Annotated in this window: 50 protein-coding genes and 7 tRNA genes (1 of these 57 cut by a window edge); 34 read left to right on the top strand and 23 right to left on the bottom strand. The window is 66.5% G+C overall.

The window, feature by feature from the left end; all coding sequences use genetic code 11:
* Positions 1-586, bottom strand: partial view of a GntR family transcriptional regulator gene (locus tag BG61_RS08035; protein WP_035938018.1) — the 5' portion only. 185 nt of this gene lie to the left of the window's left edge; 586 of the gene's 771 nt are visible here — the first part of the coding sequence; its start codon is at positions 584-586; its stop codon lies beyond the left edge, outside the window.
* Positions 587-797: 211 nt separating this feature from the next.
* Here BG61_RS08035 and BG61_RS08030 point away from each other — a divergent pair, with 211 nt between their 5' ends.
* From BG61_RS08030 to BG61_RS08020, 3 genes are all read left to right on the top strand, one after another.
* Positions 798-2,105: an MFS transporter gene (locus BG61_RS08030; RefSeq protein WP_035938019.1), complete on the top strand. Its 1,308-nt coding sequence runs from the start codon at positions 798-800 to the stop codon at positions 2,103-2,105.
* Positions 2,106-2,245: 140 nt separating this feature from the next.
* Entirely contained in the window at positions 2,246-2,584 is a 339-nt protein-coding gene (locus BG61_RS08025; RefSeq protein ID WP_035938182.1) for a hypothetical protein, read from the top strand.
* A 321-nt stretch (positions 2,585-2,905) separates the two neighbouring features.
* Positions 2,906-3,256, top strand: coding sequence for a hypothetical protein (locus BG61_RS08020; RefSeq protein ID WP_035938021.1), 351 nt, complete (start codon positions 2,906-2,908; stop codon positions 3,254-3,256).
* Positions 3,257-3,328: 72 nt separating this feature from the next.
* On the opposite strand, the gene fabI is transcribed toward BG61_RS08020, so the two are convergent.
* Positions 3,329-4,120, bottom strand: coding sequence for an enoyl-ACP reductase FabI (gene fabI, locus BG61_RS08015; protein WP_035938023.1), 792 nt, complete (start codon positions 4,118-4,120; stop codon positions 3,329-3,331).
* Between the two features lie 233 nt (positions 4,121-4,353).
* Between fabI and BG61_RS08010 the strand changes: the two genes are divergently transcribed.
* The 5 genes from BG61_RS08010 (at position 4,354) to BG61_RS07990 (ending at position 10,842) form a co-directional block, all read left to right on the top strand.
* Complete coding sequence (locus tag BG61_RS08010; RefSeq protein WP_081868010.1) at positions 4,354-6,243, top strand: extracellular solute-binding protein; 1,890 nt, start codon at positions 4,354-4,356, stop codon at positions 6,241-6,243.
* A 39-nt stretch (positions 6,244-6,282) separates the two neighbouring features.
* Positions 6,283-7,320 (top strand): microcin C ABC transporter permease YejB, encoded by a 1,038-nt coding sequence (locus BG61_RS08005; RefSeq protein WP_035938025.1) that lies wholly within the window; start codon positions 6,283-6,285, stop codon positions 7,318-7,320.
* Between the two features lies 1 nt (position 7,321).
* On the top strand, positions 7,322-8,434 hold the full coding sequence (locus BG61_RS08000) for an ABC transporter permease (RefSeq protein WP_035938027.1): 1,113 nt from the start codon (positions 7,322-7,324) through the stop codon (positions 8,432-8,434).
* Positions 8,431-10,029, top strand: coding sequence for an ABC transporter ATP-binding protein (locus BG61_RS07995; protein ID WP_035938029.1), 1,599 nt, complete (start codon positions 8,431-8,433; stop codon positions 10,027-10,029). The genes BG61_RS08000 and BG61_RS07995 overlap by 4 nt, the downstream gene beginning before the upstream one ends.
* Positions 10,030-10,173: 144 nt before the next feature.
* Positions 10,174-10,842 (top strand): C40 family peptidase, encoded by a 669-nt coding sequence (locus BG61_RS07990; RefSeq protein WP_035938031.1) that lies wholly within the window; start codon positions 10,174-10,176, stop codon positions 10,840-10,842.
* A 109-nt stretch (positions 10,843-10,951) separates the two neighbouring features.
* On the opposite strand, the gene BG61_RS07985 is transcribed toward BG61_RS07990, so the two are convergent.
* Positions 10,952-11,935: a patatin-like phospholipase family protein gene (locus BG61_RS07985; RefSeq protein ID WP_169743291.1), complete on the bottom strand. Its 984-nt coding sequence runs from the start codon at positions 11,933-11,935 to the stop codon at positions 10,952-10,954.
* 263 nt (positions 11,936-12,198) lie between these two features.
* Between BG61_RS07985 and gltX the strand changes: the two genes are divergently transcribed.
* The 9 genes from gltX (at position 12,199) to BG61_RS07940 (ending at position 15,502) form a co-directional block, all read left to right on the top strand.
* The gene (gene gltX / locus BG61_RS07980; protein WP_035938033.1) at positions 12,199-13,608 is read left to right on the top strand and encodes a glutamate--tRNA ligase; all 1,410 of its coding nucleotides are present in this window, start codon (positions 12,199-12,201) and stop codon (positions 13,606-13,608) included.
* Positions 13,609-13,781: 173 nt separating this feature from the next.
* A tRNA-Ala gene (locus BG61_RS07975) sits at positions 13,782-13,857 on the top strand.
* A gap of 169 nt (positions 13,858-14,026) precedes the next feature.
* Positions 14,027-14,102 (top strand) — tRNA-Glu (locus tag BG61_RS07970).
* 76 nt (positions 14,103-14,178) lie between these two features.
* Positions 14,179-14,255, top strand: a tRNA-Asp gene (locus BG61_RS07965).
* 75 nt (positions 14,256-14,330) lie between these two features.
* A tRNA-Glu gene (locus BG61_RS07960) sits at positions 14,331-14,406 on the top strand.
* Between the two features lie 75 nt (positions 14,407-14,481).
* Positions 14,482-14,558, top strand: a tRNA-Asp gene (locus BG61_RS07955).
* A gap of 75 nt (positions 14,559-14,633) precedes the next feature.
* Positions 14,634-14,709: transfer RNA gene (locus BG61_RS07950), tRNA-Glu, on the top strand.
* A 75-nt stretch (positions 14,710-14,784) separates the two neighbouring features.
* Positions 14,785-14,861: transfer RNA gene (locus tag BG61_RS07945), tRNA-Asp, on the top strand.
* A gap of 176 nt (positions 14,862-15,037) precedes the next feature.
* Complete coding sequence (locus BG61_RS07940) at positions 15,038-15,502, top strand: GNAT family N-acetyltransferase (RefSeq protein ID WP_035938035.1); 465 nt, start codon at positions 15,038-15,040, stop codon at positions 15,500-15,502.
* A 49-nt stretch (positions 15,503-15,551) separates the two neighbouring features.
* Here the strand turns inward: BG61_RS07940 and BG61_RS07935 are convergent, their stop codons facing one another.
* Positions 15,552-16,394: an AraC family transcriptional regulator gene (locus BG61_RS07935; protein WP_035938037.1), complete on the bottom strand. Its 843-nt coding sequence runs from the start codon at positions 16,392-16,394 to the stop codon at positions 15,552-15,554.
* Positions 16,395-16,543: 149 nt separating this feature from the next.
* Here BG61_RS07935 and BG61_RS07930 point away from each other — a divergent pair, with 149 nt between their 5' ends.
* On the top strand, positions 16,544-16,957 hold the full coding sequence (locus BG61_RS07930; RefSeq protein WP_035938039.1) for a gamma-glutamylcyclotransferase family protein: 414 nt from the start codon (positions 16,544-16,546) through the stop codon (positions 16,955-16,957).
* Positions 16,958-17,007: 50 nt separating this feature from the next.
* Here the strand turns inward: BG61_RS07930 and aceB are convergent, their stop codons facing one another.
* Positions 17,008-18,591 (bottom strand): malate synthase A, encoded by a 1,584-nt coding sequence (aceB, locus tag BG61_RS07925; protein WP_035938040.1) that lies wholly within the window; start codon positions 18,589-18,591, stop codon positions 17,008-17,010.
* A gap of 68 nt (positions 18,592-18,659) precedes the next feature.
* Positions 18,660-19,442 (bottom strand): haloacid dehalogenase type II, encoded by a 783-nt coding sequence (locus BG61_RS07920; RefSeq protein WP_035938041.1) that lies wholly within the window; start codon positions 19,440-19,442, stop codon positions 18,660-18,662.
* A gap of 138 nt (positions 19,443-19,580) precedes the next feature.
* On the opposite strand from BG61_RS07920, the gene BG61_RS07915 reads away from it, so the two are divergent.
* Together BG61_RS07915 and BG61_RS07910 are read left to right on the top strand one after the other, a co-directional pair.
* Positions 19,581-20,483, top strand: a complete 903-nt coding sequence (locus BG61_RS07915) for a LysR family transcriptional regulator (protein WP_035938042.1) — start codon at positions 19,581-19,583, stop codon at positions 20,481-20,483.
* A gap of 59 nt (positions 20,484-20,542) precedes the next feature.
* Complete coding sequence (locus BG61_RS07910; protein WP_035938188.1) at positions 20,543-20,977, top strand: universal stress protein; 435 nt, start codon at positions 20,543-20,545, stop codon at positions 20,975-20,977.
* A gap of 152 nt (positions 20,978-21,129) precedes the next feature.
* Here BG61_RS07910 and aceA read toward each other — a convergent pair whose 3' ends face one another.
* Positions 21,130-22,434, bottom strand: coding sequence for an isocitrate lyase (gene aceA / locus BG61_RS07905; RefSeq protein ID WP_035938043.1), 1,305 nt, complete (start codon positions 22,432-22,434; stop codon positions 21,130-21,132).
* Positions 22,435-22,649: 215 nt separating this feature from the next.
* On the opposite strand from aceA, the gene BG61_RS42735 reads away from it, so the two are divergent.
* Positions 22,650-22,790 carry a hypothetical protein gene (locus BG61_RS42735; protein WP_161783666.1) on the top strand — a complete coding sequence of 47 codons (141 nt, stop codon included), beginning with the start codon at positions 22,650-22,652 and terminating at the stop codon, positions 22,788-22,790.
* A gap of 54 nt (positions 22,791-22,844) precedes the next feature.
* Here the strand turns inward: BG61_RS42735 and BG61_RS07900 are convergent, their stop codons facing one another.
* The gene (locus BG61_RS07900; RefSeq protein WP_035938045.1) at positions 22,845-24,446 is read right to left on the bottom strand and encodes a DEAD/DEAH box helicase; all 1,602 of its coding nucleotides are present in this window, start codon (positions 24,444-24,446) and stop codon (positions 22,845-22,847) included.
* Between the two features lie 433 nt (positions 24,447-24,879).
* Positions 24,880-25,149, bottom strand: a complete 270-nt coding sequence (locus BG61_RS07895) for an acyl-CoA-binding protein (RefSeq protein WP_035938046.1) — start codon at positions 25,147-25,149, stop codon at positions 24,880-24,882.
* Positions 25,150-25,293: 144 nt separating this feature from the next.
* Here BG61_RS07895 and tsaB point away from each other — a divergent pair, with 144 nt between their 5' ends.
* From tsaB to BG61_RS07875, 4 genes are read left to right on the top strand one after another with little or no spacing between them, the layout of a single operon-like run.
* Positions 25,294-26,118 (top strand): tRNA (adenosine(37)-N6)-threonylcarbamoyltransferase complex dimerization subunit type 1 TsaB, encoded by an 825-nt coding sequence (gene tsaB, locus BG61_RS07890; protein ID WP_035938048.1) that lies wholly within the window; start codon positions 25,294-25,296, stop codon positions 26,116-26,118.
* Positions 26,115-26,609, top strand: coding sequence for a ribosomal protein S18-alanine N-acetyltransferase (rimI, locus tag BG61_RS07885; RefSeq protein ID WP_035938050.1), 495 nt, complete (start codon positions 26,115-26,117; stop codon positions 26,607-26,609). Before tsaB ends, rimI begins: the two co-directional genes overlap by 4 nt.
* Entirely contained in the window at positions 26,596-27,618 is a 1,023-nt protein-coding gene (locus tag BG61_RS07880) for a uracil-DNA glycosylase (RefSeq protein ID WP_035938051.1), read from the top strand. The genes rimI and BG61_RS07880 overlap by 14 nt, the downstream gene beginning before the upstream one ends.
* Positions 27,618-28,760 carry a DUF1853 family protein gene (locus BG61_RS07875; RefSeq protein ID WP_035938053.1) on the top strand — a complete coding sequence of 381 codons (1,143 nt, stop codon included), beginning with the start codon at positions 27,618-27,620 and terminating at the stop codon, positions 28,758-28,760. The genes BG61_RS07880 and BG61_RS07875 overlap by 1 nt, the downstream gene beginning before the upstream one ends.
* Here BG61_RS07875 and thiD read toward each other — a convergent pair.
* The 4 genes from thiD to lplT are packed head-to-tail and all read right to left on the bottom strand — an operon-like array spanning position 28,747 to position 32,413.
* A complete protein-coding gene (thiD, locus tag BG61_RS07870; RefSeq protein ID WP_035938054.1) occupies positions 28,747-29,571 on the bottom strand; it encodes a bifunctional hydroxymethylpyrimidine kinase/phosphomethylpyrimidine kinase in 825 nt (274 codons plus the stop codon). The genes BG61_RS07875 and thiD overlap by 14 nt on opposite strands.
* Positions 29,572-29,581: 10 nt before the next feature.
* A complete protein-coding gene (gene thiE, locus BG61_RS07865) occupies positions 29,582-30,229 on the bottom strand; it encodes a thiamine phosphate synthase (protein ID WP_035938056.1) in 648 nt (215 codons plus the stop codon).
* A 4-nt stretch (positions 30,230-30,233) separates the two neighbouring features.
* Positions 30,234-31,049: a hydroxyethylthiazole kinase gene (gene thiM, locus BG61_RS07860; RefSeq protein WP_063177185.1), complete on the bottom strand. Its 816-nt coding sequence runs from the start codon at positions 31,047-31,049 to the stop codon at positions 30,234-30,236.
* A gap of 56 nt (positions 31,050-31,105) precedes the next feature.
* The gene (lplT, locus tag BG61_RS07855; protein WP_035938059.1) at positions 31,106-32,413 is read right to left on the bottom strand and encodes a lysophospholipid transporter LplT; all 1,308 of its coding nucleotides are present in this window, start codon (positions 32,411-32,413) and stop codon (positions 31,106-31,108) included.
* A gap of 254 nt (positions 32,414-32,667) precedes the next feature.
* Here lplT and alr point away from each other — a divergent pair, with 254 nt between their 5' ends.
* From alr to BG61_RS07840, 3 genes are all read left to right on the top strand, one after another.
* Entirely contained in the window at positions 32,668-33,738 is a 1,071-nt protein-coding gene (gene alr, locus BG61_RS07850; protein ID WP_035938062.1) for an alanine racemase, read from the top strand.
* Between the two features lie 74 nt (positions 33,739-33,812).
* Complete coding sequence (radA, locus tag BG61_RS07845) at positions 33,813-35,201, top strand: DNA repair protein RadA (RefSeq protein WP_035938063.1); 1,389 nt, start codon at positions 33,813-33,815, stop codon at positions 35,199-35,201.
* Positions 35,202-35,330: 129 nt separating this feature from the next.
* Positions 35,331-35,594, top strand: coding sequence for a DUF2866 domain-containing protein (locus BG61_RS07840; protein WP_035938065.1), 264 nt, complete (start codon positions 35,331-35,333; stop codon positions 35,592-35,594).
* Here BG61_RS07840 and BG61_RS07835 read toward each other — a convergent pair.
* Both BG61_RS07835 and BG61_RS07830 read right to left on the bottom strand, forming a co-directional pair.
* Positions 35,591-36,637 (bottom strand): CaiB/BaiF CoA transferase family protein, encoded by a 1,047-nt coding sequence (locus tag BG61_RS07835; RefSeq protein WP_035938067.1) that lies wholly within the window; start codon positions 36,635-36,637, stop codon positions 35,591-35,593. The genes BG61_RS07840 and BG61_RS07835 overlap by 4 nt on opposite strands.
* A 68-nt stretch (positions 36,638-36,705) precedes the next feature.
* A complete protein-coding gene (locus tag BG61_RS07830; RefSeq protein WP_035938068.1) occupies positions 36,706-38,640 on the bottom strand; it encodes an ATP-binding cassette domain-containing protein in 1,935 nt (644 codons plus the stop codon).
* 239 nt (positions 38,641-38,879) lie between these two features.
* Between BG61_RS07830 and BG61_RS07825 the strand changes: the two genes are divergently transcribed.
* Positions 38,880-39,359, top strand: coding sequence for a glutathione peroxidase (locus BG61_RS07825; RefSeq protein WP_035938070.1), 480 nt, complete (start codon positions 38,880-38,882; stop codon positions 39,357-39,359).
* A 14-nt stretch (positions 39,360-39,373) separates the two neighbouring features.
* Here BG61_RS07825 and cls read toward each other — a convergent pair whose 3' ends face one another.
* The 6 genes from cls to dapC form a co-directional block, all read right to left on the bottom strand.
* On the bottom strand, positions 39,374-40,897 hold the full coding sequence (cls, locus tag BG61_RS07820) for a cardiolipin synthase (RefSeq protein ID WP_035938072.1): 1,524 nt from the start codon (positions 40,895-40,897) through the stop codon (positions 39,374-39,376).
* A gap of 171 nt (positions 40,898-41,068) precedes the next feature.
* Complete coding sequence (gene prmB, locus BG61_RS07815) at positions 41,069-41,953, bottom strand: 50S ribosomal protein L3 N(5)-glutamine methyltransferase (protein WP_035938073.1); 885 nt, start codon at positions 41,951-41,953, stop codon at positions 41,069-41,071.
* A gap of 19 nt (positions 41,954-41,972) precedes the next feature.
* Entirely contained in the window at positions 41,973-43,112 is a 1,140-nt protein-coding gene (gene dapE / locus BG61_RS07810) for a succinyl-diaminopimelate desuccinylase (protein WP_035938075.1), read from the bottom strand.
* A gap of 122 nt (positions 43,113-43,234) precedes the next feature.
* Positions 43,235-43,606, bottom strand: a complete 372-nt coding sequence (locus tag BG61_RS07805) for an ArsC family reductase (RefSeq protein WP_035938077.1) — start codon at positions 43,604-43,606, stop codon at positions 43,235-43,237.
* Positions 43,607-43,608: 2 nt separating this feature from the next.
* Positions 43,609-44,436, bottom strand: coding sequence for a 2,3,4,5-tetrahydropyridine-2,6-dicarboxylate N-succinyltransferase (dapD, locus tag BG61_RS07800; protein WP_035938078.1), 828 nt, complete (start codon positions 44,434-44,436; stop codon positions 43,609-43,611).
* Between the two features lie 30 nt (positions 44,437-44,466).
* Positions 44,467-45,696, bottom strand: a complete 1,230-nt coding sequence (gene dapC / locus BG61_RS07795) for a succinyldiaminopimelate transaminase (protein WP_035938190.1) — start codon at positions 45,694-45,696, stop codon at positions 44,467-44,469.
* A gap of 430 nt (positions 45,697-46,126) precedes the next feature.
* Between dapC and BG61_RS07790 the strand changes: the two genes are divergently transcribed.
* The 5 genes from BG61_RS07790 (at position 46,127) to def (ending at position 55,080) form a co-directional block, all read left to right on the top strand.
* A complete protein-coding gene (locus BG61_RS07790; RefSeq protein WP_035938080.1) occupies positions 46,127-47,107 on the top strand; it encodes a DMT family transporter in 981 nt (326 codons plus the stop codon).
* 247 nt (positions 47,108-47,354) lie between these two features.
* Positions 47,355-50,873 (top strand): chromosome segregation protein SMC, encoded by a 3,519-nt coding sequence (gene smc, locus BG61_RS07785; RefSeq protein WP_035938191.1) that lies wholly within the window; start codon positions 47,355-47,357, stop codon positions 50,871-50,873.
* Between the two features lie 149 nt (positions 50,874-51,022).
* On the top strand, positions 51,023-52,249 hold the full coding sequence (locus BG61_RS07780) for a cell division protein ZipA C-terminal FtsZ-binding domain-containing protein (protein WP_035938081.1): 1,227 nt from the start codon (positions 51,023-51,025) through the stop codon (positions 52,247-52,249).
* Positions 52,250-52,471: 222 nt separating this feature from the next.
* Positions 52,472-54,550: an NAD-dependent DNA ligase LigA gene (ligA, locus tag BG61_RS07775; RefSeq protein ID WP_035938083.1), complete on the top strand. Its 2,079-nt coding sequence runs from the start codon at positions 52,472-52,474 to the stop codon at positions 54,548-54,550.
* Positions 54,547-55,080, top strand: a complete 534-nt coding sequence (gene def / locus BG61_RS07770) for a peptide deformylase (RefSeq protein ID WP_035938085.1) — start codon at positions 54,547-54,549, stop codon at positions 55,078-55,080. The genes ligA and def overlap by 4 nt, the downstream gene beginning before the upstream one ends.
* Before the next feature lie 50 nt (positions 55,081-55,130).
* Here the strand turns inward: def and BG61_RS07765 are convergent, their stop codons facing one another.
* Both BG61_RS07765 and BG61_RS07760 read right to left on the bottom strand, forming a co-directional pair.
* A complete protein-coding gene (locus BG61_RS07765) occupies positions 55,131-55,364 on the bottom strand; it encodes a hypothetical protein (protein WP_035938087.1) in 234 nt (77 codons plus the stop codon).
* A gap of 217 nt (positions 55,365-55,581) precedes the next feature.
* Positions 55,582-56,509, bottom strand: a 928-nt coding sequence (locus BG61_RS07760) for a pseudouridine synthase (protein ID WP_241486489.1), incomplete at its 5' end; no start/stop codon positions are given.

The following is a 56,509-nucleotide window of genomic DNA, read 5'->3' as shown; positions in this document are numbered from 1 at the left end:
TCGCCTGGTGTTCGGCGTCGGACTGGCCCTTGAACGTGGGCAAGCCGAACTTCACGCGCAGGTACCGCTCGCCGCGCCGGTGCATCTGCCCGATCAGCTCCATGAGGCGCGGGCGGCCGGCGGGCGCGTAGAGGCTCATGTGGAACTGCTCGTTGCGCACGACGTAGAGGGCCGGGTCCGGTTCGTTCGCGGCGGCCTTGAGGAGCCTCTGGCATTCGGCGAGCGTCTCGGGCGTGTGCTGCTCGATCGCAATGCCGATCGCAAGGCTTTCGAGCGATGCGCGGATCTCGTAGATCTCGCGCGCTTCGTCGGCGGATTGCAAGCTCACCGACGCGCCGCGGTTCGGCTCGATCGTGACCCAGCCTTCGCTTTCGAGCTGCCGGAACGCCTCGCGCACCGGGATCGCGCTCACCGAGAACTGGCGCGCGATCGCATCCTGCCGCAGCGGCTCGCCCGGCAGCAGCGAGCCTTCGACGATCGCCGTGCGCAACGCATCCGCGATAAAGCGCGAGGTGCTTTGGCGCGGCTCGAACTGCGCGTTGCGGAACGACGCAGCGGCAAGCGCGTCGGCTTTGTCTGTGGACATGGCTAGGTATAAGTGCGGACTTGTCGCGAAGTGGTGTTTAAATATTATATATAAAAATGCACTTTTGCTATTTCGGTGCTTTCTCTCAGCCGCCCGCCCATCGGGATGAGCGGGCGCGTCGCCGGATTCGCAGGCGATTCGTCGCCACTTCGTATTGATTCCGTATTGATTTCGTATTCGCTCCGTAATCGATTCCCAGGAGACACACACCATGCCGACCACGCTGGATCGCACAGCAGGCGCCGCCCGGCGCACGCGCACCCCGTTGAACCGTACGCAGATCGTCGGATTCTGGGGCGCGTGGGCGGGCTGGACACTCGATGGAATGGATTCGTTCATCTACGCCCTCGTGCTCGCGCCCGCGCTGACCGAGTTGCTGCCGCGCTCCGGATACGCCGCGACGCCAGCGAACATCGGCCTCGCCGGCTCGATACTCTTCGCGCTCTTTCTGGTGGGCTGGGGACTGTCGTTCATCTGGGGGCCGCTCGCCGACCGCTTCGGCCGCACCAAGGTGCTCGCGGCCACCATCTTCACGTTCGCGATCTTCACGGGGCTTGCGGCCACGGCGCACACCGTCTGGGAACTGGGCACCTACCGGTTTCTCGCGGGCGTGGGGATCGGCGGCGAGTGGGCGCTCGCGGGCACGTATGTCGCCGAGGCCTGGCCGGAAGACCGCCGCAAGATGGGCGCAGGTTATCTGCAAACGGGCTACTACGCGGGCTTCTTTCTCGCGGCCGCGCTCAACTACACGATCGGCGCGACCTTCGGCTGGCGCGCGATGTTTCTCGTCGGCGTGGTGCCCGTCGTCGTGTCGATCATCGTGCTCCTGCGCGTGAAGGAAACCGACAAGTGGCAGCGGGCGGAGGCGGGCGCGGCGAAGCACGCGAGCGCGCTGCGCTCGATCTTCTCGGCGCAATACCGGCGGCGCACGATCGTCGCGGCGACGCTGCTCACGGTCGCGATCATCGGGCTGTGGGCGGGCGCGGTGTACGAGCCGTCGGCTGTCATTCAGCTTGCAACGAAGGCCGGCATGGCGAAAGCGGATGCCGCGCGCATGGCATCGATCGCGACCGGGCTGCTTTCGATCGGCACGATCGCCGGCTGTCTCGCATTGCCGCCGATGGCCGAGCGCATCGGCCGCAGGATGACGCTCGCGGTGTATTTCGTCGGCATGGCGGCGTCGATCGCGCTCGCGTTCGGCTGGGCGTTCTATCTGCAGGACGGGCTCGTGCCGTTCATCGCGCTGCTCGTGGTGCTGGGCTTTTTCGGCGGCAACTTCGCGCTCTTCAGCCTGTGGCTTCCCGAGCAGTTCGAGACGCGCGTGCGCGCGACGGCCTTCGCGTTCTGCACGTCTGTGGGACGCTTCATCGGCGCGATCGTGAACTTCGGCATCGGCGCCATGGTGCTGCACATGAGAACACTCGGCGTGCCGATTGCGCTCACCGCGGTGGCATTCGTGATCGGCCTCGCGGTGATACCATTCGCGCCGGAAACGAAGGGGCAGGAGCTGCCGAACTGAGTCGCGTGACCCTTACTGGGCGTAAGGTTGCGGGTTGCGCGAGACCGTAATACGAGGTTACCAACTTGAAACAACTCGACCAGATCGATCCGCTATATTTGCCTCAACACAACAAACAACCCGTTGAGGTGCGCTTCAAGATGAACAAGGTATCGAAGGCTTCTTTGCTCGCCGGCCTGATGGTCGCCGGTGGCCTGGGCGTGTCGGGTGCGGCGATGGCCGAGGTGCATATCGGCGTGAACGTCGGCATTCCCGCACCGGTGTATGTCGCGCCCGCGCCGGTCTATGCGCCGCCGCCTCCGCCCGTCGTTTATGCGCCGCCGCCGGTGTACGCGCAGCCCGCGATCGTGATCGGCTGGCACGGCGACCGCTATTACGACGGTCGCCGCTACTGGGATCGCGACGACTGGTATCGCCACCACGGCCACGGCCACGGACCCGACCATCACGACCACGGCGAGCACCGCGGCTGGCATTGAGCGTATCGGGCCTTATCGAGCGCATCGAAGATAGCGGCGGCTGAGGTTCACGAAGGCCACCCGGATCAAACCGGGTGGTTTTTTTTCGCCCTCGCCCCTCCTCCTGACCACGGCAGGTGCATGGGAATGGCGAAGGGCAGCGTGTTGCGAATCCGTTGAAGCGCGCGAGACCGCCCAACCGTCTGATGTAACAAAAGGTAAGCTTTCTCCAGACATTACGCCTATCCGAATAACAACTTACAAAGTTGAAATACTGGACTGAAAGCCATCCGTTATATTCGCCCCCGACACCAACCAATAAACCGCCGAGGTGCGCTTCACATGAAAAAGAATTCGATCGTCCGATTCCTCGCGGGAGCGCTCGCTGCGAGCGCGCTCGCAGCAGGTGGCGCGGCGAAGGCGGCCGACGTCCACGTGGGGGTGAATGTGGGCATTCCGGCGCCCGTCTATGTCGCGCCGGCGCCGGTCTACGCGCCGCCGCCGCCGCCCGTCATCTACCAGCCCGCGCCGGTGTACGTACGTCCGCCGGTCGTCGTTGGCTGGTACGGCAACCGCTACTACGACGGCCGCCGCTACTGGGATCGCGACGACTGGTATCGCCATCACGGGCGCGGCCACGACAAGCATCACGGCAACGGCCACGGCAAGGGTCACGACAAGCACCATCATTGACGCACTTCGCGCACTGCCATAAAAAAAGCCGTCCCGCAAAAGGGGACGGCTTTTTCGCTTGTTGCGGCGCGTTTATTCCGCCACAGCCGCCATGCCGCCGACCACCGCGTTGAAGCCGCTGTCGACGTGCACGATTTCCGCGCTCACGCCGCCCGCGAGATCCGACAGCAGGAATGCCGCCACATTGCCGACCTGCTCGATGGTGACGTTGCGCTTGAGCGGCGCATTGTTCTCGACGAAATCGAGGATCTTGCCGAAGCCCTTGATGCCGCTCGCCGCGAGCGTCTTGATCGGGCCGGCCGAGATGCCGTTCACGCGCACGCCCTTCGCGCCGAGCGATGCGGCGAGATAGCGCACGCTCGCTTCGAGCGATGCCTTCGCGAGCCCCATCGTGTTGTAGTTCGGGATCGCGCGCTCGGCGCCGAGATAGGAGAGCGTGAGCAGCGACGCGTCGGGCGAGAGCATCGGCTGGGCCGCCTTCGCGAGCGCCGGGAAGCTGTACGCCGAGATGTCGTGCGCGATGCGGAAGTTCTCGCGCGTCATGCCGTCGAGGAAGTCGCCCGCGATCGCTTCGCGCGGCGCGAAGCCGATGGAGTGCACGAGGCCGTCGAGCGTGTCCCAGTGCTGCTTGAGCGAGGCGAAGAGCGCGTCGATCTGCGCGTCGTCGGCGACGTCGCACGGGAACACCAGTTCGCTGCCGAATTCGGTGGCGAATTCGACGATGCGGTCCTTGAAGCGGTCGCCGACATACGTGAACGCCAGTTCCGCGCCTTCGCGCTTGCAGGCCTGCGCGATCCCGTAGGCGATCGAGCGGTTGGACAGCAAGCCCGTCAGCAGAATTCGTTTTCCAGCGAGAAAGCCCATGAATGCTCCTTTACAAGTCGAAGTCGCGCGTGCGTTGCCGCAATGGCCGCCTCTGTCGAAGCGCCACGCCGGTCAGGCCGCGCGGGATTTTGGGTAGAATTCTCTCACATTGCAGCAGCCACCCGACGCTTCATGCGGCGTTTGCGCCATCGGCCGATTCTGAGACGCTGCTAATCCGCCACTGATCCGTATTTGAGCCGCTCCCACTTCCCATCTTCCGTCCCAAGGACTTGATGACGAATCCCACGACGACCCGCTCGACGACCCGCATGACGACCCGCTCGCGACGAGTCAACGGTGTCCTGATCGCGGGCGCGTTGCTCGGGTCGATCGGCTTCGTGTTTTCCGGCGCGGCGTTCGGCGTGTACGCCATCGCGCAATACGGCGAACCGAAGTATCCGCCGGGCTTCCAGCATTTCGACTACGTGAATCCCGACGCGCCGCGCGGCGGCACGCTGGTGCTCGCCAACCCGAACCGTCTCACGAGCTTCGACAAGTTCAACCCGTTCACGATGCGCGGCAATCCGGCGCCGGGCCTCGGCCTCATGTTCGAGAGCCTCACGACGGGCAGCCTCGACGAAGTGGCCACCGTGTACGGGCTGCTTGCCGACGACATCCAGGTTGCCCCCGACGGCCTGTCGGCCACGTTCCACATCAATCCTCGCGCGCGCTTCTCGAATGGCGACCCCGTCACGGCGGAAGACGTCAGGTTCTCGTTCGAGACCCTGAAGAGCCCGCAGGCCGCCCCTCAGTATTCGGTGTATTTCGGCCAGATCGCGCGGGCGGTCGTGATCGATCCGCTCACGATCCGCTTCGACTTCAAGGCGCGCACGCGCGAGATGCCGCTCCTCGCGGGCGGCATTCCCGTTTTCTCGCGCAAGTGGGGGATGAAGCCGGACGGCACGCGCATTCCGTTCGACCAGCTTGCGTTCCAGCAGCCGATCGGCAGCGGCCCGTATGTGATCGAGCACTACGACAACGGCCGCACCATCACCTACCGCCGCAATCCGTCGTACTGGGGCGACAGGCTGCCCGTGCGCGTAGGCACCTACAACTACGAGCGCATCAATTACAAGCTGTATTCGGACAACATCGCGCGGCTCGAGGCGTTCAAGGCGGGCGAATACGACGTGCTCGTCGAAAACATCGCGCGCAGCTGGGTGCGGCGCGACATCGGCAAGCGCTTCGACAGCGGCGAGCTCATCAAGCGCGAGTTCCCGCACCACAACGGCAGCGGCATGCAGGGCTTCTTCATGAACGTGCGCAGGCCGCTCTTCAAGGATGTCCGCGTGCGCCAGGCGCTCGATCTCGCGCTCGACTTCGAGTGGCTCAACCGCCAGTTGTTCTTCAACCAGTACAAGCGCACGGACAGCTTCTTCGTCAACACGGAATTGCAGGCGAAGGGGCGCCCGAGCGAAGGCGAGCTCGCGCTCCTCACGCCGCTGCGCGCGCAGCTCGACCCCGCGGTGTTCGGCGAAATGACCACGCAGCCCGACACCGATCCGCCCGGCTCGCTGCGCGCGAATCTGATCAAGGCGCGCCAGTTGCTCGCCGATGCCGGCTGGACGTATCGCGACGGCGCGCTGCGCAACGCGAAGGGCGAGCCGTTCGTCTTCGAGATTCTCGACGACACGGGCGGCGGCGCGTCGATGGAGCCCGTCGCCGCAGCGTTCGCGCGCAACCTGCAGAAGCTCGGCATCACGGCGAATTTCCGCACCGTCGACTATGCGCTGATCCAGAAGCGGCTCGACGCATTCGAGTTCGACATGACGAGCGTGCGCATGCCCGACGTTCAGGTGCCCGGCACGGAGCAGGTTTCGCGCTTCGGCAGCAAGTCGGCGGACGAGCAGGGCTCGGACAATCTGTCGGGGGTCAAGTCGCCCGCCGTCGACAAGATCCTGCAGGCGGTCGTGTCGGCGCAGACGCGCGAGCAGCTCGTCGACGCCACGCACGCGCTCGACCGGGTGCTCATGCACGGCTACTATGTCGTGCCGCACTGGTACTCGGCGAAGCATCGCGTGGCGTATCGCAATACACTCGCGTATCCCGCCACGCTGCCGCTTTACTACACCGCCGACGACTGGGTCACGTCGACGTGGTGGTTCAAGCCGGCCGCGAAGTAATCGCCACGCGAAGGAAACAACCCGAACCGGACAGCCGCCATGTGGAGCTATATCCTCAAACGCATCCTGCTGATGGTCCCGACGTTGATCGGCGTGCTCACGCTCACGTTCGTCGTGATCCAGTTCGTGCCGGGCGGACCCGTCGAGCAGGCGGTGCACGACCTGCGGCGCGGCAGCGAGCAGGGCGCGTCGTTCGGCATGCGCACGCACACGGGCGTCGATGCGCAGCAGGTCGCGCAGCTCAAGGCGCTCTACGGTTTCGACAAGCCGCCGCTCGAACGCTATTTCTCGATGCTCGGCAAGTTCGTGCGCTTCGATCTCGGCGACAGCTATTTCCGGCATCAGAGCGTGTGGTCGCTGATCGTCTCGAAGCTGCCGGTGTCCATCAGCATCGGCGTGTGGACGTTTCTCATCACGTACCTGATCTCGGTGCCGCTCGGCATCGCGAAGGCGGTGCGCAACGGCTCCAGATTCGATGTCGCGTCGAGCCTCGTCGTGCTCGTCGGCTTCGCGATACCAGGCTTCGTGCTCGGCGTGCTGCTGCTCGTGCTGTTCGGCGGCGGGACGTTCTGGCAGCTCTTTCCGCTGCGCAACCTCACCTCGGACAACTGGGCGACGCTCTCGCTCGGCGGCAAGATCCTCGACTATCTCTGGCACATCACGTTGCCGGTGGTGGCGTCGGTGGTGGGCAGCTTCGCCGTCATCACGATGCTCACGAAGAACGCGTTCCTCGACGAGATCCGCAAGCAATACGTGCTGACCGCGCGCGCGAAGGGGCTCTCGGAGCGGCGCGTGCTTTGGAAGCACGTCTTCCGCAATGCGCTCCTGCCGCTGATCGTCGGCTTTCCGGGGGCGTTCATCGGCGCGTTCTTCACGGGGAGCCTGCTCATCGAGACGCTTTTTTCACTCGACGGCCTCGGCCTGCTCTCCTATGAATCCGTCGTGCGGCGCGACTATCCGGTCGTGCTCGGCACGCTTTATCTCTTCACGCTGATCGGGCTTGCGACCAAGCTGATCTCGGACCTGTGCTACGTCTGGGTCGATCCTCGCATTCAATTCGAACAACTGGAGCGCTGACTTGAACCGAGCCGCATCGTCACGGCGCACCGCCGCCGCAACAGACGGCCAGCCGCTCAGGGCGCACGCCTCGATGACGCCGGGCCGGCGCGTCTGGATGCGCTTCAGGCACCATCGGCTGGGCTACTGGAGCCTGATCGTATTCGTCGCCGCGTTCATGATCAGCCTGGCGGGCCCGCTGTGGTCGAACGACAAGCCGCTCGTCGTGCGCTATCAGGGGCAGCTTTACTTTCCGCTCGTGAAGACGTATGCCGAGACGACTTTCGGCGGCGACTTTCCAACACCCGCCGACTATCTCGATCCGTATATCCGCGACCGCTTCAGCGCGCCCGGCAACTTCGCGATCTATCCGCCGAACCACTATTACTACGACACGCTGAACTACTTCTCGAAGGGCTCGAACCCGGCGCCGCCGTCGCGCGAGAACTGGCTCGGCACCGACGACCGCGGGCGCGACGTGTTCGCGCGCCTCGTGTACGGCTTTCGCGTGTCGGTGCTGTTCGGGCTCGTACTGACGGTGATCGGCACCGTGCTCGGCGTGCTGGCGGGCGCGGTGCAGGGCTATTTCGGCGGCAGGACGGATATCACGGGGCAGCGCCTCATCGAGATCTGGAGCGCGCTGCCGGAGCTTTACCTCCTGATCATCTTCGCGTCGATCTTCGAGCCGAGTCTCCTTCTGCTCGTCGTGCTGCTGTCGCTGTTCGGCTGGATCGGGCTGTCGGACTACGTGCGCGCCGAGTTCCTGCGCAACCGCACGCAGGACTACGTGCGCGCGGCGCGGGCGATGGGGCTGTCGAACTGGCAGATCATCTGGCGTCACGTGCTGCCGAACAGCCTCACGCCCGTCATCACGTTCCTGCCGTTTCGCATGAGCGGCGCGATCCTCGCGCTCACCAGCCTCGATTTTCTCGGGCTCGGCGTGCCGTCGCCGACGCCTTCGCTCGGCGAACTGCTCGCGCAGGGCAAGGCCAATCTCGACGCGTGGTGGATCTCGCTTTCGACCTTCGGCGTGCTGGTCGCGACGCTCCTGCTCCTGACCTTCATGGGTGACGCGCTGCGCAATGCGCTCGATACGCGCATTGCCGATGCGATCAAGGCCGGAGGCGGCCGGTGAGCGCGCCACTGCTGCACATCGACAAGCTGCGCGTGCGTTTCGGCGAGACGCTCGCCGTCGACGACGTGACCCTCACGATCGAGGCGGGCGAGCGCGTGGCGCTCGTCGGCGAGTCGGGCTCGGGCAAGAGCGTGACGGCGCTGTCGATCCTGCGCCTCCTGCGCGACGCCGAACTGTCCGGCTCGATCCGATTCGCGGGCGAAGAACTGCTCACGAAGAGCGAGCACGCGATGCGCGGCCTGCGCGGCTCCGACATCGCGATGATCTTCCAGGAGCCGATGACGGCGCTCAACCCGCTCTACACGGTCGGCGACCAGATCATCGAGACGATCCAGCTCCACGACGGCGTGCCGCCGCGCGAAGCCCGAAAGCGTGCGATCGAGCTGCTCGCGCGCACCGGGATCACGGAGCCGGCGCGCCGTATCGACAGCTATCCGCATCAGCTTTCGGGCGGCCAGCGCCAGCGGGTGATGATCGCGATGGCGCTCGCGTGCCGCCCGCGCCTTCTGCTCGCCGACGAGCCGACCACCGCGCTCGACGTGACGATCCGCGCGCAGATCGTCGATCTGCTGCTCGAGCTGCAGCGCGACGAAGCCGAGAAACGCGGCATGGCCGTGCTGCTCATCACGCACGACCTGAATCTCGTGCGCCGGTTCGCGCAGCGCATCGCGGTGATGGAGCGGGGGGTGCTCGTCGAAAGCGGCACGGTCGAGGCGATCTTCACGTCGCCGCAGCATCCGTATACGCAGCGCCTGTTGCAAAGCCGTCCGCAGCGGGCGGTGCTGCCGGTGCTGCCGCTTTCGCCCGTGCTCATCGACGCGAAGGACGTCTCGGTCGATTACTCGACCAAGCTGCGCGGCGTGTCCGGCTGGTTCCGGCGCGGCACCTTCAAGGCGGTCGACAAGGTGTCGATCTCCGTTCGCCAGGGCGAGACGCTCGGCATCGTCGGCGAATCGGGCTCGGGCAAATCGACGCTCGCGATGGCGCTCCTCGGCCTTCAGCGCATCTCGCACGGCAACGTGGAATTCCAGGGCAGGGCGCTTGCCGACTATCGCGGGCGCGACAAGACCGTGCTGCGCTCGAACATGCAGGTCGTGTTCCAGGACCCGTTCAGCTCGCTCTCGCCGCGGCACACGATCGAGCGGATCGTGAGCGAGGGGCTCGCGCTGCATCGCCCGGAACTCGACGCCGCCGCGCGGCACGCCAAAGTCGTGTCGGTATTGCGCGAAGTCGGCATGGACCGCACGGCGTTGAGCCGTTATCCGCACGAGTTCTCGGGCGGCCAGCGGCAACGCATCGCGATCGCGCGGGCGCTCGTGCTGGAACCCCGCATCCTGATCCTCGATGAACCGACGAGCGCGCTCGACGTTTCGATCCAGATGCAGGTCCTGAAACTTCTTGCGGAACTACAGAAGAAATATGACCTCGGATACGTGTTCATCAGCCACGACCTCGAGGTCATCGGCGCGATGGCGCATCGCGTCGCAGTGATGCAGAACGGAATCGTCGTGGAAACGGGCGATGTGGAGAGAATTTTTTCGAAGCCGTCTCACGAGTACACGCGAAAGCTTCTGAAAGCAGCCTTGCAAGCTTGAATTTCACCCTTCTCACCAATTAGGTGCGTGTCTCGATTGTATTTTTCTATTCCTTTTGACAGGCAAATAATTCCTAGCTAGTATCGTCCAAACTTTACGTATGCCTCTGATTTTTCAGCCTTTATTAGCAAAAACTACAGCCCGATGCAGCCAATCACCTTGACTCAGACATGCTTCCGCGCCGCCGCCGGCATGTTGATCGGCCTACTGATGACAGCAACTTCAGCGGCGTTCGCCGACGAAGTGAACAATTCCAGTCAAAATGCCAGCAATGGCATTTTTTCGTCGTCTAAAGCAAACGATGTCTACCCCGATGCCGATTCCGGCAACAATGCGAGCGGCAAGACCAAGTCCTTTCTCTCCGGCATGGCCAGCAAGGCAGGCGACGTCGTCGTCGGCGCGCTGAACATGATCGGCGTGCGTTACCGCTGGGGCGGCGACACGCCTGACTCCGGCCTCGACTGCAGCGGTTTCGTGCGCTACGTCTTCCAGGACACGCTCGGCATGACGCTGCCGCGCCGTGCCGAGGAAATGAGCCGCGTGGGCGAGAAGGTCCGCGTGAGCGAACTGAAGCCGGGCGATCTCGTGTTCTTCAACACGATGCGCCGCTCGTTCTCGCATGTCGGCATCTATATCGGCGACAACAAGTTCGTGCATTCGCCCTCTACCGGCAGCACGATTCGCGTCGACGACATGGAAAACAGCTACTGGGAAAAGCGCTACACCGGCGCGCGCCGCATCGAAGCGAACTTCCCGGCGGACGCCAGCGAACTACGCCAGCGCGTAAGCGCAACCATCGGCGCGACGAACTGACAGGGCACGTTCCGCGCACGGCAGTAGCGCGGATCACGGCGCTCTTGCGCTTCAGGTGGTCGATCAAAAAAGCCTGCTTTTTCGGAAGCAGGCTTTTTGTCGTTCTGATTCAGGCGGTCGCGGCGCGCCCCGCCAGTTGCTGCTGAAGCTCCGGCCAGATCCGCGCGACCGCTTCTTCGCCCGCGAGAATCGCGGCGTTGCGCTGGCCGAAGTCGCTGCCGCTCATCGCCGCGAGATTCGGCCGGATCACGGCGTCCGCGTATTTGTCGAGCTCGTAGGCCTTGATGGTCTGGCCCATGATCGTGAATGTCTGCATCAGCACGTCGAACGAACTTTGCGTGAGCGCCGTCTCCGGACGCGCCGAAATATCGACGGCGATCACGAAATCCGCGCCCATCTTGCGCGCGAACGCGGCGGGCACGGGGCTCACGAGGCCCCCGTCCACATATTCGTGCCCGCCGATCTTCACCGGCTCGAAGATCGACGGCACGCTGCACGACGCCCGCACCGCGATGCCGGTGTTGCCGCGCTGAAAAAGGATCGGCTGGCCGGTCTTCAGGTCGGTCGCGACGATGCCGAGCGGCCGCGCCATCTTTTCGATCGGCCGGTTCTCCAGTGTCCTGTTCAGGTAGTTCTGCAACGCGACGCCCTGCAGGATGCCGCGCGCGCGAAAGGGCATCGCCCAGTCGCTGATCGACGCTTCGTCCATGGTCAGCGCGAGCTTGTTGATCGCGATGCCGTTCATCCCCGACGCGGACAGCGCCGCGATCACCGACCCCGCGCTCGTGCCGGCGAGCAGGTCGACGCGCACGTTGCGCGCTTCGAGCGCCTTGATCACGCCGATGTGCGCGAACCCGCGCGCCGCGCCCCCGCCGAGCGCGAGGCCGATGCGAAGCGGGCGTGGCGGCTCGGTCTTCGGCGGCGCGCTGGCGCTCGCCGGCTGAGTGGGGCGGCCGGCCGAGGTGCAGGCGGCGAGCACGGCCGCCGCCGCCGCCGCTGAAAAGGCGCGGCGCGAAAGACGAGGGGGCGATGAGTTCAAGAAATTCTCCAGCGGCGTTGCGTTCGGGCGCAATCGCTCCGATGACGTGCGCAGAAAACGGCGCGCACATCATAATGCAAGTCCATCTGCCCGCGCCGGCGCAATGCGGGCGGCGAGTATAATTCCGTCTCATTTTGAACGGCCGTGCATCGCGCGCAGTTTGCTTCAGGGCGCGCGGGCGGCCGGTCGTCGACGCATCGTTCGCGGGCTGCATCAGGCTTCGCAGCCTGATGCAGCCCACGCTCAAGGCGGCCTTAGCCGGCTGCCTGGAACGGCGGCCCGCGCCGCGAACGCATTCCGCCATCGAGTAAGAGCCCATGACCACGCAAGTCCGTACCCGCTTCGCCCCGAGCCCGACCGGCTTCATCCATCTCGGCAACATCCGCTCCGCGCTCTATCCGTGGGCGTTCGCGCGCAAGATGAAGGGCACCTTCGTGCTGCGCATCGAAGACACCGATCTCGAGCGTTCGACCGACGCATCCGTCGAAGCGATCCTCGAAGGCATGCAATGGCTCGGCCTCGATTTCGACGAAGGCCCGTACTACCAGATGCAGCGGATGGACCGGTATCGCGAGGTCGTCGCGCAGATGCTCGAAAAGGGGCTGGCATACCATTGCTATATGTCGACGGAAGAACTCGACGCGCTGCGCGAGCGCCAGCGCGCGGCCGGCGAGAAGCCCCGCTACGACGGCACCTGGCGCCCCGAGCCGGGCAAGGTGCTGCCGCCGGTGCCGGAAGGCGTGACGCCCGTCGTGCGCTTTCGCAACCCGCTCAACGGCGTGGTGAACTGGGACGACGCGGTGAAGGGCACGGTCGAGATCTCGAACGAGGAGCTCGACGACCTCGTGATCGCGCGCCCCGACGGCACGCCGACGTACAACTTCTGTGTGGTGGTCGATGATCTCGACATGAACATCACCCATGTGATCCGCGGCGACGACCACGTGAACAACACGCCGCGCCAGATCAACATCCTGCGCGCGCTCGGCGGCGAGGTGCCGGTCTACGCGCACCTGCCGACCGTGCTGAACGAGCAGGGCGAGAAGATGAGCAAGCGTCACGGCGCGATGAGCGTGACGGGCTATCGCGATGCCGGCTACCTGCCCGAAGCGGTGCTGAACTACCTCGCGCGCCTCGGCTGGTCGCATGGCGATGCCGAGATTTTCTCGCGCGAGCAGTTCGTCGAGTGGTTCGATCTCGATCACCTCGGCAAGTCGCCCGCGCAGTACGACCACGACAAGCTGAACTGGCTCAACGCGCATTACATCAAGGAAGCGGACAACGCGCGCCTCGCGACGCTCGCGAAGCCGTTTCTCGCGCAGCTCGACATCGACGCACCGGCGATCGAGCAGGGCGCGCCGCTCGAACTGGTGATCGCGCTCCTGAAGGACCGGGCGTCGACGGTGAAGGAAATCGCCGACAACGCCGCGATGTTCTACAAGGAGCCGGTGATCGAGCCGGAAGCCTTCGCGCAGCACGTCACCGACGCGGTGCGCCCGGCGATCGCCGATCTGCGCACGGCGCTCGCCGACGTCGAATGGAGCAAGGAGGCGATTCTTGCCGCGTTCAAGGCGACGCTTGCGGCGCACAAGCTCAAGATGCCGCAACTCGCGATGCCGGTGCGCCTGCTCGTGGCGGGCACGACGCACACGCCGTCGATCGATGCGGTGCTGATGCTGTTCGGCCGTGAGACCGTGCTGGCGCGGCTCGACAAGGCGCGAGCATGAAACACACATGAGCACGCCGGGACGCGGTGAACGGCTGCGTTCGCACTGTCCCGGCTGCCTCGTCGATGAAGCATCCGCAACTCATGCAGGAAGACGAAAAATTTTCGGATAGCGCGTCAAAGGGTATTTACAACTTCAAAAGCGCCCTTTAGAATCTCGTTTCTGTTCTGCAAGGGGGTATAGCTCAGCTGGGAGAGCGCTTGCATGGCATGCAAGAGGTCAGCGGTTCGATCCCGCTTACCTCCACCACAGAACGGTTTGAAGTCTTTTTGCAGGTACGGTTCATCGCAAAAAAGACTTCACAAGTATCGAAATGCTGTATATAATTTCGGTCTTCGCTGATGCGGCACAATCGGTTAGCGAGCAAGTGGCAAATAAGTGACAAACAGTAGCAAGACAGAGATTTACCCAAGTTTCTGTCCCCTTCGTCTAGAGGCCTAGGACATCACCCTTTCACGGTGAGTACAGGGGTTCGAATCCCCTAGGGGACGCCAAAACATCGGCGGCTGCTAGTAAAAGCGCTGCAAGTTTGCGAGAGCGGTGAAGCTTTCTCAAACCGATGGAAGAGTTGGAGCGGTAGTTCAGTTGGTTAGAATACCGGCCTGTCACGCCGGGGGTCGCGGGTTCGAGTCCCGTCCGCTCCGCCAACCAGTCTTGTGAATTGCAAAGAATCCGGCTGATGAGCCGGTTTTTTTTCGCCACCGGACCACCAGAAGTTTCCTGTCCCCTTCGTCTAGAGGCCTAGGACATCACCCTTTCACGGTGAGTACAGGGGTTCGAATCCCCTAGGGGACGCCAGAACATCGGCGGCTGCCAGAAGAGCGCTGCAATGTTGCGAAGCCGGCCGGGCTTTTGCAAATCGATGGAAGAGTTGGAGCGGTAGTTCAGTTGGTTAGAATACCGGCCTGTCACGCCGGGGGTCGCGGGTTCGAGTCCCGTCCGCTCCGCCAACCAGTCTTGTGAATTGCAAAGAATCCGGCTGATGAGCCGGTTTTTTTTCGCCACCGGACCACCAGAAGTTTCCTGTCCCCTTCGTCTAGAGGCCTAGGACATCACCCTTTCACGGTGAGTACAGGGGTTCGAATCCCCTAGGGGACGCCAGAACATCGGCGGCTGCCAGAAGAGCGCTGCAATGTTGCGAAGCCGGCCGGGCTTTTGCAAATCGATGAAAGAGCTGGAGCGGTAGTTCAGTTGGTTAGAATACCGGCCTGTCACGCCGGGGGTCGCGGGTTCGAGTCCCGTCCGCTCCGCCAGCACATTGTCTGTTTGAAAAAATCCAGCCTGGCGCTGGATTTTTTTCGTCTGCCGCTTGCCGATTCCTTGCCGCGCCGACGTTTCATCAGCCGGTTCCGGTAAAACTCTCCATTGCCAGCATCGGCGCTCTGTCTTAGTGTTAAGGCACCTGACTTCCGTCCTTCGGCCCCGCGCGATGCTCGATCCCACCGAAGACCTCTCGCTTTTCCAGTTGCGCCAGGCGTCGATGGACGACTTCGCCTTCGCCGAAGCGCTCACGCACAAAAACATGGACGGCTATTACCGCCGGCACAATCTCGTGTGGCGCGGCGATCTTTTTTTGTGCAGCTGGCGCGAATCGGAGAATTTCGTGCTCGAAGCGGACGGCGTTCCGATCGGCGTGATGCGCGTGACGGAGGAGAACAACTCGCTGCATATCCGCGACGTGCAGGTCGTAGAAGGCTGGCGCCGCCGCGGCGCGGGCACGTTCCTCCTCAATACCGCGCACCGCTGGGCGCGCGCCCGCGGGCTCGCGGAATGCCAGTTGCGCGTGTTCGTCGATAACCCTGCGGCGCGGCTCTATGTGCGCATGGGCTACCGGCCGGCGGGTTCGCGCCTGGCGCAGCTCGGCGCCATCCGCCACATGGCGCGGCGCGTCTGAGCCCAGTATTTGGCTTCAGCCGTTCGGGTTCGGCCATTCGAATCGTGCGTCAGTCCGCATCCTTGCGGCCCGGCTGTTCGGTCTCGCCGCGGCCGTCCCGCACGAAAAACGCCCGCGGACTCTCGCCGAATGCGCGCCGGAACATCGCGGAAAACGCGCTCTGGCTCTGGTAGCCCAGTTCGCGCGCGACCTGCGCGAGCGGCCGCCCCTGGCTCAATAGCGGAATCGCGCGGGCGAGCACGGCCTGCTGGCGCCATTGCGAAAAGCTCACGCCCAGTTCGCGCTGGAAAAGCCGCGCGATCGTGCGCGTGCTCGCGCCCGCTTCTGCCGCCCAGCTTTCGAGCGAGTCGCCGCGGGCCGGGTCGGCCAGCACCGCTTCGCACAGCGCGCGAAGACGCTTTTCGTCCGGCATCGGGACCGAGAGCGGCAGCGGCTCGGAGCGCGTGATTTCGTCGAGGGCGAGCGTGCCGAGCAGATGCTCGCGCTCACGCGAGATGGCGCCGTCGTCGAGCGCGGCGATCACCTCGCGCAAGAGCGGCGACACCTCCACCACGCGGCACGCGGCGAGCCCCGCCGGCACCACGCTCGGATCGAGATAGAGCGTGCGCAGGTACGCATGCTCGACGATCGCGACTTCATGCGTCACGTTGGGCGGCACCCAGATCGCCCGCGACGGCGGCACCATCCACGTCGAATCGGTCGTCGCGACGCGCAGCACGCCGCGCGACGTGCATGCGAGCTGCGCCCACGGATGCGTGTGCCGCGCGATCCGCACGCCGGCCGGCACCGGGCGCGAGCGAACGCGTATCGGATGGGCGACGGTCGGCGAATGTTCGACCGGAATGTCGAGTTCCTCGAGTTGCTCGTATGATTCCCGCAATTCGGCCGGCATGCGCCTCCCAGGGCGTGTTCACGCGATGAAACCCGCTTAAAGCCCGATGGTAATGCGTTTTCGCCACGCCGCTGCGCGTTGCTGCGGGCGTTTTTCTCGCGCTGCATAATGCGCCGATCGGGACAGGTAAAACGGAGCACATTCGACTGATGCAACACGTATTTGTCTACGGCACGCTGCGCGCGGGCGAGATCAACGACATCAACCGCGCGGCCGCGCGCCACGGCATTGCGCTGCCGCAATGGATCGGCGCGGCCTATGTGAAAGGGCGTCTCTTTGACTTCGGGCGCTATCCCGGACTCGTGATCGATCCCGCAGGCGAGCCGATTCGCGGCGACGTCTTCCGCATCGACGATGCGCTCGTGCCGGTGCTCGACGAGATCGAGGAGGTGTATCCCGGCGTGGAGGGGCTTTTCCGGCCGCATCGCGTGCACGTGACGGTGGATATCGAGGGCGCGGCGCACGGCGTCGACTGCCTGATGTATCCGGTGGCCGCCCATTCGGTCGACGGCCTGCCGCGCATCGAAGGCGGCGACTGGGTCGAGCATCGCATCCGCAAATAAGAAAAGCCGCTCCGGACAGCGGAGCGGCCTTGCATCGACGCGAGCGGAACTCAGATTTCTTCGTAGAGCGGCAGCGTGAGGAACTCGGTGAAGTGCTCCGACGTGGACATCTCCTCGAAGATCTTCGCCGCGCGCTCATACGGCTTCGTATCGCCGCCGACCGCGAGCTTCACCTTCTCCAGTTCGTCGATGGTGAATTCGCGGACCATCGCGGCCGTGACCTTGCGCCCGTCCTCGAGCTTGCCCTTCGGCGAGCGGATCCACTGCCACACCTGCGAGCGCGAGATTTCCGCGGTCGCCGCATCTTCCATCAGGTTGTGGATCGGCACGCAGCCATTGCCCGCGAGCCACGAACCCAGATAATGGATGCCGACATTGATGTTGTTGCGCACGCCCGCCTCGGTGATCGGCGCCTCCGGGCGGAAGTCGAGCAGGTCGTGAGCGGTGACCTGCACATCGGGGCGCTGCTTGCCGATCTGGTGCGGCTTGTCGCCGAGCACCTTCACGAATTCCTCCATCGCGATCGGCACGAGGCCCGGGTGCGCGACCCAGCCGCCGTCGTAGCCGTCGGCGGCGTCGCGGGCCTTGTCGGAGCGCACGCCTGCCATCGCCTTGTCGTTCGCGGCGGGGTCGTTCTTGATCGGAATCAGCGCGCTCATGCCGCCGATCGCCGGCGCCTGGCGCCTGTGGCACGTCTTCAGCAGTTCGAGCGCGTAGGCGCGCATGAACGGCACGGTCATCGTGATCTTCGCGCGCTCGGCGAGGCAGAAATCCGGATCGCTCCTGAACTTCTTGATCGCCGAGAAGATGTAGTCCCAGCGGCCCGCGTTCAGGCCCGAGCTGTGTTCGCGCAGCTCATACAGGATCTCGTCCATCTCGAACGCGGCGAGGATCGTCTCGACGAGCACCGTCGCGCGAATCGAGCCGCGCGGCACGCCGACCGCTTCCTGCGCCGCGACGAAGATCTCGTTCCACAGACGCGCTTCCAGATGGCTCTCGAGCTTCGGCAGGTAGAAGAACGGGCCGCTGCCGCGCGCGAGCTGCTCCTTCGCGTTGTGAAAGAGGAAGAGAGCGAAGTCGAAGACGCCGCCCGACACGCGCTGGCCGTCGACCGTCACGTGCTTTTCGTCGAGATGCCAGCCGCGCGGACGCACGATCAGCGTCGCGACCCTGTCGTTCAGCCGGTACGACTTGCCGTTCTGCGTGAGCGAGATCGTGCCGCGTACCGCTTCCTTCAGGTTGATATGGCCGGTCAGCTGGTTGTCCCAGTTCGGCGTGTTCGAATCCTCGAAGTCGGTCATGTAGGCATCGGCGCCGGAGTTGAGCGCATTGATGATCATCTTGCGCTCGACCGGGCCGGTGATTTCCACGCGCCGGCATTCCAGCGCCTTCGGCAGCGGCGCGATGGTCCAGTCGCTTTCGCGGATCGACTTCGTTTCCGGCAGGAAGTCCGGCCGCTCGCCCGCGTCCAGGCGCTTCGTGCGCGCGGTGCGCGCGGCGAGCAGTTCCTGGCGGCGCGGCTCGAAGCGACGGTGCAGCATCGCGACGAGTTCCAGCGCTTCGCGCGTGAGGATGGTCTCGTAACCGGGCTTGATCTCAGCCGTGATTGCCATGCCCTGGGGCAGATTCAGCATTGTTTTCTCCTTGGTCGGTCAGACGGTTTTGCCTGGGTTCTGCTTGATGGTGGATTGAGTCGTGAGCGTCACGTGCCGGGGCCGTGGCGCGTCCGGTTCGGGCGTTTCAGCGGGGCGGGGAATGGGTGTTGCGGGCAGCCGCTTTCGACGAAGCCGACGAGATCCGCCATGCCGCGGCCCGTGCCGCGCGGCGTTGCGCCGAGTTCCTCGGCGGGCAGGCCCGCGCGGTTGATCCAGAAGGTCGTGTAGCCGAACCACGTCGCGCCGGCGACGTCCCAGCCGTTCGACGACACGAACACGAGCTCGCGCGCCGCGCAGCCGAAGGCCTGCGTGCCGAGCGCATAGGCCGAGGCCGCGGGCTTGTAGGCGCGCACGGTCTCGACGGAGAGCACGTAATCGAAGAGCCCTGTCATGCCGGCGCTTTTCACGGCGATGTCGAGCATCTGCGGATTGCCGTTCGAGAGGATCGCGAGGCGGCCCTGCGGGCGATCGCGCAGGCGCCTGAGCGCCGCGACCGTGTCCGGGAACGCGGAAAGGCACGCGTATTCGTCCATCAGGCGCTTCTCGGCGGCGGGCGAGAGCGCGCTCGCCAGATTCAGCCGCGCGGCCGCGAAGCGCAGCGCGTCGAGCGTGATCGCCCAGAACGGCTCGTAGAGACCGCCGGACGGATCGGCGAGGGTGCGCAACTGTGTGTATTCGATCTGCTTCTGACGCCAGAGCTGCGAGAGCGCATCGCCGTGGCCGGGGAACAGCTGCTCCGCCGCGGCGACGACGGAATGCACGTCGAACAGCGTGCCGTAGGCGTCGAAGATCACTGCGCGGGGTTGAAGAGGTGTCGTTATGGCCGACATAGCCGTGCGCTCCAATCAGAGGTCAGGATCGATTGTATTCGTGCTCTAACTGCACAAAAAGACACGCTGAAATCACTTGATCTTTTACTTTTACATACCTAATCTGTGCGCGTTCGGGATGAATCAGGACCAGCACGCATGGATCGTTTCAAGCAGATCGAGACTTTTGCTTCGGTGGCCGCGAAGGGCAGCCTGTCGGCGGCGGCGCAGGTGGAGGGCGTGGCGCCCGCCGTCATCGGGCGGCGCCTCGACGCGCTCGAAGAACGGCTCGGCGTGAAGCTCCTCGTGCGCACCACGCGCCGCATCACGCTGACGTTCGAAGGCTCGGCGTTTCTCGAAGACTGTCTGCGCGTGATCAACGACATGCAGAACGCCGAGGCGAGCGTGTCGGCGGGCGGGGTGAAGGCAAGCGGCCATTTGCGCGTGTCGGCGCCGGCGGGCTTCGGGCGCCGCCACGTGGCCGCGCTCGTGCCGGAATTCACGGCGCAGCATCCGGATGTCTCGATCTCGCTCGATCTCACCGACCGCATGGTCGATCTCGTCAACGAAGGCTTCGACTGCGCGGTGCGGCTCGGCGAGCTGCCGGATTCGTCGCTCGTGTCGCTCAAGCTGGGGGAGAACCGCCGCGTGTGCGTGGGCTCGCCGGCTTATCTCGGGCGCAGGGGCATTCCGTCCGATCTCGCCGCGCTCTCGAGCCACAACTGCCTCGCGCTCGGCGCGTCGGCGAACCAGCAGCGCGGCTGGATGTTCCAGCAGGACGGCCGCGTCGTGACGATCAAGGTGTCCGGCACGATGGAGTGCTCCGACGGCGCGGTGCTCCACGACTGGTGTCTCGCGGGCTACGGGCTCGCGTGGCGCTCGTGGTGGGAAGTCGGCGACGATATCGCGGCCGGGCGCCTCGCCAGCGTGCTCGACGATTTCGCCGCGCCGCCGATCGGCATCCACGCCGTCTTTCCGCAACGCCGCCATCTGCCGTTGCGTGTGCGGCTCTTTCTCGACCTGCTCAAGCATACGTACAGCGCTCCTGGATATTGGGGCTGAGTCGGTCACCGCGTGTTACTACAATGGAGATGCGCAACGACGTTCCCAAGGAGGACGCCATGTTCAAGCACATCCTAGTTCCAACAGACGGCTCCGAGCTGTCGCAAAAAGCAATCGATGGCGCGATCGACCTGGCGCAATCCGTCGGCGCGCGCATTACGGCGTATGCGTGCCTGCCGCAATATCCGTATTCGCCGTTCGCGGATGTCGCTGTCGAGCCGCCCGACGACTTTCACGCCCGCGCCGAAGCCGAAGCGCGCGAGCACCTGCGCGCGGTGGAAGCGGCGGCGCAGAAGGCGGGCGTGCCCTGCGACAGCGCGACGAGCGTCGAGTCGGCGCCCTATATCGGCATCATCGAGACGGCCGAGGCGCGCGGCTGCGACGTGATCCTGATGGCGTCGCACGGCAGGCGCGGGCTCGGCAGCATCCTGATCGGCAGCGAGACGCAGCGCGTGCTCACGCACACGAAGATTCCGGTGATCGTCTATCGGTAGCTGGCTTGCAGTGTTCAAAAGAAAGCGCGTCGGCGGCATGACCCGATGCGCTTTCTTTTTGTTGTCTTCGTTCCTGCTGGCGTGCGCCGCCCGTGGACATCCGGGGCGGCGCCGCCACGCTCTTCACTGCTCTCCCTGATTACGCCTTTCCGTCAAGCCACTTTCTTGTCGAAGAACTGCTCGTCTTCGGTCGAGCCGTGCAGGGCGGTCGTCGATGCGTCGCGCTCGACCGTCTGCGTGACCGCGTCGAAGTAGCCGGTGCCCACTTCGCGCTGATGCTTGACCGCGGTGAAGCCCTTCTCGGCGGCGGCGAACTCGGCCTGCTGCATTTCGACGAACGCGCTCATCTGCGTGCGCGCATAGCCGTGCGCGAGGTTGAACATCGAGTAGTTCAGCGCGTGGAAGCCGGCGAGCGTGATGAACTGGAACTTGTAGCCCATCGCGCCGAGTTCCTTCTGGAATTTCGCAATGGTCGCGTCGTCGAGGTTCTTCTTCCAGTTGAACGACGGCGAGCAGTTGTACGACAGCATCTTGTCCGGGAACTCCTTGTGGATCGCATCGGCGAATTTCTTCGCGAATTCGAGATCCGGCTTGCCGGTTTCGCACCAGATCATGTCGGCATACGGCGCATACGCGAGACCGCGCGACACCGCCTGCTCCAGGCCCGGCCGCGTGCGGTAGAACCCTTCGACCGTGCGCTCTCCCGTGAGGAACGGCTTGTCGTTCTCGTCGATGTCGGACGTCACGAGGTCGGCGGCTTCCGCGTCCGTGCGGGCGAGCAGGATGGTCGGCGTGCCGCAGACGTCGGCGGCGAGCCGCGCTGCGGTCAGCTTCGCGATGTTCTCGCGCGTCGGCACGAGCACCTTGCCGCCCATGTGGCCGCACTTCTTCACGGACGCGAGCTGGTCCTCGAAGTGCACGCCCGAGGCGCCCGCTTCGATCATCGCCTTCATCAGCTCGAACGCGTTAAGCACGCCGCCGAAGCCGGCTTCCGCGTCGGCGACGATCGGCGCGAAGTAGTCGATATAGCCTTCGTCGCCCGGGTTCTTGCCTTCGGACCACTGGATCTGGTCGGCGCGCGTGAGCGTGTTGTTGATGCGCTTCACCACGAGCGGCACCGAGTTCGCCGGATACAGCGACTGGTCCGGATACATTTCGCCCGCGACGTTGGCATCGCCCGCCACCTGCCAGCCCGACAGATAGATCGCCTTCAGACCCGCCTTCACCTGCTGCATCGCCTGGTTGCCGGTCAGCGCGCCGAGCGAGTTGACGAACGGCTCGTTATTGACGCTTTCCCACAGTTTTTGCGCACCGCGCTTAGCGAGCGTGTGCTCGACCTGCACCGAGCCGCGCAGGCGCACGACGTCCTCGGCCGTATAGGTGCGCTTGATGCCTTTCCAGCGCGGATCGGTTTCCCATTGCTGTTGGAGTTGCTGTGCTTGTTCTTGACGTGACATTGCGGATCTCCTTGATGTGCCTGTACGACGGATGGTGATGAATCTGTCCCGTTTGACCTGAGCCCGACGCGGCGGGTCGGCTGACTTCGCGTTTCGTTTGCTCAACTCTTATATAAGAGTCTAGGCAAAGTCCGGCGCGCGAAACAGACGTCGCAGAAGCTTTTTCGGAGAATTTTTATTGCGCTAAATCAATTACATACAAACGCAATTTCGTAATGAGAAACGAGATTTTCTATCTTGCAACGTGGGCCGTTGTGCCGCGCAACACATCTTTTGCGACGCAAAAAGACTTTCCGTATCGTGAAATATGGGGCGTGGACGAAAAAAAACCGATGCGCGAGGCATCGGTTTTTTGAAGCTGCTGCAGAGGAAGGGCCATCGGCCCGCCCTCAGGCACGCGTGAAGCGTTTTTAGCTGCCGCGGCGCGGTGCGCGCGGGCCGTCGTTGCGGCGCGCGCTGTAGCCGTCGCGCGAACCGCCGCCGAAGCCGCCGTCACGCGAGCCGCCGCGATAGCCGCCGTCGCTGTTGCCACCGCTGTTGCCGCCGCGATAGCCGCCTTCACGGCCGCCTGCGCTCGCCGGCTTGTTGCCCCAGCCGCCCGGCTTGCCCGAGCCGCCGGTGCCGACGCCGCTGCCGTAGCGGCGGCCACCCGACGAACCGCCGCCCGGACGGCCGCGGCCGCCGCCGAAACCGCCACGGCCGCCGGCCGGTGCCGACTTGCGCGGCTCGAAACCGGCGATGACGTTGACCGCCAGCGGCGCGCGCACGAAGCGCTCGATGCGCTTCAACGCGCCTTGCTCGGCGTGATGCACGAGGCTCACCGCGATGCCGCTGCGGCCCGCGCGGCCCGTACGGCCGATGCGGTGCACGTAGTCTTCAGCGAACTTCGGCAGGTCGTAGTTGAAGACGTGCGTGATGCCGGGAATGTCGATGCCGCGAGCCGCGACGTCGGTGGCCACCAGCACGCGCACGCGGCGCTCGCGCAGCGCGCGGATCGTGCGGTTGCGCGCGCCCTGCGGCAGGTCGCCGTGCAGCGCGGCCGATTCGAAGCCGGCGTCGGCGAGGCGGATTGCCAGCTGGTCGGCGTCGTTCTTGGTCGCCGTGAACACGATGGCCTGGTCCAGTTCGGAGTCGCGCAGCAGGTGATCGAGCAGGCGATCCTTGTGATCGCGGTCGTCGACGTAATGCACGGTTTGCGCGATGTTGCTCTTCGCTTCGAGCTTCTGGACGATCTCGATGCGCTCCGGGTCCTTGAGCAGGCGCCCGGTCAGCGAGCCGATCTTGCCGTCGATCGTGGCGGAGAACAGCAGCGTCTGGCGCGAAGCCGGCGTTGCCGCGACGATCGTCTCGATGTCGTCGATGAAGCCCATGTCGAGCATGCGGTCGGCTTCGTCGAGTACGAGCATGTTCAGGCTCGACAGGTCGATGCGGCCGCGCTCCAGGTGGTCGAGCAGGCGCCCGGGCGTCGCGACCAGGATTTCGGGGTTCTTCGCGAGCAGCATCAACTGCTGGCCGTACGCCACGCCGCCGAGAATGCTGACGGTGCGCAGGCGGCGCAGGTGCTTGCCGTACGTGGTCGCGGCGGCCGTAACCTGCATCGCGAGTTCGCGCGTGGGCGTGAGCACGAGCAGGCTCGGGCGCGCGACCGGCTGCTGGCGGCGCGCCGGGCGGCCGTTCGGGTCACGCGGCTCGCGCGGCTGGGAAGCAGCCTGCTTTTCGAGTTGCGAGAAGCGCTCGATGGCGGGCAGCATGAACGCCGCGGTCTTGCCCGAACCGGTCGGGCTGGAAACGAGAAGATCGCGTCCGGCGAGCGCTGCGGGGATCGCGCGCTGCTGCACGGGCGTCGGGACCTGATAGCCGGCGGCCGTCAGGGCGGAAACGATGTCGGCGGACAGGCCGAGCGATTCGAAGCTGGGGCCGGCGGGCACGGCGGGCGTGTCTGCAGGTGCGTCGGCGCCGAGTGCTTGTGCTGCGATATTGTCGAGAGGGCTTTGGGTAATGCTCGAAGTCATGTCGATCCTTGAAACGGGAAATGAGGCGTCGGCGCCAATCGGCATACCCAAGTCGTTGGATTCAGCGAGCAAAGAAGCAGCGAGCAAATCGAAAAACGGGGGCAACTCGCAGCAATGAAGGCGAGCCTGTTGTTAGAAGCTGTATCGGATACGACAGGCCGGGAAGGGCGCTGGCGTCAGCCTGGTGCATGACGGGCCCCGAAGGACCTAGCAAGGAGGGGACAGTTTCTAAACTGGATTGGAGCAAAACGCTACGAGGCGCCGCATCGCGCGCATGGAGAAAATCGAACCACGCAGGCCACAGTGAAGCGCAGGCAACAGTATAACGATATTTGCTGCACTGCGCCAGATATTAAGACGATCGCGCCGCGACGCCCGTGCGGGCATGTCCTGCCGGCGCGGCGGGCGGCGGCAGGGCGGCTGAGGGCTGCGCTCAGGCGGAGGCGCCCGACTTCAGCGATTCGACGAGTTCGATGTAGTGCTCCTTCGCGGTGTCTGCGGGCGTGCCCTGAAGCGCGGCCCACGCTTCGTATTTGTATTTCCCGACGATATCGGCGAAACCGGGCTTGTCGCCGTGCACGTCGCCGGCGCTCGCCTGCTTGAAGAGCGCATAGAGGCGCAGCAGCGTCAGGTTGCCGGGGCGCTCGGGCAGTTGCGTCACGTCGGCCTGGGCTTGCGCGAAGCGCGCGTCGATGTCGCTCATTCGGTTCTCCGTGTTTTTTTGGGATGAACGATCATAGCAAGCATGTCCGGCGCCGCTATCGAGGCTTTCTTCCAGAGCGCGGCGCGCCCTGGCTGGCGCGCATCGTGCGGTAAGCCGCGCGGCTCCCGCATTACAATAGCGCCCATGACACGCACCGTTCTGCTCGCCCTCGATACTTCGACCGAATTCTGTTCCGTCGCGCTGCTGCTCGCCGGTGGCTCGCCGGACTCGCCCGGCGCGGTGGCCCCTCAGCACGTCGCCGGTAGCACGCGCGTCTGGTTTCGCCACGAGGCCACCGGCGCCGTGTCGAGCACGCGGCTCTTGCCCGCGGTGCGCGAACTGTTCGACGACGCCGGACTCGCGCTCGCCGATTGCACCGCCATCGCGTTCGGCTCGGGGCCGGGCTCGTTCACCGGCCTGCGCACGGCGACGGGCGTGGCCCAGGGTCTCGCGTTCGGGCTCGGCGTGCCGGTCGTGCCGATCGGCACCTTGCTTGCCTGCGCGGAGTTCGCGCGCTTGCGCGAGCCGTCGGTGTCGCGCGTGCTCGCCGCGCTCGACGCCCGCATGGACGAGGTCTACTGGGCCGACTTCGAATTCGACGCTGCCGCAGGCGACTGGCGCACGATCCGCCCGGCGTCGCTCGATGCGCCCGCCGCCGTCGTTTTGCCCGACGCGCCGTTCACGCTCGCGGGCAATGCGGCCGCGGCGTTCGGCGAACGGTTGCCGGCGGTGTCGGCGGCAGCCCGTGTCGACGGCGAGGCGCTGCCGCATGCGCTGCCCGTCGCGCTTGCCGGGCTGCGCGCGCTCGCCGCCGGGCGCGCCGTGCCGCCCGAGCTCGCCGCGCCGGAATATGTGCGCGACAAGGTCGCGCAGACCACCGCCGAGCGCATGCAGGCGCGCGCTGCGAAGGACGCCGCGAAGCATGCCGCACCGCACGCCGAAGGCGCGGACGAGGAGCCGGTGCGGTGAGCGGGGTCCTGCTCGCCGATCGTTATCTGTTGCCGATGACGGAGGCCGATCTCGATGAAGTCGCCGCCGTCGAGAAACTCGCCTACGAGTTCCCGTGGAGCCGGGGCAATTTCCAGGATTCGCTGCGCAACGGTTATTTCGGCGTGTGCCTGCGCCATGTGACGGGCACGCTGATCGGCTACTGCGTGCTGATGCCCGTCGTCGACGAAATGCACCTGCTCAATCTTTGCGTCGCGCCGCAGGCGCAGCACGCGGGCGCCGGGCTCACGCTGCTGCGCGAAGCGGTGCGCATCGCGCGCGCTGAGAAGCTCGACGGCATCCTGCTGGAAGTGCGGCCGTCGAATCCGCGCGCTATCCAGCTGTACGAGCGTTTCGGGTTTTCGGCCATCGGGCGCCGCAAGAATTACTACCCCGCGCGGCATCGTTCGCGCGAGGACGCAATCGTCATGCGTCTGTCTTTTCCGAAGGAGGGCGCACATGGCGCTGGATGAATCGATACTCGAGGAACTCGGGCTCGGACCGGTCTGGGTGCGGCGGCGCGCGGCCGGCGCCGCCGCTGAAACCGCCGCTGACTCCACCGTGACACAAGCCGGTGCGCCGGTGCCGTCCGCGGCCGCAGCGGTTCAGCGTGCCGTGGCGCCCGAGCCGATGACGGCGTCGCCGCACGCTGCGCCGGATGAGCACGTCGATTTCCGTGACAAGGCGGACAAGCCTGCACAGGCCGCCCGAACGCTCGAACCAGCGCGATCGCGCGAGATGGACGACGCGCCGCCTCCCGCAGAACAAGGCGCACCGCGGTTCGATTCGCCGCCGGACGTCGCCTTCGACGATCTCCCCTGGCTCGACGACGACCCCCCGCCGCCTGCCGACCACGCCGCGATCGCCGCGATGGCCGCCCCTGACGACATCCGCACGCTCGACTGGGACGCGCTCGCGGCGCGCGTCGCCGGCTGCGAGCGCTGCCGGCTGTGCGAACGGCGCACGAACACCGTCTTCGGCGTGGGCGATCGCGAAGCGGACTGGATGCTGATCGGCGAGGCGCCGGGCGAAAACGAGGACAGGCTCGGCGAGCCGTTCGTCGGGCAGGCGGGCAAGCTCCTCGACAGCATGCTGCGCGCGGTTACGCTCGCGCGGGACTCGAATGTGTACATCGCCAACGTGATCAAGTGCCGCCCGCCCGGCAACCGCAATCCGGAACTCGACGAAGTCGCGCGCTGCGAGCCTTATCTCCAGCGTCAGGTGGCGCTCGTGAAGCCGAAGCTGATCGTCGCGCTCGGCCGCTTTGCCGCGCAGAGCCTTCTGAAGAGCGAGGCGAGCATCGCGTCGCTGCGCGGCCGCGTGCACGAATACGAGGGCGTGCCGGTGATCGTCACCTATCACCCGGCCTACCTGCTGCGAAGCCTGCCGGACAAGGCGAAGGCGTGGGCCGACCTGTGTCTCGCGCGTGACACGTACCGCAAGGCGCTCGACGCGTCGGGAGTCGTGCAGGGCGGCAACTGATGGCGGACCTCGCGCGGCTCGTCGATCGCTACGAAGACGCCGCCGTGCGCGATCTCGCGTGGCTGCTGTTCGCGCCGGACCTGCTGCGCGCGAGCCACGCGGGCGCCGAACTCGCCAATCCGTTCGAATCGGCCGCCGAGCGCGACGCGACCCTCACGTGGCTCGATGCGCTCGATCGCGATCCGGCGTCGCTGCATGCGCAGTCGCGCAATCCGAAGCGCACGCGGCTCGGCTTCTACGCCGAGAGCCTGCTCGAATATTTCCTGACCCACGGCCCCGCTGCGGAACTCGTCGCGGCGAACGTGCCGCTGCGGCGCCAGCGGCGGACCATCGGCGAATGCGACTTCCTGCTGCAGACGGCGCGCGGCGCGCGCCTGCACTGGGAACTGGCGGTGAAGTTCTATCTGCACATCGGCGACGGATCGTCCGGTCCCGCGCGTCTTTCCGACTACGTCGGCCCGAACCTGCAGGACCGCTTCGATCTGAAGCACGCGCGACTCCTCACGCATCAACTCGCGCTCAGTTCGCGGGCGGAGTTTGCGTCGCTGGGTTTCGAGGGGCCGTGGCAGGCGCAGCTGTACATCAAGGGGCGGCTCTTCTATCACCGCGACGACGTGACGCCCGCGCCGGAGGTAGGCGAGGCGCATCTGCGCGGCTGGTGGTCGACGGCATCGGAATGGCGCGCCGCGCGGGCGGCCGAGCAGGCCGCGCCGGGACGCGATGTCCGAGCGCCGCAGGCCGCGGCGCTCGGACCGGCATCGGACGCCGCGGGCCTCGCACTGGTCCGCGCCGGGGCGGGCGGGACTTCCGGCAATCCGGTGGTGGCGCCGTCGGCAGGCGGCGCAAGCCAGGCCGGATCAGCGAGAGAGGAAAGCAGCCCCGCCGCGTACGCCGCGAGGGCGTGGGTGGTGCAGCCGAGGCTCGCGTGGCTCGCACCGCGCCGCCTCGCCGCCGCTGACGGCGAGGCGCTCCTCGCTCACGGCGCCGACATCCACGAGCGGCTGCACAACGCCGTCTCGCCGACGATGGTCGCCGCCTACGCGCGCCAGGACGACGACGGCTGGATCGAGCAATCGCGCGGCTTCGTCGTGCCTGACGACTGGCCCGCGCGCGCCCGCGCGTTCGCCGTCACCACCATCTGAAGAAGTGATGCACCGGCCCGACGCCGCGGCCGACATGAAGCCGCGCGCTGTTCTCGATGGCGCCGGTGAGGTAGCGCTTGGCGTCGGCGGCTGCGCTCGCGAGGCTTTCGCGCTGCGGGATCAGCGCCGCAATCGCCGATGACAGCGTGCAGCCCGTGCCGTGCGTGTTCGGCAGTGGCACCCGCGCGCCGCCGAGCCTGAGCGCGCCGCCCGCTTCGACGAGCCAGTCGGGGCTGTCGGCGGAAGCCAGGTGGCCGCCTTTCATCAGCACCGCGCGCGCGCCGAGGGCGAGGAGGGCTTCGCCCTGGCGGACCATCGCGTCTTCGTCCGCGGCGCCCGGCTCGTTCAGGAGCGCCGCCGCCTCGGGCAGGTTCGGCGTGACGAGCGTGGCGAGCGGCAGCAGTTCGTCGCGCAGCGCCGCGACCGCGTCCGGCGCGAGCAGCGCGTGGTTGCTCTTGGAGATCATCACGGTGTCCAGCACGACGTGCGCGGGGCGGTGCCGCCGCAGCGCGTCGGCGACGGCGCGCACGATCTGCGCATTGGCGAGCATGCCGATCTTCACGGCGTCGATGCGGATGTCGTCGAAGACGGCGTCGAGCTGCGCGCTCACGAACGCGGCGTCGGGCGTGTGGATCGCCGTGACGCCGCGCGTGTTCTGCGCCGTGAGCGCCGTGATCACGCTCGCGCCGTATGCGCCGAGCGCGGAGAACGCCTTCAGGTCGGCCTGGATGCCCGCGCCGCCGCCCGAGTCGGAGCCGGCGATCGCGAGGACGTTGGGGATCGCGTTGAGATTCGGTTGGGTCTCTACCATGGCAGTCGGACTAGGGTTGAGCGCGCGTGATCGCCGCGCGAAGGTGCGCGGCGGCGTCGCGAGGGTTGGCGGCCTTGCAGATCGCGGAGACGACGGCGAGGCCCGCCGGCCTCGCGCGCATCACGTCCGGCGCGTTGTGCAACTGGATTCCGCCGATCGCGACCGTCGGATAGCGCGCCTGCGAGCACAGCGCGGCAAGGCCGTCGATACCGCACGGCGCGGACGCGTCGGTCTTGGTCGGCGTCGCGAACACGGGGCCCGCGCCGAGGTAGTCGATCGTGTCGCCGAGCGCGTTCGCAACGGCTACTTCGCGCGCATCCGATACCGACAGCCCGATCAGCGCATCCGGCCCGAGCAGCCTGCGGGCGACGTCCGCCGGCAGGTCGCGCTGGCCGACGTGCACGCCGTCGGCGCCGGCGGCGAGCGCAATATCGAGATGATCGTTGATGACGAGCGGCACGCCGTGCGCGCGCGTGATCGGCAGCAGATCGCGCGCGAGCGCGAGCCACGCGCGCTTGTGCCACTCGGGCGCGCGCAGCTGCACGATGCTCGCGCCGCCCGCGAGCGCCGCGCGGGCGACGTCGAGCGACGCTTCGTGGCCGCCGCACTGCACGGGGTCGAGCACCAGATAGAGCGAGAGGTCGAACGCGGGGCGCATGGCGTCAGGCCGCCGCGATGTCGCGTGCGACGAGCGTCGCGGCGAACGTGGCGGCATCGAGCGACGCGAGGCGATCGAGATACGCGACCGCGAAGCTGCCGGGCAGCGCGGCGTCGCGCGCGGCGAGTTCGCCCGCCACCGTGGAATACGCGATCGCCGCCACCGTGGCGAGCCAGTGCTCGGCGGGGCCGCCCGCCGCGCCGACGAACGCCGCGACGCTCGCCGACAGCGCGCAGCCGACGCCCGTCACGCGCGTCATCAGCGGCGACCCGTTCGACAGCGCGATGGTGCGGCGGCCGTCGGTGATGTAGTCGGTCGCGCCCGTCACGGCGACGGTCGCCCGGGTCCTGAGCGCGAGGATCTGCGCGGCGTCGAGCGCGGCGTCTGTGGCGGCGGTGCTGTCGACGCCCCTGGCGCTCGCCGTGCCGCCCGAGAGGCTGATGATCTCCGACGCGTTGCCGCGGATTACCGCGGGCTTTGCGTCGAGCAGCTCGAACGCGAATTCGGTGCGAAACGCGAGCGGGCCGACCGCGACCGGATCGAGCACCCACGGTTTGCCGGCGGTGTTGGCGGCGTCCACGGCGGCGCGGATCGCGCGCGTTTGCGGCACGTCGAGCGTGCCGAGATTCACGGACAACGCGTTCGCCATCGCCGCGAATTCGCCCGCTTCCTCGCGCGCGACGACCATCGCGGGCGCCGCGCCGATCGCGAGCAGCACGTTCGCCGTGAAATTGGTGACGACGAGATTCGTCAGGCAGTGCACGAGCGGCGCGTTTTCGCGCACGCGCGTCGCGAACGGGTGGAGGTCGGCGGCGTGCATGGTCGGTGGCATGTGGAAAAACGCCGCGCCGTCCGGTCAGGGCGGCGCGGCCGGAATCAGTGGCGCGCCTCGCCGATCAGCGCGACGGAGTCGAATGCGCGCTGGTTCGCCTGGTGGCGGCGCATCACGAAATACATCATCAGGCAGACGAACGAGCCGAACAGCACGATGACGAACTGGATCGGCATGTCGAGCCACACGAGCACGGCGTAGAGGCACAGCATGACGAGCACGGAGAGGTTCTCGTTGAAGTTCTGCACGGCGATCGAGTGGCCGGCCGACAGCAGCACGTGCCCGCGATGCTGGAGGAGCGCGTTCATCGGCACGACAAAGAAGCCCGACAGCCCGCCAACGATCATCAGGAACACATAGGCGATCAGCAGGTAGCCCGGCACGTGCATGCGGCCAAAGTAGACGCCCCAGTGCGCAGGGAAGAGTTCCCTGGTGTAGAACGCCATCAGCATCACGGCGATGCCCATGATGATGCCGACCGGCAGCACGGTGAGCGAGCGCTTGAGCGGCACGCGCGCGGCCGCGAGAATCGCGCCGACCGCGACCCCGACCGCGATGATCGCCTGCAGGATCGCCGCCTGCGACAGCGACATCCCGAGGGAAACCTCGGCCCATTTCAGCACGATGAACTGGAGCGTCGCGCCCGCGCCCCAGAAGAGCGTCGTCACGGCGAGCGAAATCTGGCCGAGCTTGTCGCGCCAGAGCGTGACGAAGCAGTCGGCGAAATCGGTGATGAGCTTGAGCGGCCGCGTTTCCTGCTTCGGATAGCGCGCGCCCGTGTCCGGAATGCGCAGGTTAAACATCGCGGCGATTACGTACATGAGCACGATGACGAGCATCGCCGCCTCGGCGGGCGTGGTGATGCGCGGGATGTGCAGGCTCAGGATGTGCCCTGCGATATGCGGGCTGATGAGCGCGCCGCCCATCACGGTGCCGAGAATGATCGAGCCGACCGTCGTGCCTTCAATCCAGCCGTTCGCCGCGACGAGCCGGTCGGCGGGCAAGAGCTCGGTGAGAATGCCGTACTTGGCGGGCGAATAGGCGGCGGCGCCGAAGCCGACGATGCCGTACGCAAGCAGCGGATGCGCGCCGACGAGCATCGTGAGACAGCCGACCACCTTGATGGAGTTCGTGACGAACATCACGTGGCCCTTCGGCCGGGAATCCGCGAACGCGCCGACGAAGGCGGCCAGAACGACGTACGACAGCACAAAGAACAGCTTGAGCAGCGGCGTCATCCAGTTGGGGGCGTGAAGATCTTTCAGCAGTGCAATAGCAGCGATCAGAAGGGCGTTGTCGGCCAGCGAGGAGAAAAACTGCGCGGCCATGATGGTGTAAAAACCTTTTTTCATCTGATCCGAAGCTTTCCTCACTGCGGGTGATCCGCCCCGTGCGCCGTGTCGGCGTTCGGGCTTATTCCGATCGAAATGGGTTGTGTGCACGGCTTTATAACACGAAAATAGGCGCATTCTGACTAGCAGTAATCTCGATGACGTGTTGGGAATCACACGATCGTACTGAAAATTCCTCATAAGATACTGATTCGCAAGGTCTCTTGAACCGCCGCCCCGGTTGGCGTTCCAACCGCGTTTTAACCCGAACTCTCATGCCGCGCCCCCTTTCCGCCACCATTCACACCGCCGCACTCGCCAACAACCTCGCTGTCGCCCGCAAGTACGCGCCGAAGTCGAAGATCTGGGCCGTCGTCAAGGCCAATGCCTACGGCCATGGACTGGCCCGGGCGTTCCCCGGATTGCGCGCGACGGACGGATTCGGACTTCTGGACCTCGAAGAAGCCGCGAAGTTGCGGGAACTTGGCTGGGCGGGGCCGATTCTTCTGCTCGAAGGCTTTTTCCGCCCGACCGACATCGACGTGATCGACCGCTACAGCCTGACCACCGCCGTCCATTGCGACGAGCAGTTGCGCATGCTGGAAATGGCGCGGCTCTCGAAACCGGTCAACATCCAGCTGAAGATGAACAGCGGCATGAACCGGCTCGGCTACACGCCGGAGCGCTATCGCGCGGCGTGGGAGCGGGCGCGGGCGTGCCAGGGCGTCGGCCAGATCACGCTGATGACGCATTTTTCCGACGCCGACAGCGAGCGCGGCATCGCTTTCCAGCTGGAGGCGTTCGAGCGCGGCGCCGAGGGTATCGCCGGGGCGCGCAGCCTCGCGAACTCGGCCGCGACCCTGTGGCACCCGGCGGCGCATTTCGACTGGGTGCGGCCCGGCATCATGCTGTACGGCGCGTCGCCGTCGGGCGTGACGGCCGATATCGCCGACACGGGCCTGCGCCCCGCGATGACGCTCGCCTCGGAACTCATCGCCGTGCAGACGGTGGATGCCGGACATACGGTCGGCTATGGCTCGACCTACACGGCCGGCAAGCAGATGCGCATCGGCGTGGTGGCCTGCGGCTACGCGGACGGATTCCCGCGCATCGCGCCGGAAGGCACGCCGGTGTTCGTCGACGGCATCCGCACGAAGCTCGTCGGGCGCGTGTCGATGGACATGCTGACCGTCGACCTGACGCCGTGCCCGACCGCCGGGATCGGCTCGCGCGTGGAATTGTGGGGCCCGCACCTGCCTATCGACGACGTCGCGCAGGCGTGCGGCACGATCGGCTACGAGCTGATGTGCGCGATCGCCCAGCGTGTGCCGGTGCGCGCGGAGTAAGGCGCTTTCCGGCCATTCCGACGCAGTGGACGTCGCAATCCGCGCAACCCGCGCAGTGAATTCCAGGATCCCGAGTGGCAAAAGTAGCGAAGGCGAAGACGCTGTACATCTGTAGCGAATGCGGCGGACAGGCGCCGAAGTGGCAGGGCCAGTGCCCGGCGTGCGGCGCGTGGAACGCGCTGGTGGAGTCGGTAGCCGAGACGCCGTCCGCGCACCGCTTCCAGGCGCTCGCGAAAAGCTCGCCGGTCGTGCGGCTGTCCGACATCGAAGCGTCGGACGTGCCGCGCTTCACCACCGGCATCGGCGAATTCGACCGCGTGCTCGGCGGCGGTCTGGTGGCGGGCGGCGTGGTGCTGATCGGCGGCGATCCGGGCATCGGCAAGTCGACGCTGCTTTTGCAATCGCTCGCGGAAATCGCGCGCGAGCGCCGCGCGCTCTATATCAGCGGCGAGGAGTCCGGCGCGCAGATCGCGCTGCGCGCGCAGCGGCTCGGGCTGCTCGGCAACTCGGATTCGGCCGCGCCCGACCTGCAACTGCTCGCGGAGATCCAGCTCGAAAAAATCCAGGCGACCATCGATGAACAGCGCCCGGAAGTCGCGGTCATCGATTCGATCCAGACGGTCTATTCCGAAGCCCTCACGTCGGCGCCCGGGTCGGTCGCGCAGGTGCGCGAGTGCGCGGCGCAGTTGACGCGGATCGCCAAGCAGACGGGCACCGCGATCATCATGGTCGGCCACGTGACGAAGGAGGGCAATCTCGCGGGGCCGCGCGTGCTGGAGCATATCGTCGATACGGTGCTCTATTTCGAAGGCGACACGCATTCGTCGTTCCGGCTCGTGCGCGCGTTCAAGAACCGCTTCGGCGCGGTGAACGAGCTCGGCGTGTTCGCCATGACCGAGCGCGGCCTGCGCGGCGTGGCGAATCCGTCGGCGCTGTTCCTGTCGCAGCACGCGCAGAGCGTGCCCGGCTCATGCGTGCTCGTCACGCAGGAAGGCTCGCGGCCGCTGCTCGTCGAAGTGCAGGCGCTCGTCGATACGGCGCACGTGCCCAACCCGCGACGGCTTGCCGTCGGCCTCGAGCAGAACCGGCTCGCGCTCCTGCTCGCGGTCCTGCACCGGCACGCGGGCATCGCGTGCTTCGACCAGGACGTGTTCCTGAACGCGGTCGGCGGCGTGAAGATCACCGAGCCCGCCGCCGATCTGGCCGTGCTGCTCGCGATCCATTCGTCGATGCGCAACAAGCCGCTGCCGAAGGGCCTGATCGTGTTCGGCGAAGTGGGGCTCGCGGGCGAGATCCGGCCGTCGCCGCGCGGACAGGATCGTCTGAAGGAAGCCGCCAAGCTCGGCTTTTCGATCGCGCTGATACCGAAGGCGAACGCGCCGAAGCAGGCGATCGACGGACTGGAAGTGATCGCGGTGGACCGCATCGAGGAAGCGATCGACCGCGTGCGCACGCTCGAATGACGGGGCGTTCCGGCCCTCGTAATGTGGTGTAAAAGAGTTGGCAGCGCGTGTAACCCAATCGTTGCGCGGTTTTCTTATGCTTGTACGGCTACGAAACCGAAAGCCGATACGAGCTCAAAGGACCACGCCTTGAAACACTCAGACCAATCCCGGCCGAATCCGACGTTCCATTTGCGCGGCTGCCGCGTCTCCGCGCCGATCGAACAGCCATGGGGCGGAGGCTGCCGGATCGTCGAATGGATCGACGCGGAGGGGCAGATTTCGCGCCGCGCGGTGGCGGCGGACGTGACCGAAGACGAAGTCGTCGCGACCATCCGCCATCATGTGACGGGCAGAAAGCACGTGCTCGTCGACGACGAGCGCATGCCCCGGCAGACCTTGCCGCGCCGCTAGGCGCGCACCGCCGGCCGCTCGTCGCGGCGAAACAGCGGATGTGCGGCCGCTTCCGCCGGGGTGAGCACCGGCGCCGCGCAGCAGTCGAGCGGCTCCAGAAGCGCGGTCCATTCGTCGCGCGTGCGCTCGCGGAAGATCGCCGCCAGCGCCTGCGTGAGTTCCGCCGCACCGGCGCCGCCCGGCGCTTCCCCGAGGCTCCAGTGCCGCGCCGCCCATTCGGGCCGTCCGATCGCCTTGCACAATGTTTCCCAGAATTTGAGCTCCAGCGCGCCCAGCGCGATGAAGCGGTCATCGCGCGTGCGATACACGTTGTAGCAGGGCACGCCGCCGTTCAGAAGCCCCGCGCCCGCACGCGTGCTCGGCTCGGCCTGATTGGCGAGCGCGATGTGCGCCATGACGTTGTGCGTGTGCACGGCATGCGTCATCGACACATTCAGGCATCGCCCGTCGCCGCCGCGTGCCACGTGCCACAGCGCCGCGAGAATCTGCGTGACGGCGGCGAGCGCGCCGCCCAGCAGGTCCGCGATCTGGAAATTCGGCAGGATCGGGGTGCCGTCGGGCGCGGCGAGCTGATCGAGCACCCCCGCGTAGGCGACGTAGTTCAGGTCGTGGCCGGCCTTGTCGACGAACGGGCCGTCGGCGCCGAAGCCCGTGATCGCGCAATACACCAGTTTCGGGTTCGCGTCGCGCAGGACGTCGTAGCCTACGCCGAGCCGCGCCATCACGGACGGCCGGAAGCTCTCGACGAGCACATCCGACTCTCGCGCGAGCGCGATCAGCTGCGCGCGCCCGTCGGCGCTCTTCAGGTCGATCGCGAGTTGCCGCTTGCCGCGGTTGACGAGCCGGTAGAACGCGCTCGGCGTGCCCGCCGCGCGGTCGGCGTCGCTTTGCAGCATCGTGCGGGTGTAGTCGCCCTCGCCGGGCGGCTCGATCTTGAGCACGTCCGCGCCCAGTTCCGCGAGCCGCAGCGTGGCGACCGGGCCGGGCAGAAGGCGCGTCAGGTCGAGAACGCGCAGGCCGTCGAGTGCGTTGGGCTGTGTCAAGGTCCGGTCTCCGTCGTTTGACGTGCTGCGTTTCTCTGGCGGCAATCTGGCGGCAAATCAGGCGCAAATCAGCCGATCTGCTCCAGTTCCTCGTGCGCTTCGAGCCACTCGTGCTCCAGCGCTTCGAGCCGCGCGTTGACGTCGGCCTGGCGGCGGATCGATTCGGTCAGCTTTGCCTTCGCGGCGGGCTCGTAGCTCGCCGGATCGGCGACGTACGTGTCGAGCGCCGCCTTTTCCGTGTTGAGCGCGTCCATTTCCTTCTCGATTTTCGCGATGCGCGACTGCAACGGCTTCTTCAGATGCGAGAGCTTCTGCCGCTCCTGCGCCTCCTGCCGGCGCTGCTCCTTGCGATTCACCCCCAGGTCCTGCATGCCGTCGGGCGAGGCGCTCGCCTCCTTCGCGGCGGCGCGCGTTTCGGCGGCGTGCTGCAGGAGCCAGTCGCGGTAGTCGTCGAGATCGCCGTCGAACGGCTGCAGCCGGTGCTTCGCGACGAGCATGAAAATGTCGGTTGTCGCGCGCAGGAGCGCCCGGTCGTGCGAGACGAGGATCAGCGTGCCTTCGAACTGCGCGAGCGCCATGGTGAGCGCGTGGCGCGTTTCGAGGTCGAGGTGGTTGGTCGGCTCGTCGAGCAGGAGAAGGTTCGGCTTCTGCCAGATGATGAGCGCGAGCGCGAGCCGCGCCTTCTCGCCGCCGGAAAAGGGCGCGATCTTCGCGGTCGCCATCTCGCCTGAAAAATTGAAGCCGCCCAGGAAATCGCGCAATTCCTGCTCGCGCGTGTCGGGCGCGAGGCGCCCGAGGTGCTGAAGCGGCGAGTCGTCGGGGCGCAGCGTTTCGAGCTGATGCTGCGCGAAATAGCCGATGGAGAGGCCCTTGCCTTGCCGGACGGTGCCGCTCAATGCGTCGAGCGTGGCGGCGAGCGTCTTGATGAGCGTCGACTTGCCCTGGCCGTTCGCACCGAGCAGGCCGATGCGCTGGCCGTTCTGTATCGACAGCGTCACGCCTTCGACAATCGGCACTTCGTCGCCCGCGTCCGTGTGATAGCCGCAGCGCACGTCGTCCATGACGATCATCGGGTTCGGCGCGGCGTCGGGCATGCGGAATTCGAACGTGAACGGCGACGAAGCATGCGCGGGCGCGATCAATTCCATCCTTTCGAGCGCCTTCACGCGGCTTTGCGCCTGCTTCGCCTTGGTCGCCTTCGCCTTGAAGCGGTCGATGAAGCTCTGCAGGTGCGCGACCGTTTTCTGCTGCTTCTCGTACGCGCTCTGCTGCAGTGCGATCTGCTGCGCCCGCAGGATTTCGAACTGGCTGTAGTTGCCGCCGTAGCGCTTGATCTGCCGGTTCTCCAGATGCAGCGTGACGTTGCAGACGGAGTCGAGAAATTCGCGGTCGTGCGAAATCACGATCAGCGTGCCCGGATAGCGGTGCAGCCAGTCTTCGAGCCAGACGATCGCGTCGAGGTCCAGGTGGTTGGTCGGTTCGTCGAGCAGGAGCAGGTCGGAGCGGCACATCAGCGCCTGCGCGAGGTTCAGGCGCATGCGCCAGCCGCCCGAAAAGCTGCTCACGGGCTCGCGCGTCTGCGCAAGCGTGAAGCCGAGGCCGAGCAGGAGCGCTTCAGCGCGCGCGGGGGCGGTGTAGCCGTCGGCGTCGGCGAATGCGGCGTGCTCGTGCGCTTCGGCGGCGCCGTCGTGAGCGGCGGACGCCGCGGCGATGCGCGCTTCGATGGCGCGCATCTGGGCGTCGCCGTCGAGCGTGTAGTCGAGCGCCGTGCGGTCCACCGCCGGCGTTTCCTGTGCGACGTGCGCGATCTGCCAGGACGGCGGCATCGAGAAGTCGCCGCCGTCCGCGTGCAGTTCGCCGCGCAGCACGGAGAAGAGCGTCGATTTGCCCGCGCCGTTCGCGCCGACGAGGCCGGCCTTCTCGCCCGGGTTGAGGGCGAACGTGGTGGCGTCGAATAGCGGCTTGGTGCCGCGGGCGAGGGTGAACTGGTTGAAGCGAATCACGACGTGAGGACCGGGCTTTGGGGGAAATCGCTATTTTAGACTGTCGGCGGGTTGGGGCGCGGGGGTGAGGGCAACGGGTGCTCGGCGGCACGCACGCTGCCGTGGGCGGGATGCGGGGGCGCCCGAAGTCACGCCAGCTCAGGCCGCATCCGTTCGGCGCTTTTGCCTGTGCCAACCGGCCGGCTGCCTCGTCCGGGCATTTTGGCTTAGACTGATTTTTTCAATCCGCGGAGCATCGAATGGACAATCTCTACGCATTCTCAGCCCAGACGCTCGGGGGCGAGACCGTCAGCCTCGACAAGTACCGCGACAAGGTGCTGCTCATCGTCAACACGGCGAGCGAGTGCGGATTCACGCCGCAGTACAAGGGCCTCCAGGACCTGTACGAGCGCTACGCGTCGCGCGGTTTCGAGGTGCTCGGCTTTCCGTGCAACCAGTTCGGCAAGCAGGAACCCGGCGACGCAGCGCAGATCGGCAGCTTCTGCGAAACGAACTATGGCGTGACGTTTCCGATGTTCGAGAAAATCGAGGTCAACGGCGCGAACGCACATCCGCTCTATAAGTATCTGACGGAGAAGGAGCCGGGCGTGCTCGGCATCGAGGCGATCAAGTGGAATTTCACGAAGTTCCTGGTCGACCGCCAGGGCAACATTGTCAAGCGCTTTGCGCCGATCACGAAGCCGGAATCGATCACGGACGACGTGGAAAAACTGCTGTAGGCACGCCGCGCGGCCTAGAGGATCGGTGAAAAGAGCCTTGCAACGTGCATCGTCATGCGCCGCCACGCCGGCGCGCCGCGATAGTCGTTCACGTCGATTTCGTACGACTGCGCGAAGTCCTCGAGCAGCATCGCCTCCACCTGGCTCGCGAAGCCGCTGTCGACCGTTAGCACCATGATCTCGAAGTTGAGCCGGAACGAGCGGTTGTCGAGATTTGCGCTGCCGATCGCGGCGGCGATATGGTCGACCAGCACGACTTTCTGGTGCAGGAAGCCCGGCCGGTAGCGGAAGATGCGCACGCCCGCGTTGATGGCGTCGTAGGCATACAGCTTCGACGCGGCGAACACCACGTGATGGTCGCGCCGGCTCGGAATCATGATGCGCACGTCCACGCCGCGCAGCACCGCGAGCCTCAAGGCCGAGAACACGGCTTCGTCGGGGATCAGATAGGGCGTCGTGATCCAGATCCGCTCGCGCGCCGCGTTGATCGCCTCGACGAAAAAGAGCGAGCAGGTTTCCTGCTTGTCGGCGGGACCGCTCGACAGGACCATGCAATGCATGTCGTCGCCGGACGGGCTCGCCGGCCCGACTTCCGGCAGCCGCTGGGTGGCCCAGTACCAGTCTTCGGTGAACACGAACTGGATGCTCGCGACCGCCGGCCCGCGCACTTCCACGTGGGTATCGCGCCACGGCGAGAGGCGCGGGTTGCCGCCCAGATATTCGACGCCGACGTTATGCCCGCCGACGAACGCGCGCTCGCCGTCGACGATCACGATCTTCCGATGATTGCGGAAGTTGATCTGGAAGCGGTTGACGAAGACGCGCTTGGTCGCAAAAGGATGCGTTTCGACGCCGGCCGCGCGCAGCGCGTCGACGTAGCGGCGCGGCAGGTCGAAGCTGCCGATGCTGTCGTAGAGGAAATAGACGCGCACGCCCGCTTGCGCCTTCGCGATCAGCAGTTCCTTGAGCAGTTGCCCGAGCGGGTCTGCGCGCACGATGAAGAACTGCACGATCACGTAGTGCTTCGCGCGTTCGATTGCTTCGAGAATCGCGGTGAAGGTGGCGTCGCCGTTGAGCAGCACGCGCACCGAATTGCCGCGCAGGAACGGCATGCCGGAGAGGCGGGTGAGCGTGCGGATGGCGGGATTGCCGAGATAGGCCGCCGGTCCGGGCGCCGCCACGCCGCGCAGCTCGGAAGGACCGGTTGCATCGGCCGTGGCGGTTGCGCCGGACACGTCTTGCAGCGCGGCGGTGCCGCCCGCATGGCTGGCGTGGTCCGAATGCCACTCGGCGGGATGCGCGCGGCTGCGCAGGATTTCGTTCTCGAGGCGCCGCTCGTCGATGTAGCCGGCGAACTTGCTGCGGCCGAGGAAGAGATACGGCACGAGCGTGAAATAAGGCATCGCGACGAGCGACACGGCCCACGCAACCGCGCCCTGCGACGTGCGCGTGTTCACGACGGCGTGGCATGCGGCAATGATGCCGAGCATGTGTGCCAGGAAGACGAGAGTGCCGAGGTGAAGCCAGTCTAGTTCCATTGTGCGCGCGCAGCTCGCGTGGCGGCAGAACCGGGGTGCCGATGCCGGGGTGCTGATACATCAGGGACTGCCGCGCCTGTCCGGGCCACGGCCGACGATCCGTCATCTTACCGAACGACCGCGCGGCACGGTTTTGTAAACCGTGCCGCGTTTGCGCCCGCGCAAGCCGGCTCAGCCCGGCAGATCGGCGGCCTGGATCAGGAACACGTTGTCGTCGCCGGCGCTGGTCGAGAGCCAGACGAGATCGAGCCCGCCAAGCGACGCCTCGACGTTCTCGCGCTCGTTGCCGATCTCGACGACGAGCACGCCGTCCTCGGTCAGCCACCTGCGCGCCTCGCCGACGATGCGCCGCACGACGTCCATGCCGTCCGCGCCGCCCGCGAGCGCGAGTTCGGGCTCGTGCCGGTACTCGGCCGGCAGGTTCTGCATCGCCGTGGCGTTCACGTACGGCGGATTCGTGATGATCACCTCGTAGCGCCCGCCCGGCAGCGGCGCGAAGAGATCGCCTTCGTAGAGCGAGATACGCTCGGCGAGCCCGTAGTCGTCCACGTTGCGATGCGCGACTTCGAGCGCGGCCGGGGAGATGTCCACGGCGTCGATGTCCGCGTTCTGGAAAGCCTGCGCGGCCAGAATCGCGAGGCATCCCGAACCGGTGCACAGCTCCAGCACGTGCGACACCTGGTCAGGGTCGGCGACATACGGCTGCAGGCCGTCCTGCAGCAATTCGCCGATGAACGAGCGCGGCACGATCACGCGTTCATCAACGAAGAAGCGGTGGCCGTGCATCCACGCTTCGTGCGTGATGTACGCGGCCGGCACGCGGTCGGCCGCGCGGCGTTCGATCACTTTCATGACCGCGTCGATTTCCGTGTCGAGCAGGCGCGCGTCGAGGAACGGGTCGAGCGTGTCGAGCGGCAGATGCAGCGTGTGAAGAATCAGATAGGCGGCCTCGTCGTAGGCGTTCGACGAGCCGTGGCCGAACGACAATCCGGCTTCGGTGAAACGGGACACGCCGAAGCGCAGCAGGTCACGCAGGGTGGTGAAGGGCAGCGCCATCGCAAGGCTCCTTTGTTTTTCAGGCGATCAGTTGTTCGAGCACGCGGCGATAGACGTTCTTCAGCGGCTCGATGAATTGCACTTCGATGTGTTCGTCGATCTTGTGGATGCTGCCGTTCGGCGGCCCGAACTCGACCACCTGCTCGCAGATGCGCGCAATGAAGCGGCCGTCCGACGTGCCGCCCGTCGTCGAGAGCTCGGTGCGCACGCCGGTTTCGTCGAGGATCGCCTTTTCCAGCGCGTTCGAGAGCGAGCCGCGCGGCGTGAGAAACGGCAGTCCGCTTACGGTCCAGGTCAGGTCGTAGTCGAGCGCGTGTCGCTCGAGGATCTCGTGCACGCGGCTTTGCAGGCCCTCCACCGTGCTCGCCGTCGAGAAGCGGAAGTTGAACAGCAGTTCCGCGTGGCCGGGAATCACGTTGGTCGCGCCGGTGCCGCTCGACAGGTTCGAGACCTGCCAGGTGGTCGGCGGGAAGTATTCGTTGCCCTCGTCCCAGTGTTCGGCGACGAGCTCGGCAAGCGCGGGCGCGAGCAGGTGGATCGGATTCTTCGCGAGATGCGGATACGCGATGTGTCCCTGCAGGCCCTTCACGACGAGCTTGCCCGACATCGAGCCGCGGCGGCCGTTCTTCACCACGTCGCCGAGGGTGTCCGAGGAGGTCGGCTCGCCGACGATGCAGTAGTCGAGCCGCTCGCCGCGCGCCTTCAGCGCTTCCACGACCTTGACGGTGCCGTCGGTGGCCGGGCCTTCCTCGTCGCTCGTGATGAGCAGCGCGAGCGAGCCGCGATGCTCCGGATGAGCCTTCACGAATTCCTCGCTCGACACGACGAACGCCGCGAGCGACGCCTTCATGTCCGCCGCGCCGCGCCCGTAGAGCTTGCCGTCGCGATGGGTCGGCGTGAAGGGCGGCGAGGTCCATTGTTCGAGCGGGCCGGTCGGCACCACGTCGGTGTGGCCGGCGAACGCTAGCAGCTTGCCGCCGGTGCCCGCTGAGCCGCGCTTGACCGCCCACAGGTTCGTGACGCCGCCCGAGCGAATCGTTTCGCAGTCGAAGCCGACTGCCGACAGGCGTTCCACGAGGAGCGCCTGACAGTTCTGGTCGTCGGGCGTGACCGAGGCGCGGGCGATCAGGTCTTCGGTGAGGAGGAGGGTGCCGGACATGGATTCAAGCCACTTTCAATAAAAAAATGCCGGCGCGGCGGCCGGCATTTGCGTTGAGCGATGAAAAAGCGCGACGTAAAAGCGCGACATGAAAGCGCAGCGCATACGCGCGACGAAGAGCGTCAGGCGAACAGCGTTTCGTACTGCTCGGCCGAAAAGCCGAGCGTCTTCACCCGCCCGTTCACCACGACGACCGGCCGCTTGATGATCGACGGCTTGTGGATCATCAGCGCGATCGCGCCCGGCGTGGTGCCGGCTTCGGCCTTGTAGGTGTCGGAGAGCCCGCGCCAGGTCGTGCCGCGCCGGTTGATGAGCTCGTCGAGCGACACGTCCTTCAGCCAGTCCTGCAGAAGCGCCGTCGAGACACCCGCCTTCTTGAAGTCGTGGAACTCGAACGGCACGCCGTGCTCTTCCAGCCACACGCGCGCTTTCTTCACGGTGTCGCAGTTCGGAATGCCGTAGACGACGGTCGTATTCACGGAACCTCGCGCCACGATCAGTCGCCCCGCAGCAGTTCGTTCAGGCCGACCTTCGCACGCGTCTTGGCGTCGACCTTCTTCACGATGACGGCGCAGTAGAGGCTGTGCGTGCCGTCCTTCGACGGCAGGTTGCCCGCGACCACGACCGAGCCCGCCGGAATGCGGCCATAGGTGACCGAGCCGGTCTCGCGGTCGTAGATCTTCGTGCTCTGGCCGAGATAGACGCCCATCGAGATGACCGAGTTCTCCTCGACGATCACGCCTTCCACCACTTCCGAGCGCGCGCCGATGAAGCAGTTGTCCTCGATGATGACCGGGTTCGCCTGCAGCGGCTCCAGCACGCCGCCGATGCCCACGCCGCCCGACAGGTGCACGTTCTTGCCGATCTGCGCGCACGAACCGACCGTCGCCCAGGTATCGACCATCGTGCCTTCGTCCACGTAGGCGCCGATGTTCGTGTACGACGGCATCAGCACGACGTTCTTCGCGATGAACGAGCCGCGGCGCGCAATGGCCGGCGGCACGACGCGAAAGCCGCCCGCGGCGAAGTCTTCGGCCGTGTAGTTCGCGAACTTCGAGGGCACCTTGTCGTAGAACTGCGAGTAACCGCCCGCGGGCATCGGCGCGTTGTCTTCCAGGCGGAACGACAGCAGCACGGCCTTCTTCAGCCACTGATTGACGATCCAGTCGCCGTTCTGCTTCTCGGCCACGCGCAACTGGCCACGGTCCAACTGCTCGATCGCGTGCGCGACGGCGTCGCGCACTTCGGCGGGCGCGGCTTTCGGCGACAGCTCGGCGCGGTTTTCCCAGGCGGTATCGATGATCTGCTGAAGTTGTTGCGACATGTTGAGTGGTATCGGTAATGGAGGATGGATTTACTGCGCGAGCGAGCGGCAGAACTCGACGATGCGGCGCGCTCCCTCGACACATTCTTCGAGCGCGGCGACGAGCGCGATGCGCACGAACCCCTCGCCGGGATTCGTGCCGTGCGCGGTGCGCGCGAGATAGGAGCCGGGCAGAACCGTCACATTATAGTCGGCGTAGAGACGCGCGGCGAACTCGGTGTCGGCGAGGCCGGTGCGGCGGACGTTGGCCCACAGGTAGAACGCGGCGTCCGGCAGGCGCACGTCGAGCACCTCGGCGAGCATCGGCGTGACCGCCGTGAACTTTTGCAGGTATTTCGCGCGGTTCTCGCGCACGTGGGTTTCGTCCTGCCACGCCACGGCGCTCGCCGTCTGGTACACGGTGGAGAGCGCCGTGCCGTGATAGGTGCGGTAGAGCAGGAAGCTCTTCAGGATCGACGCGTCGCCCGCGACGAAGCCCGAGCGCATGCCCGGCACGTTCGATCGCTTCGAGAGGCTCGAGAGCATCACGAGCCGCTCGAAGCCGCGCCCGAGCCGGTGCGCCGCCTCGAGGCCGCCGAGCGGCGGGGAGGCTTCGTCGAAGTAGATCTCGGAATAGCATTCGTCGGAGGCGATCACGAAGCCGTGCTTGTCCGACAGGGCGAAGAGCTCGCGCCAGTCGTCGAGCGTGAGCACGGCGCCCGTCGGATTGCCCGGCGTGCAGACGTAGAGCAGTTGCGTGCGCGCCCAGATTTCCTCAGGCACCGCCGAATAGTCGCAGGCGAAGTTGCGCGCCGGATCGCTGTTGGCGAAGTACGGCACGGCGCCCGCGAGGAGCGCCGCGCCCTCGTAGATTTGATAGAACGGGTTCGGACAGAGTACGATCGGCCGTTCGGCTGCCGCGCCGGCCGGGCCGGCACCCCGGCTGTCGATCACGGTCTGCGCGAGCGCGAAAAGCGCTTCGCGCGAGCCGGAGACGGGCAGCACCTGCGTGGCGGCATCGACGGCGGGGAGGTGGTAGCGCTTTTCGACCCACGCGGCGATGGCCTGGCGCAGCGGCTCGCTGCCGAGCGTCGCCGGATAGGCCGACAGGCCGCCGAGCGCGTTCACGACGGCATCGCGCACGATCGCGGGCGTCGGATGCTTGGGTTCGCCGATGCCGAAGCTGATCGGGGAGAAACCGGCGCGCGGCTTGATGTCCTTGAAGAGCGCGCGCAGCTTTTCGAACGGATACGGCTGAAGTGTCTGCAGAAGTGGATTCACGGCGTAGTCGAGGAATGACGGCGGCAAAAAAGGGTCCGGAGGATTCGAAACGGCTTGCTGCGCGGTGGCCCGCGCACCGGCCGACGCCTGGGCGTCGTGACCCGGGGCGGGCCGCAGCGAGCCGCGGCTCGGCACTATCTGGCACTGCTGGCGCTGCTGGCGCTGGTGGCACTAAGCTGGCAGCAACTGGGAGAGCTTCCGCGCATTCGCGCGGGGAAGCGTTTGATTATACAGCGGCACTATCCGCGCGCAGGCGGCGGGCAAGGGCATCCGGCGGGTGCACGATCCTCCCGGAGCCCGGCGCGCGCAACGCAAGAACGATGGAGCAGTGAATGCGGTCAGGCAAGGAAAGAGGCATCGCGCAGAGGCCGGCGCAGATGTCCGCGGCAAGGGAGACACCCGGCGGCGATACCGGCAGGGGCGCATCGCAATGAACCCGCGCATTGGCAGCACCTTGCCGACGCTCGCGATCATGCTCGGCGCGTCCGTCTGGGGCCTCGTCTGGTATCCGATGCGCATGCTCGCCGCGCTCGGCCTCACCGGCACGGCGGCGAGTGCCGCGACGAGCGCCGCCGCGTGCCTCTTCGTCCTCCTCGTGCGGCGCGGCTCGATCCGCTCGATCTCGTGGCACTGGCTGCTCGTCGCGCTCGCGATTGCGGCAGGGGTGACCAATATCGGCTTCGTCTGGGGCGCGATCCACGGGCAGGTGATGCGCGTGCTGCTGCTCTTCTATCTGACCCCGGCCTGGACCGCGCTCTTCGCGCATTTCATCCTGCACGAGCGGCTGACGCGTTCAGGCGTGGCGCTCGCCGGACTGTCGCTCGCGGGCGCGGCGACGATGCTCTGGTCGCCCGAGCTCGGCCTGCCGCTGCCCGCGAATCTCGCCGAATGGGCGGGGCTCATGGGCGGCATGGGCTTCGCGATGAGCAACGTGCTGATCGTCAAGGTGAGCCGCGTGCTGCCCGCGATGAAATCCGAGATGCGCACCGCGACGATCTTCGGCGGCGCGGCGCTCGTCGCTTCGGTCGCGATGCTCTTCGAGCCGATGACGGCGCCGCCCGCGGCGTCGCAGCTCGGCATGGTCGCGTTGCTCGTGGCGGGCCTCGGCATCGTGCTCGCATCGAACAACATGCTCGTGCAGATCGGCCTGGCGAAGGTGCCGGCCAACCGCGCGTCGATCATCATGCTGTTCGAGCTCGTCGTGACGGCGCTCTCGGCGTGGCTCTTCGCGGGCGAGGTGCCGGGCGCGCGCGAGTGGGCGGGCGGCGCGTGTATCGTCGCGGCGTGCGTGCTGTCGGGCTGGGTGCATCGCGAGAAGGAACCACGCGATCCGCGGGAGCCTCGCGAGCAATGTGACGAGCCGCGCGACGAGCCGCACCCCAAGAAGAAATCGACACGCGCGATGGTATGATTGTGACCGCTCGCCGGGCCGTGCCACCAAGCGAGCCGGATCGTCAATCGGACGATTCGGCAAACCCGCTGCAAGTCGTTGATTGCATGTCGAACAGCGTTCGGATGCGACCGGCCGGCAGCGCGCACGCCCGAGCGATTCGACCGGCGGCACGCCGTTCGCGCGGCTGATCTCACGAAGCCGTGCGCGGTCCGTCGGCCCCGTATCCGCGTATACGCCAGAATTCTTTTCCAACAGCGATATCGCCGTGCGTCTGACCTCGATAAAACTCGCTGGCTTCAAGTCATTCGTCGATCCCACGCATTTCCAGGTCCCGGGCCAGCTGGTCGGCGTCGTCGGGCCCAATGGCTGTGGCAAGTCCAACATCATTGATGCCGTGCGCTGGGTGCTCGGCGAATCGCGCGCCTCCGAGCTGCGCGGCGAATCGATGCAGGACGTGATCTTCAATGGCTCGACGGCGCGCAAGCCCGGCAGCCGGGCCAGCGTCGAACTGATCTTCGACAACGCCGACGGCCGCGCCGCCGGTCAATGGAGCACCTACGGCGAAATCGCCGTGAAGCGCGTGCTCACGCGCGACGGCACGTCGAGCTACTACATCAACAACCTGCCGGCGCGCCGCCGCGACATTCAGGACATCTTCCTCGGCACGGGTCTCGGCCCGCGCGCCTACGCGATCATCGGGCAGGGCATGATCGCGCGGATCATCGAGGCGAAGCCGGAAGAGCTGCGCGTGTTTCTCGAAGAAGCCGCGGGCGTGTCGAAGTACAAGGAGCGGCGTCGCGAAACAGAGAATCGCCTGCATGACACGCGGGAAAATCTGACGCGGGTCGAGGATATCGTCCGCGAACTGGGCGCGAATCTCGAAAAGCTCGAGGCGCAGGCCGTCGTTGCGACCAGGTACAAGGAGTTGCAGGCCGAAGGCGAGGAAAAGCAGCGCTTGCTGTGGCTTCTGCGCAAGACCGAGGCGGGCAGCGAGGCCGAGCGCCAGCGGCGCGCGATCGGCGAGGCGCAGACCGATCTCGAAGGGCAGACGGCGCGTCTGCGCGAAGTGGAGGCGCAACTGGAGACGCTGCGCGTTGCGCACTACAGTGCGAGCGACGCGATGCAGGGCGCGCAGGGCGCGCTCTACGAAGCGAATTCGGAAGTGAGCCGGCTCGAGGCGGAGATCAAGTTCATCGTCGAGTCGCGCAATCGCGTGCAGGCGCAGATCGCCGCGCTCACCGCGCAGCGCGAGCAGTGGCAGATGCAGGCCGAGAAGGCGCGCGGCGAGATCGCCGAGGCCGAGGACGCGCTCGCGATCGGCGAGGAGAAGGCCGCTGTCGCGCAGGATAACGCGGCCGCGAAGCACGACGCGCTGCCCGCGCTTGAGGCGCGCTGGCGCGATGCGCAGTCGCAGCTGAACGAGGAGCGCGCCGGCATCGCGCAGACGGAGCAGGCGCTCAAGCTCGAAGCGGCGCATCAGCGCAACGCGGACCAGCAGCTTCAGCAGTTGCAGCAGCGTCACGAGCGTCTCAAGACCGAGGCGGGCGGGCTCGACGCGCCTGACGAAGCGCAGCTCGAAGAGATGCGCATGCAGTTTGCCGAGCATCAGGAAATGCTCGCCGAGGCGCAGGCGCGCCTTGCCGGCGCGCAGGAAACGCTGCCGCGTCTCGACGGCGAGCGCCGCGCGGCGCAGGAGCGCGTGCAGGCGGAAAGCGCGCAGATCCATCAGCTGGAAGCGCGCCTCGCCGCGCTCAGGCAGCTTCAGGAAAACGTCCAGACCGAAGGCAAGATCCAGCCGTGGCTCGACAAGCACGAGCTGGGCGGCCTGCCGCGTCTCTGGAAGAAGCTGCACGTCGAGGCAGGCTGGGAGACGGCGCTCGAAGCCGCGCTGCGCGAGCGGATGACGGCGCTGGAAGTGTCGAATCTCGACTGGGTCAAGGCCTTCGCCACCGACGCGCCGCCCGCCAAGCTCGCGTTCTACGCGCCGCCGCCCGCCGGCCGTCCGCTCGAGACGCCGCAGGGGCTGCGAACGCTCCTGTCGCTCGTTCGCATCGACGACCCGGGCATTCGCGCCGTGCTGAACGACTGGCTCGGCACGACCTTCGTCGCCGACGGTATCGGGGAGGCGCTCGCCGCGCGCGCGCAACTGCCCGAGGGCGGCACGTTCGTCGTGAAGGCGGGGCATCTGGTGACGCGCGTCGGCGTGCAGCTCTACGCCGCCGATTCCGAGCAGGCCGGCATGCTCGCGCGCCAGCAGGAAATCGAGAACCTGGCGCGCCAGGCGCGCGCCCAGGCGCTGCTCGCCGACGAAGCACGCGCCGCCGCCGTGCATGCCGAGGCGGCGCACACGCAGGCGTCGCAGGCGCTCGCGGACGCACGCTCGGCCGCCGAGCGCGCGACGCAGCGTGTGCACGCGCTGCAACTCGACGTGCTCAAGCTCACGCAGGCGCACGAGCGCTACACGCAGCGCAGCACGCAGATTCGCGAGGAACTGGAGGAGATCGGCGCGCAGATCGAGGAGCAGCGCGCGCTGCGGGCCGAATCGGAGGCGAACTTCGAGCGGCACGACAGCGAGCTTGCCGAGTTGCAGGCGCGCTTCGAGGACAACCAGCTTGCATTCGAGGCACTCGACGAGACGCTCACGAACGCCCGCCAGGAAGCACGCGACCTGGAGCGCGCGGCGAGCGACGCGAGCTTTGCCGTGCGCGGGCTTGCCGCGAAGATCGAGGAATACCGGCGCAATATCGAGACGGCGCGCGAGCAGAGCGAGCGCGTCGCGATCGCGCTGGAGGACGCGCGCGCCGAACTCGAAACGATCAACGAGCAGACGGCGCACACGGGCCTGCAGGACGCGCTCGAAGTGCGCGCGGCAAAGGAAGAGGCGCTGCACGCGGCGCGCGTCGAACTCGACGACCTGACCGCGCGCCTGCGCCACGCCGATGAAAACCGGCTCACCGCCGAACGTTCACTGCAGCCGCTGCGCGAGCGCATCGGCGAATTGCAGCTGAAGGAGCAGGCGGCGCGCATCAGCGGCGAGCAGTTCGTCGAGCAACTGCTGGCGGCGGGTGTCGACGAGGCCGAGCTGCAGGCGAAGCTCACGCCGGATCTGAAGCCGTCGTATCTGCAGGGCGAAGTCACGCGCCTGAACAACGCGATCACCGCGCTCGGCCCTGTCAACATGGCCGCGCTCGACGAGCTCGCCACGGCCACGCAGCGCAAGGAATTCCTGGACTCCCAGTCGGCCGACCTGAACAACGCGATCGGCACGCTGGAAGACGCGATCCAGAAGATCGACCAGGAAACGCGCGGCCTGCTGCAAGGCACGTTCGACGAAGTGAACCAGCATTTCGGCGAGCTGTTCCCGCGTCTGTTCGGCGGCGGGCAGGCGAAGCTCATCATGACCGGCGACGAAATCCTCGATGCCGGCGTGCAGGTGATGGCGCAGCCGCCCGGCAAGAAGAATTCGACGATTCACCTGCTCTCCGGCGGCGAGAAGGCGCTCACGGCCACCGCGCTCGTGTTCGCGATGTTCCAGCTGAATCCGGCGCCGTTCTGTCTGCTGGACGAGGTGGACGCGCCGCTCGACGACGCCAACACCGAGCGTTTCGCCAATCTCGTGCGCGCCATGTCCGACAAGACGCAGTTCCTGTTCATTTCGCACAACAAGATCGCGATGGAAATGGCGCAGCAACTGATCGGCGTGACGATGCAGGAACAGGGCGTGTCGCGGATCGTCGCCGTGGACATGGAATCCGCGGCCGGATTCGCACAGAATGCAGGCTGACGGTAAGTTGACGCAAAGTTAGCCTTGATCCGATGAAGGGCCGGACCCTGTCCGGCTGAAAGCGCGCAGGCGCGGAGTCCTGTGCACGCCGGAAGGCGTGCGCGACAGATCGCGCGGCGCATCGCAACTAAAAGTTTGGTGGAGCGTGCATGGACGAGTTGACACTCGGTTTGATCGGAGCCGGTGCCGTGGTGGTGGGCGGCGTCGTGGTCTATAACGCCTGGCAGAGCGCGAAGGTGCGCCGCAGGATGCCGCGTCCGATGCCCGACGACGCGGCGGATTCGCTCGCGCGCCAGGACGCCGACGAAGAGCAGCCGTTCATCGAGCCGGTGCGGCCCGCCCGCCGCGAGCCCGCAATCGGCGAGGGCGAAACGAAGGATGCGCGCGTCGAGCCGAGCTTCGGCGGCGCGCCGATGCCGGCGGTCGCGCCCGCCGACACGGCCGTCGACCTTCAGGCCGAGGCGACCTCGGCCAACGGCGAGCCGCGGGGAGCGGACGAGGACGCCGACGAGGCCGAGCCGGTGCTGCCCGCTGCGACCACGATTTCGTCGGCGCCGCCTGCGCTCGTCGACCGGCGCATCGACTGCATCGTGCCGATCCGCCTCACCGCGCCGATCGCCGGCGACAAGGTGATTCCGCTTGCCCAGCGGCTGCGCCGCGCGGGCAGCAAGCCGGTGAACATCGAAGGCAAGCTGGAGGGCACGTCCACGTGGGAGCTGCTCAAGAACGGCGCGCGCTATGAAGAGCTGCGCGCTGCCGCGCAACTCGCGAACCGCAGCGGCGCGTTGAACGAGCTCGAATTCTCCGAGTTCGTGACCGGCGTGCAGCGTTTCGCCGACGCGATCGACGGCGCGCCCGAATTCCCCGACATGCTGGAAACCGTCGGCATGGCGCGCGAACTCGACGCCTTCGCCGCCCAGTGCGACGCGCAGCTGTCGATCAACATTCTCTCCGACGGCGCGCCCTGGTCCGCGAACTACGTGCAGGCGGTGGCGTCGCAGGACGGCCTGCTGCTCTCGCGCGACGGCACGCGTTTCGTCAAGCTCGACGCGAAGCAGAACCCCGTCTTCATGCTCCAGTTCGGCGACACCAACTTTCTGCGCGACGACCTCACGTACAAGGGCGGCCAGATGATCACGCTGGTGCTCGACGTGCCCGTCGCCGACGAGGACATCCTCCCGTTCCGCCTGATGTGCGATTACGCGAAGTCGCTCTCCGAGCGCATCGGCGCGCGGGTCGTCGACGATCAGCGCCGTCCGCTTCCGGAATCGGCGCTGCTCGCGATCGAAAAGCAGTTGATGACGCTCTACGCCAAGCTGGAGCAGGCGGGCATCCCGGCGGGCTCGCCCGCCACGCGGCGCCTCTTCAGCCAGTAAGGCCGCCGGCGCGCCCGCTCGCCGTGCCGACGCGGCTTCGCAAGCCGCGCTTCATCCCGACGCCTCGCATCGCGCCCCTCCGGGCGCGATTTGTCGTGCACGCCCGAGCGAGCGCGCGGGGTTGTCCGTTGGGCCGATGCCACGATTTACCGATCTTCTGAGACAATCGAACGATCGGATCAAGCCTGCCGACCCTCAATTTTCTTTGCCCGTCCCGCCCGCATGTCCGCAAAATCGAAAGCCGAAGCCGCCGCCAAGTCGAAGTCCGCCGCCGCCGTTCCGAGCGCCGATCGCCCGGCGGAGCGCGCCGCATGGCTGCGCTCGGAGCTGGAGCGCGCGAACTACGCGTACTACGTGCTCGACCAGCCGGATCTGCCGGACGCCGAATACGACACGCTCTTCAAGGAACTGCAGCAGATCGAGGCCGACCAGCCCGACCTGATCACGCCCGACTCGCCGACGCAGCGCGTGGGCGGCCAGGTGGCGGCGGGCTTCGAGCCGGTCATGCACGACGTGCCGATGCTCTCGCTGAACAACGGTTTCGCCGAAGAGGACATCGTCGCGTTCGACAAGCGCGTGTCCGACGCGCTCGGCCACGCGCCGGTGCAATACGCGTGCGAACTCAAGTTCGACGGCCTCGCGATCTCCCTTCGCTACGACGACGGCCACTTTGTGCAGGCCGCCACGCGCGGCGACGGCGCGACGGGCGAGGACGTCACGGCCAACGTGCGCACGATCCGCTCGATTCCGCTCAGGCTCAAGGGCGGGAACGTGCCGAAGCGGCTCGACGTGCGCGGCGAGGTGCTGATGTTCAAGCGCGACTTCGATCGGCTGAACGCGCGCCAGCGCGAAGCGGAGCAGCGCGAGTTCGCCAATCCGCGCAACGCCGCGGCGGGCAGCCTGAGGCAGCTCGATCCGAAGATGACCGCGCAGCGGCCGCTGTCGTTCTTCGCGTACGGCATCGGCGTGCTGGAAGGCGCCGGGATGCCGCCGACGCACGCGGCCCTGCTCGACTGGTACGCGGAATTGGGTCTGCCGGTGAACACGGAGCGCGGCGTGGTCGAGGGCGCGCAGGGCCTGCTCGATTTCTTCGCGAAGACCGGCGAGAAGCGCGACGGCCTGCCGTATGACATCGACGGCGTCGTCTACAAGGTCAACCAGCTCGACGAGCAGGCGAAGCTCGGCTTCGTCTCGCGCGCGCCGCGCTTCGCGCTCGCGCACAAGTTCCCGGCGCAGGAAGCGCTCACGCAGTTGCTCGCGATCGACGTGCAGGTCGGGCGCACCGGCGCGATCACGCCGGTCGCGCGGCTCGCGCCGGTGTTTGTCGGCGGCGCGACCGTGACCAACGCCACGCTGCACAACGAAGACGAAGTACGGCGCAAGGACATCCGCATCGGCGACACGGTGATCGTGCGGCGCGCGGGCGACGTGATTCCGGAAGTGGTCGGCGCGATCCTGGACCGGCGCCCCGATGACGCCCGGGAGTTCGTGATGCCCACGGCGTGCCCGGTGTGCGGCTCGAAGATCGAGCGGCTGCCCGACGAAGCGATCGCCCGCTGCACCGGCGGCCTCTTCTGTCCCGCGCAGCGCAAGCAGGCGCTGTGGCACTTCGCGCAGCGCCGGGCGCTCGATATCGACGGGCTCGGCGAGAAGATCATCGACCAGCTGGTCGAGCAGAATCTCGTGCGCACGCCAGCCGATCTCTTCAGCCTGGGCTTTTCGACGCTCGCCGCGCTCGACCGTTTTGCAGACAAATCCGCCCAGAACCTGCTCGATTCGCTCGATAAAGCGCGCCACACCACACTCGCGCGCTTCATCTATGCACTCGGCATCCGTCACGTAGGAGAATCGACGGCAAAGGATCTCGCGAAGCACTTCGGCTCGCTCGATCCGATCATGGCGGCGTCCGTCGAAGCGTTGCTGGAAGTGAACGACGTCGGGCCGGTGGTCGCCGAATCGATCCACAACTTCTTTACCGAAGCGCACAACCAGCACGTCATCGAGCAGTTGCGCAGCAAGGTGTCGTGGCCCGAGGGCCCGCCCGCGCCGAAGGCGCCGCAGGGCGTGCTTGCGGGCAGGACGGTCGTGCTGACGGGCACGCTGCCCACGCTCTCGCGCGAGGAGGCGAAGGAAATGCTCGAGGCGGCCGGCGCGAAGGTGGCGGGGTCGGTGTCGAAGAAGACGGATTACGTCGTGGCGGGCGCGGATGCGGGCAGCAAGCTCGCGAAAGCCGAGGAACTCGGCGTTCCGGTGCTCGACGAAGAAGGTATGCGCAAGCTTTTGGAAGGAGTCACCGAATGATCCGCGAAATCCTGAAAATGGGCGATCCGCGCTTGCTGCGCATCGCCCAGCCGGTCGAGCATTTCGACACGCCCGAACTGCATGCGCTCGTCCAGGACATGTTCGACACGATGCGCGACGCGAATGGCGCGGGGCTCGCCGCGCCGCAGATCGGCGTGGACCTGCAGGTGGTGATCTTCGGATTCGGCTACAACGAGCGCTATCCCGACGCGCCGCCCGTGCCGGAGACCGTGCTGATCAATCCGATCATCACGCCGAATTCGCACGACATGGAAGAGGGCTGGGAAGGCTGTCTCTCGGTGCCCGGCCTGCGCGGCGCCGTGCAGCGCTATTCGATGATCCGCTATCAGGGCTTCGACCAGTTCGGCGGCGCGATCGAGCGGCTCGCCGAAGGGTTTCACGCACGCGTCGTGCAGCACGAGTGCGATCATCTGATCGGCAAGCTCTATCCGATGCGCATCACCGATTTCTCGAAGTTCGGCTTCACCGACATCCTGTTTCCGGGACTCGATTCGCCGCGGGACGATTGAGCGTCGATGCAGGGAACGAGGCCGCTCGTGCGCGCGGCCTTGTTTCAGTTTCAGGCAAACGTCTTCTTGGCGCCGGCATCCGGCTGACGAAAGAGCGCCACGTGCTCGGGGTCTGCCGACGCCTGGAGACGCCCGTCGGGCAGCCGCGCAATCACCACCTCTCCGATGCCGGGGCTCATCACGACAACTTCGTCGCGCAGGGCGAGCAGGGCGTCGAGCCGCCGCCGTCCGCTGATGATTTCGAGGCCGGCTTTCGTTTCGCGAACAATGATCTCAACTGACATGGCGGTTCTCCTCAATGGCGTCTGATGCGGATATACGCGCGATCCGGAGGCGGCTACGTTGCGTATACCTGCCTATCGGATGGATGGCCCATTTTCTTTAGTCAAAATTCGATCAAAAAAACGGCGCGCACGATGAGCCTCGTGCGCGCCGTTTTTTTCGATTTGCGTCGTTTTTTCACGACGCAATTTTGGCTGCCGCAAGCGTGCGCGATGGCGGTCAGAATGTCTCGTCTGACGCGAGATAGCGCCATTGGCCGGGGGGCAGCGCGCCGAGCGTCACGCGTCCCATGCGAATGCGCTTCAACCCGACGACCTCGAGTCCGACCAGTTCGCACATCCGGCGAATCTGGCGCTTCTTGCCTTCGCGCAGCACGAAACGCAGCTGTTCGCCGTTCTGCCAGCTGACCTGCGCCGCCTTGAGCGGCACGTCGTCGAGCGACAGGCCGTGGCGCAGCAGCGCGAGGCTTTCCGCGGGCAGGTGCTGCTCGACATCGACCGTGTGCTCGCCGAATTTCACCCGCACGAGATACTCCTTGTCCACCTCCGAATGGCCGCCGATCAGCTGTTTCGCGATGCGGCCGTCCTGCGTGAGGACGAGCAGGCCGGTCGAATCGATGTCGAGGCGGCCGGCCGGCGCGAGCGTGCGCAAGTGGTTCGGGGAAAAACGGATGCCGGACTGGTCGTCGGCCCAGTGATTCGACGGGTTGATCAGCGTGACGGCCGGCTGATAGCCGTCCTCCGCCTGTCCCGAGACAAAGCCGACCGGCTTGTGCAGCAGGATCGTCACCTGCTGCGACTGGGCGGCGTGCGCGGCGGGCAGGATTTCGATGTTCTGGTCCGGGCGGATGCGCGTGCCGAGCGTGTCGATCACCTGGCCGTCGACCAGCACCCAGCCCTTTTCGATCCATTCGTCCGCTTCGCGACGCGAGCACAGGCCAAGTTCGGACATCACCTTCGACAGGCGCACGAGACCCTCTTCCCCCGCGCGCGCGATGCGCGCGGGGGAGGCGTCGGGATGGTGCGGTGCCGCGGGGGCGGGTTTGGGAGGCGCCGTGCGCTTCGGGGCGGAATGCGCGGTGTCGCGGGCGGTGTGGTGGGGCTCGCCGCGCGCCTTGAATGGGCGGCGCTCGTCGTTGCCGCCCGGG

This window comes from Caballeronia glathei (assembly GCF_000698595.1).
Taxonomy (GTDB): Bacteria; Pseudomonadota; Gammaproteobacteria; order Burkholderiales; family Burkholderiaceae; genus Caballeronia; species Caballeronia glathei.
Note: the sequence above shows the minus strand (reverse complement) of the source record. Positions and strands in the feature narration are given on the sequence as shown.

What these genes read in the sequence shown, in the direction of transcription:
- BG61_RS08030 (WP_035938019.1), top strand. Translation starts at nt 798, where the DNA reads ATGCCGACCACGCTGGATCGCACAGCAGGCGCCGCCCGGCGCACGCGC.
- BG61_RS07920 (WP_035938041.1), bottom strand. Translation starts at nt 19,442, where the DNA reads ATGTCGGCCATAACGACACCTCTTCAACCCCGCGCAGTGATCTTCGAC.
- BG61_RS07930 (WP_035938039.1), top strand. Translation starts at nt 16,544, where the DNA reads ATGCAACACGTATTTGTCTACGGCACGCTGCGCGCGGGCGAGATCAAC.
- alr (WP_035938062.1), top strand. Translation starts at nt 32,668, where the DNA reads ATGCCGCGCCCCCTTTCCGCCACCATTCACACCGCCGCACTCGCCAAC.
- gltX (WP_035938033.1), top strand. Translation starts at nt 12,199, where the DNA reads ATGACCACGCAAGTCCGTACCCGCTTCGCCCCGAGCCCGACCGGCTTC.
- fabI (WP_035938023.1), bottom strand. Translation starts at nt 4,120, where the DNA reads ATGGGCTTTCTCGCTGGAAAACGAATTCTGCTGACGGGCTTGCTGTCC.
- thiD (WP_035938054.1), bottom strand. Translation starts at nt 29,571, where the DNA reads ATGGTAGAGACCCAACCGAATCTCAACGCGATCCCCAACGTCCTCGCG.
- BG61_RS07875 (WP_035938053.1), top strand. Translation starts at nt 27,618, where the DNA reads ATGGCGGACCTCGCGCGGCTCGTCGATCGCTACGAAGACGCCGCCGTG.
- def (WP_035938085.1), top strand. Translation starts at nt 54,547, where the DNA reads ATGATCCGCGAAATCCTGAAAATGGGCGATCCGCGCTTGCTGCGCATC.
- dapD (WP_035938078.1), bottom strand. Translation starts at nt 44,436, where the DNA reads ATGTCGCAACAACTTCAGCAGATCATCGATACCGCCTGGGAAAACCGC.
- BG61_RS07990 (WP_035938031.1), top strand. Translation starts at nt 10,174, where the DNA reads ATGCAGCCAATCACCTTGACTCAGACATGCTTCCGCGCCGCCGCCGGC.
- BG61_RS07900 (WP_035938045.1), bottom strand. Translation starts at nt 24,446, where the DNA reads ATGACTTCGAGCATTACCCAAAGCCCTCTCGACAATATCGCAGCACAA.
- cls (WP_035938072.1), bottom strand. Translation starts at nt 40,897, where the DNA reads ATGGAACTAGACTGGCTTCACCTCGGCACTCTCGTCTTCCTGGCACAC.
- ligA (WP_035938083.1), top strand. Translation starts at nt 52,472, where the DNA reads ATGTCCGCAAAATCGAAAGCCGAAGCCGCCGCCAAGTCGAAGTCCGCC.
- BG61_RS07765 (WP_035938087.1), bottom strand. Translation starts at nt 55,364, where the DNA reads ATGTCAGTTGAGATCATTGTTCGCGAAACGAAAGCCGGCCTCGAAATC.
- BG61_RS08020 (WP_035938021.1), top strand. Translation starts at nt 2,906, where the DNA reads ATGAAAAAGAATTCGATCGTCCGATTCCTCGCGGGAGCGCTCGCTGCG.
- aceA (WP_035938043.1), bottom strand. Translation starts at nt 22,434, where the DNA reads ATGTCACGTCAAGAACAAGCACAGCAACTCCAACAGCAATGGGAAACC.
- BG61_RS42735 (WP_161783666.1), top strand. Translation starts at nt 22,650, where the DNA reads ATGAGAAACGAGATTTTCTATCTTGCAACGTGGGCCGTTGTGCCGCGC.
- BG61_RS07935 (WP_035938037.1), bottom strand. Translation starts at nt 16,394, where the DNA reads ATGCCGGCCGAATTGCGGGAATCATACGAGCAACTCGAGGAACTCGAC.
- thiM (WP_063177185.1), bottom strand. Translation starts at nt 31,049, where the DNA reads ATGCACGCCGCCGACCTCCACCCGTTCGCGACGCGCGTGCGCGAAAAC.
- thiE (WP_035938056.1), bottom strand. Translation starts at nt 30,229, where the DNA reads ATGCGCCCCGCGTTCGACCTCTCGCTCTATCTGGTGCTCGACCCCGTG.
- tsaB (WP_035938048.1), top strand. Translation starts at nt 25,294, where the DNA reads ATGACACGCACCGTTCTGCTCGCCCTCGATACTTCGACCGAATTCTGT.
- BG61_RS07780 (WP_035938081.1), top strand. Translation starts at nt 51,023, where the DNA reads ATGGACGAGTTGACACTCGGTTTGATCGGAGCCGGTGCCGTGGTGGTG.
- BG61_RS07825 (WP_035938070.1), top strand. Translation starts at nt 38,880, where the DNA reads ATGGACAATCTCTACGCATTCTCAGCCCAGACGCTCGGGGGCGAGACC.
- BG61_RS07910 (WP_035938188.1), top strand. Translation starts at nt 20,543, where the DNA reads ATGTTCAAGCACATCCTAGTTCCAACAGACGGCTCCGAGCTGTCGCAA.
- BG61_RS07915 (WP_035938042.1), top strand. Translation starts at nt 19,581, where the DNA reads ATGGATCGTTTCAAGCAGATCGAGACTTTTGCTTCGGTGGCCGCGAAG.
- BG61_RS08025 (WP_035938182.1), top strand. Translation starts at nt 2,246, where the DNA reads ATGAACAAGGTATCGAAGGCTTCTTTGCTCGCCGGCCTGATGGTCGCC.
- aceB (WP_035938040.1), bottom strand. Translation starts at nt 18,591, where the DNA reads ATGCTGAATCTGCCCCAGGGCATGGCAATCACGGCTGAGATCAAGCCC.
- BG61_RS07895 (WP_035938046.1), bottom strand. Translation starts at nt 25,149, where the DNA reads ATGAGCGACATCGACGCGCGCTTCGCGCAAGCCCAGGCCGACGTGACG.
- dapE (WP_035938075.1), bottom strand. Translation starts at nt 43,112, where the DNA reads ATGTCCGGCACCCTCCTCCTCACCGAAGACCTGATCGCCCGCGCCTCG.
- BG61_RS08005 (WP_035938025.1), top strand. Translation starts at nt 6,283, where the DNA reads ATGTGGAGCTATATCCTCAAACGCATCCTGCTGATGGTCCCGACGTTG.
- BG61_RS07940 (WP_035938035.1), top strand. Translation starts at nt 15,038, where the DNA reads ATGCTCGATCCCACCGAAGACCTCTCGCTTTTCCAGTTGCGCCAGGCG.
- BG61_RS07790 (WP_035938080.1), top strand. Translation starts at nt 46,127, where the DNA reads ATGAACCCGCGCATTGGCAGCACCTTGCCGACGCTCGCGATCATGCTC.
- BG61_RS08010 (WP_081868010.1), top strand. Translation starts at nt 4,354, where the DNA reads ATGACGAATCCCACGACGACCCGCTCGACGACCCGCATGACGACCCGC.
- lplT (WP_035938059.1), bottom strand. Translation starts at nt 32,413, where the DNA reads ATGAAAAAAGGTTTTTACACCATCATGGCCGCGCAGTTTTTCTCCTCG.
- prmB (WP_035938073.1), bottom strand. Translation starts at nt 41,953, where the DNA reads ATGGCGCTGCCCTTCACCACCCTGCGTGACCTGCTGCGCTTCGGCGTG.
- BG61_RS07880 (WP_035938051.1), top strand. Translation starts at nt 26,596, where the DNA reads ATGGCGCTGGATGAATCGATACTCGAGGAACTCGGGCTCGGACCGGTC.